Source organism: Planococcus koreensis, from assembly GCF_004761975.1.
GTDB classification, from domain to species: domain Bacteria; phylum Bacillota; class Bacilli; order Bacillales_A; family Planococcaceae; genus Planococcus; species Planococcus koreensis.
Window position 1 is genome coordinate 57,672 of the sequence record NZ_RQII01000019.1, and the last position, 56,397, is coordinate 114,068.

At 47.5% G+C, this 56,397-nt stretch carries 64 protein-coding genes, 1 tRNA gene and 1 other RNA gene (2 of these 66 running past the window's edge); 56 read left to right on the forward strand and 10 right to left on the reverse strand.

Translation table 11 applies throughout. From position 1 onward, the window contains the following. The 3 genes from uvrA to EGV91_RS04380 form a co-directional block, all read left to right on the forward strand. Positions 1-297, forward strand: partial view of an excinuclease ABC subunit UvrA gene (uvrA, locus tag EGV91_RS04370; protein WP_135501037.1) — the end only. 2,586 nt of this gene lie to the left of the window's left edge; 297 of the gene's 2,883 nt are visible here — the last part of the coding sequence; the start codon falls outside the window, past its left edge; its stop codon occupies positions 295-297. A gap of 101 nt (positions 298-398) precedes the next feature. Continuing rightward, the gene (locus EGV91_RS04375) at positions 399-1,574 is read left to right on the forward strand and encodes a DUF4097 family beta strand repeat-containing protein (RefSeq protein WP_135501039.1); all 1,176 of its coding nucleotides are present in this window, start codon (positions 399-401) and stop codon (positions 1,572-1,574) included. A gap of 115 nt (positions 1,575-1,689) precedes the next feature. After that, positions 1,690-2,931, forward strand: coding sequence for a M20/M25/M40 family metallo-hydrolase (locus EGV91_RS04380; protein WP_135501042.1), 1,242 nt, complete (start codon positions 1,690-1,692; stop codon positions 2,929-2,931). 40 nt (positions 2,932-2,971) lie between these two features. Here EGV91_RS04380 and EGV91_RS04385 read toward each other — a convergent pair whose 3' ends face one another. The 3 genes from EGV91_RS04385 to EGV91_RS04395 form a co-directional block, all read right to left on the reverse strand. After that, positions 2,972-3,397: a DUF1801 domain-containing protein gene (locus EGV91_RS04385; protein WP_135501044.1), complete on the reverse strand. Its 426-nt coding sequence runs from the start codon at positions 3,395-3,397 to the stop codon at positions 2,972-2,974. Positions 3,398-3,424: 27 nt separating this feature from the next. Then, positions 3,425-5,377: an elongation factor G gene (locus EGV91_RS04390; protein WP_135501046.1), complete on the reverse strand. Its 1,953-nt coding sequence runs from the start codon at positions 5,375-5,377 to the stop codon at positions 3,425-3,427. Positions 5,378-5,489: 112 nt separating this feature from the next. Further along, on the reverse strand, positions 5,490-6,035 hold the full coding sequence (locus EGV91_RS04395) for an N-acetylmuramoyl-L-alanine amidase family protein (RefSeq protein WP_135501048.1): 546 nt from the start codon (positions 6,033-6,035) through the stop codon (positions 5,490-5,492). A gap of 165 nt (positions 6,036-6,200) precedes the next feature. On the opposite strand from EGV91_RS04395, the gene hprK reads away from it, so the two are divergent. From hprK to EGV91_RS04490, 19 genes are all read left to right on the forward strand, one after another. Further along, the gene (gene hprK, locus EGV91_RS04400; RefSeq protein WP_135501050.1) at positions 6,201-7,127 is read left to right on the forward strand and encodes an HPr(Ser) kinase/phosphatase; all 927 of its coding nucleotides are present in this window, start codon (positions 6,201-6,203) and stop codon (positions 7,125-7,127) included. A gap of 21 nt (positions 7,128-7,148) precedes the next feature. Further along, positions 7,149-7,961 carry a prolipoprotein diacylglyceryl transferase gene (lgt, locus tag EGV91_RS04405; protein WP_135501052.1) on the forward strand — a complete coding sequence of 271 codons (813 nt, stop codon included), beginning with the start codon at positions 7,149-7,151 and terminating at the stop codon, positions 7,959-7,961. Positions 7,962-7,975: 14 nt separating this feature from the next. Further along, complete coding sequence (locus EGV91_RS04410) at positions 7,976-8,911, forward strand: nucleoside recognition domain-containing protein (protein WP_135501054.1); 936 nt, start codon at positions 7,976-7,978, stop codon at positions 8,909-8,911. Positions 8,912-8,957: 46 nt separating this feature from the next. After that, complete coding sequence (locus EGV91_RS04415) at positions 8,958-9,473, forward strand: acyltransferase (protein WP_135501056.1); 516 nt, start codon at positions 8,958-8,960, stop codon at positions 9,471-9,473. Positions 9,474-9,606: 133 nt separating this feature from the next. Beyond that, on the forward strand, positions 9,607-10,770 hold the full coding sequence (gene hisZ, locus EGV91_RS04420) for an ATP phosphoribosyltransferase regulatory subunit (protein ID WP_135501058.1): 1,164 nt from the start codon (positions 9,607-9,609) through the stop codon (positions 10,768-10,770). Then, the gene (gene hisG, locus EGV91_RS04425) at positions 10,763-11,389 is read left to right on the forward strand and encodes an ATP phosphoribosyltransferase (protein WP_135501060.1); all 627 of its coding nucleotides are present in this window, start codon (positions 10,763-10,765) and stop codon (positions 11,387-11,389) included. Before hisZ ends, hisG begins: the two co-directional genes overlap by 8 nt. Further along, entirely contained in the window at positions 11,386-12,666 is a 1,281-nt protein-coding gene (gene hisD, locus EGV91_RS04430) for a histidinol dehydrogenase (RefSeq protein ID WP_135501062.1), read from the forward strand. Before hisG ends, hisD begins: the two co-directional genes overlap by 4 nt. Further along, complete coding sequence (gene hisB / locus EGV91_RS04435; RefSeq protein ID WP_135501190.1) at positions 12,666-13,253, forward strand: imidazoleglycerol-phosphate dehydratase HisB; 588 nt, start codon at positions 12,666-12,668, stop codon at positions 13,251-13,253. The genes hisD and hisB overlap by 1 nt, the downstream gene beginning before the upstream one ends. Then, a complete protein-coding gene (gene hisH, locus EGV91_RS04440) occupies positions 13,250-13,909 on the forward strand; it encodes an imidazole glycerol phosphate synthase subunit HisH (protein ID WP_135501064.1) in 660 nt (219 codons plus the stop codon). Before hisB ends, hisH begins: the two co-directional genes overlap by 4 nt. Next, entirely contained in the window at positions 13,878-14,606 is a 729-nt protein-coding gene (gene hisA / locus EGV91_RS04445; protein ID WP_135501066.1) for a 1-(5-phosphoribosyl)-5-[(5-phosphoribosylamino)methylideneamino]imidazole-4-carboxamide isomerase, read from the forward strand. The genes hisH and hisA overlap by 32 nt, the downstream gene beginning before the upstream one ends. Further along, positions 14,600-15,352: an imidazole glycerol phosphate synthase subunit HisF gene (gene hisF / locus EGV91_RS04450; RefSeq protein WP_135501068.1), complete on the forward strand. Its 753-nt coding sequence runs from the start codon at positions 14,600-14,602 to the stop codon at positions 15,350-15,352. The genes hisA and hisF overlap by 7 nt, the downstream gene beginning before the upstream one ends. Beyond that, the gene (hisIE, locus tag EGV91_RS04455) at positions 15,349-15,975 is read left to right on the forward strand and encodes a bifunctional phosphoribosyl-AMP cyclohydrolase/phosphoribosyl-ATP diphosphatase HisIE (RefSeq protein ID WP_135501070.1); all 627 of its coding nucleotides are present in this window, start codon (positions 15,349-15,351) and stop codon (positions 15,973-15,975) included. Before hisF ends, hisIE begins: the two co-directional genes overlap by 4 nt. A gap of 80 nt (positions 15,976-16,055) precedes the next feature. Then, complete coding sequence (locus tag EGV91_RS04460; protein ID WP_135501072.1) at positions 16,056-17,582, forward strand: tetratricopeptide repeat protein; 1,527 nt, start codon at positions 16,056-16,058, stop codon at positions 17,580-17,582. 67 nt (positions 17,583-17,649) lie between these two features. Further along, complete coding sequence (gene trxB, locus EGV91_RS04465) at positions 17,650-18,603, forward strand: thioredoxin-disulfide reductase (RefSeq protein WP_135501074.1); 954 nt, start codon at positions 17,650-17,652, stop codon at positions 18,601-18,603. 590 nt (positions 18,604-19,193) lie between these two features. Further along, positions 19,194-19,685 (forward strand): NUDIX hydrolase, encoded by a 492-nt coding sequence (locus EGV91_RS04470; protein WP_135501192.1) that lies wholly within the window; start codon positions 19,194-19,196, stop codon positions 19,683-19,685. Continuing rightward, the gene (gene rapZ, locus EGV91_RS04475) at positions 19,672-20,556 is read left to right on the forward strand and encodes an RNase adapter RapZ (protein WP_135501076.1); all 885 of its coding nucleotides are present in this window, start codon (positions 19,672-19,674) and stop codon (positions 20,554-20,556) included. Before EGV91_RS04470 ends, rapZ begins: the two co-directional genes overlap by 14 nt. 4 nt (positions 20,557-20,560) lie before the next feature. Further along, a complete protein-coding gene (locus tag EGV91_RS04480) occupies positions 20,561-21,556 on the forward strand; it encodes a gluconeogenesis factor YvcK family protein (protein WP_135501078.1) in 996 nt (331 codons plus the stop codon). A 21-nt stretch (positions 21,557-21,577) separates the two neighbouring features. Next, positions 21,578-22,528, forward strand: coding sequence for a DNA-binding protein WhiA (gene whiA / locus EGV91_RS04485; protein ID WP_135501080.1), 951 nt, complete (start codon positions 21,578-21,580; stop codon positions 22,526-22,528). Between the two features lie 58 nt (positions 22,529-22,586). Further along, entirely contained in the window at positions 22,587-22,844 is a 258-nt protein-coding gene (locus EGV91_RS04490; RefSeq protein ID WP_135501082.1) for an HPr family phosphocarrier protein, read from the forward strand. Positions 22,845-23,282: 438 nt separating this feature from the next. Here EGV91_RS04490 and clpP read toward each other — a convergent pair whose 3' ends face one another. After that, on the reverse strand, positions 23,283-23,894 hold the full coding sequence (clpP, locus tag EGV91_RS04495) for an ATP-dependent Clp endopeptidase proteolytic subunit ClpP (RefSeq protein ID WP_135501084.1): 612 nt from the start codon (positions 23,892-23,894) through the stop codon (positions 23,283-23,285). A 172-nt stretch (positions 23,895-24,066) separates the two neighbouring features. Between clpP and EGV91_RS04500 the strand changes: the two genes are divergently transcribed. The 16 genes from EGV91_RS04500 to EGV91_RS04575 all read left to right on the forward strand — a co-directional run bounded on the left by EGV91_RS04500 (position 24,067) and on the right by EGV91_RS04575 (position 39,592). Then, positions 24,067-24,138: transfer RNA gene (locus EGV91_RS04500), tRNA-Arg, on the forward strand. Between the two features lie 145 nt (positions 24,139-24,283). Then, the gene (locus EGV91_RS04505; protein WP_135501086.1) at positions 24,284-24,862 is read left to right on the forward strand and encodes a LemA family protein; all 579 of its coding nucleotides are present in this window, start codon (positions 24,284-24,286) and stop codon (positions 24,860-24,862) included. Next, positions 24,859-25,632: a TPM domain-containing protein gene (locus EGV91_RS04510; protein WP_135501088.1), complete on the forward strand. Its 774-nt coding sequence runs from the start codon at positions 24,859-24,861 to the stop codon at positions 25,630-25,632. Before EGV91_RS04505 ends, EGV91_RS04510 begins: the two co-directional genes overlap by 4 nt. A 16-nt stretch (positions 25,633-25,648) precedes the next feature. Continuing rightward, entirely contained in the window at positions 25,649-25,879 is a 231-nt protein-coding gene (locus tag EGV91_RS04515; RefSeq protein WP_135501090.1) for a glutaredoxin family protein, read from the forward strand. A 107-nt stretch (positions 25,880-25,986) separates the two neighbouring features. Continuing rightward, entirely contained in the window at positions 25,987-27,030 is a 1,044-nt protein-coding gene (locus EGV91_RS04520) for a sugar-binding transcriptional regulator (protein WP_135501092.1), read from the forward strand. Then, complete coding sequence (gene gap / locus EGV91_RS04525) at positions 27,031-28,035, forward strand: type I glyceraldehyde-3-phosphate dehydrogenase (RefSeq protein ID WP_135501094.1); 1,005 nt, start codon at positions 27,031-27,033, stop codon at positions 28,033-28,035. It abuts the gene before it with no gap. Between the two features lie 110 nt (positions 28,036-28,145). After that, positions 28,146-29,327, forward strand: a complete 1,182-nt coding sequence (locus EGV91_RS04530) for a phosphoglycerate kinase (protein ID WP_175580268.1) — start codon at positions 28,146-28,148, stop codon at positions 29,325-29,327. 14 nt (positions 29,328-29,341) lie between these two features. Beyond that, entirely contained in the window at positions 29,342-30,103 is a 762-nt protein-coding gene (gene tpiA / locus EGV91_RS04535) for a triose-phosphate isomerase (RefSeq protein ID WP_135501098.1), read from the forward strand. After that, positions 30,096-31,628: a 2,3-bisphosphoglycerate-independent phosphoglycerate mutase gene (gene gpmI, locus EGV91_RS04540; RefSeq protein WP_135501100.1), complete on the forward strand. Its 1,533-nt coding sequence runs from the start codon at positions 30,096-30,098 to the stop codon at positions 31,626-31,628. The genes tpiA and gpmI overlap by 8 nt, the downstream gene beginning before the upstream one ends. A gap of 20 nt (positions 31,629-31,648) precedes the next feature. Beyond that, the gene (gene eno, locus EGV91_RS04545; RefSeq protein WP_135501102.1) at positions 31,649-32,944 is read left to right on the forward strand and encodes a phosphopyruvate hydratase; all 1,296 of its coding nucleotides are present in this window, start codon (positions 31,649-31,651) and stop codon (positions 32,942-32,944) included. 96 nt (positions 32,945-33,040) lie between these two features. Continuing rightward, a complete protein-coding gene (gene secG, locus EGV91_RS04550; protein ID WP_135501104.1) occupies positions 33,041-33,268 on the forward strand; it encodes a preprotein translocase subunit SecG in 228 nt (75 codons plus the stop codon). 407 nt (positions 33,269-33,675) lie between these two features. Next, on the forward strand, positions 33,676-34,422 hold the full coding sequence (locus EGV91_RS04555; RefSeq protein WP_135501106.1) for an alpha/beta hydrolase: 747 nt from the start codon (positions 33,676-33,678) through the stop codon (positions 34,420-34,422). Between the two features lie 25 nt (positions 34,423-34,447). Next, positions 34,448-36,802: a ribonuclease R gene (gene rnr, locus EGV91_RS04560; RefSeq protein WP_135501108.1), complete on the forward strand. Its 2,355-nt coding sequence runs from the start codon at positions 34,448-34,450 to the stop codon at positions 36,800-36,802. 53 nt (positions 36,803-36,855) lie between these two features. Continuing rightward, positions 36,856-37,320, forward strand: a complete 465-nt coding sequence (gene smpB / locus EGV91_RS04565; RefSeq protein ID WP_135501110.1) for an SsrA-binding protein SmpB — start codon at positions 36,856-36,858, stop codon at positions 37,318-37,320. A gap of 81 nt (positions 37,321-37,401) precedes the next feature. Continuing rightward, positions 37,402-37,754, forward strand: a transfer-messenger RNA (tmRNA) gene (gene ssrA / locus EGV91_RS04570). A gap of 419 nt (positions 37,755-38,173) precedes the next feature. Next, positions 38,174-39,592, forward strand: a complete 1,419-nt coding sequence (locus tag EGV91_RS04575) for a DUF4062 domain-containing protein (protein ID WP_135501112.1) — start codon at positions 38,174-38,176, stop codon at positions 39,590-39,592. Positions 39,593-39,898: 306 nt separating this feature from the next. On the opposite strand, the gene EGV91_RS04580 is transcribed toward EGV91_RS04575, so the two are convergent. Beyond that, positions 39,899-41,371 carry an aldehyde dehydrogenase family protein gene (locus tag EGV91_RS04580; RefSeq protein WP_135501114.1) on the reverse strand — a complete coding sequence of 491 codons (1,473 nt, stop codon included), beginning with the start codon at positions 41,369-41,371 and terminating at the stop codon, positions 39,899-39,901. A gap of 239 nt (positions 41,372-41,610) precedes the next feature. On the opposite strand from EGV91_RS04580, the gene EGV91_RS04585 reads away from it, so the two are divergent. The 3 genes from EGV91_RS04585 to EGV91_RS04595 are packed head-to-tail and all read left to right on the forward strand — an operon-like array spanning position 41,611 to position 43,552. Continuing rightward, positions 41,611-42,027 carry an Rrf2 family transcriptional regulator gene (locus tag EGV91_RS04585; protein WP_135501116.1) on the forward strand — a complete coding sequence of 139 codons (417 nt, stop codon included), beginning with the start codon at positions 41,611-41,613 and terminating at the stop codon, positions 42,025-42,027. Positions 42,028-42,041: 14 nt separating this feature from the next. Then, positions 42,042-42,947: an NAD(P)/FAD-dependent oxidoreductase gene (locus EGV91_RS04590; protein WP_135501118.1), complete on the forward strand. Its 906-nt coding sequence runs from the start codon at positions 42,042-42,044 to the stop codon at positions 42,945-42,947. A gap of 20 nt (positions 42,948-42,967) precedes the next feature. Continuing rightward, positions 42,968-43,552, forward strand: coding sequence for a class I SAM-dependent methyltransferase (locus EGV91_RS04595; RefSeq protein WP_135501120.1), 585 nt, complete (start codon positions 42,968-42,970; stop codon positions 43,550-43,552). A 125-nt stretch (positions 43,553-43,677) separates the two neighbouring features. Here EGV91_RS04595 and EGV91_RS04600 read toward each other — a convergent pair whose 3' ends face one another. Then, on the reverse strand, positions 43,678-44,883 hold the full coding sequence (locus EGV91_RS04600) for an MFS transporter (RefSeq protein ID WP_135501122.1): 1,206 nt from the start codon (positions 44,881-44,883) through the stop codon (positions 43,678-43,680). Between the two features lie 232 nt (positions 44,884-45,115). On the opposite strand from EGV91_RS04600, the gene EGV91_RS04605 reads away from it, so the two are divergent. Continuing rightward, complete coding sequence (locus EGV91_RS04605; protein ID WP_135501124.1) at positions 45,116-46,048, forward strand: zinc-dependent alcohol dehydrogenase; 933 nt, start codon at positions 45,116-45,118, stop codon at positions 46,046-46,048. A gap of 61 nt (positions 46,049-46,109) precedes the next feature. Here EGV91_RS04605 and EGV91_RS04610 read toward each other — a convergent pair whose 3' ends face one another. After that, positions 46,110-46,649, reverse strand: coding sequence for a short-chain dehydrogenase (locus EGV91_RS04610; protein ID WP_135501126.1), 540 nt, complete (start codon positions 46,647-46,649; stop codon positions 46,110-46,112). 249 nt (positions 46,650-46,898) lie between these two features. On the opposite strand from EGV91_RS04610, the gene EGV91_RS04615 reads away from it, so the two are divergent. The 3 genes from EGV91_RS04615 to EGV91_RS04625 all read left to right on the forward strand — a co-directional run bounded on the left by EGV91_RS04615 (position 46,899) and on the right by EGV91_RS04625 (position 48,169). Next, the gene (locus EGV91_RS04615) at positions 46,899-47,342 is read left to right on the forward strand and encodes an NUDIX hydrolase (protein WP_135501128.1); all 444 of its coding nucleotides are present in this window, start codon (positions 46,899-46,901) and stop codon (positions 47,340-47,342) included. 80 nt (positions 47,343-47,422) lie between these two features. After that, positions 47,423-47,944, forward strand: a complete 522-nt coding sequence (locus tag EGV91_RS04620) for a GNAT family N-acetyltransferase (RefSeq protein WP_135501130.1) — start codon at positions 47,423-47,425, stop codon at positions 47,942-47,944. An 18-nt stretch (positions 47,945-47,962) separates the two neighbouring features. Then, positions 47,963-48,169: a hypothetical protein gene (locus EGV91_RS04625; protein ID WP_135501132.1), complete on the forward strand. Its 207-nt coding sequence runs from the start codon at positions 47,963-47,965 to the stop codon at positions 48,167-48,169. A gap of 95 nt (positions 48,170-48,264) precedes the next feature. Here the strand turns inward: EGV91_RS04625 and EGV91_RS04630 are convergent, their stop codons facing one another. Next, positions 48,265-49,053: a class I SAM-dependent methyltransferase gene (locus tag EGV91_RS04630; protein WP_158290566.1), complete on the reverse strand. Its 789-nt coding sequence runs from the start codon at positions 49,051-49,053 to the stop codon at positions 48,265-48,267. Positions 49,054-49,219: 166 nt separating this feature from the next. Between EGV91_RS04630 and EGV91_RS04635 the strand changes: the two genes are divergently transcribed. The 9 genes from EGV91_RS04635 (at position 49,220) to EGV91_RS04675 (ending at position 54,462) form a co-directional block, all read left to right on the forward strand. Beyond that, entirely contained in the window at positions 49,220-49,696 is a 477-nt protein-coding gene (locus tag EGV91_RS04635; protein ID WP_135501136.1) for a GNAT family N-acetyltransferase, read from the forward strand. A gap of 15 nt (positions 49,697-49,711) precedes the next feature. Next, a complete protein-coding gene (locus EGV91_RS04640; protein WP_135501138.1) occupies positions 49,712-50,245 on the forward strand; it encodes an NUDIX hydrolase in 534 nt (177 codons plus the stop codon). Further along, on the forward strand, positions 50,208-50,816 hold the full coding sequence (locus EGV91_RS04645) for a GNAT family N-acetyltransferase (protein WP_241666102.1): 609 nt from the start codon (positions 50,208-50,210) through the stop codon (positions 50,814-50,816). Before EGV91_RS04640 ends, EGV91_RS04645 begins: the two co-directional genes overlap by 38 nt. Positions 50,817-50,848: 32 nt before the next feature. Then, the gene (locus EGV91_RS04650; RefSeq protein ID WP_135501140.1) at positions 50,849-51,628 is read left to right on the forward strand and encodes a class I SAM-dependent methyltransferase; all 780 of its coding nucleotides are present in this window, start codon (positions 50,849-50,851) and stop codon (positions 51,626-51,628) included. A gap of 54 nt (positions 51,629-51,682) precedes the next feature. Further along, complete coding sequence (locus tag EGV91_RS04655; protein ID WP_135501142.1) at positions 51,683-52,264, forward strand: ATP-binding protein; 582 nt, start codon at positions 51,683-51,685, stop codon at positions 52,262-52,264. Position 52,265: 1 nt separating this feature from the next. Then, positions 52,266-52,901: a zinc dependent phospholipase C family protein gene (locus EGV91_RS04660; protein WP_135501144.1), complete on the forward strand. Its 636-nt coding sequence runs from the start codon at positions 52,266-52,268 to the stop codon at positions 52,899-52,901. Between the two features lie 57 nt (positions 52,902-52,958). Further along, complete coding sequence (locus tag EGV91_RS04665; protein ID WP_135501146.1) at positions 52,959-53,519, forward strand: AAA family ATPase; 561 nt, start codon at positions 52,959-52,961, stop codon at positions 53,517-53,519. Positions 53,520-53,583: 64 nt separating this feature from the next. Next, positions 53,584-54,036, forward strand: a complete 453-nt coding sequence (locus EGV91_RS04670) for an NUDIX domain-containing protein (protein ID WP_135501148.1) — start codon at positions 53,584-53,586, stop codon at positions 54,034-54,036. 33 nt (positions 54,037-54,069) lie between these two features. Continuing rightward, entirely contained in the window at positions 54,070-54,462 is a 393-nt protein-coding gene (locus EGV91_RS04675; protein ID WP_135501150.1) for an NUDIX hydrolase, read from the forward strand. A gap of 121 nt (positions 54,463-54,583) precedes the next feature. Here the strand turns inward: EGV91_RS04675 and EGV91_RS04680 are convergent, their stop codons facing one another. Beyond that, positions 54,584-54,907 (reverse strand): hypothetical protein, encoded by a 324-nt coding sequence (locus EGV91_RS04680; RefSeq protein WP_135501152.1) that lies wholly within the window; start codon positions 54,905-54,907, stop codon positions 54,584-54,586. A gap of 154 nt (positions 54,908-55,061) precedes the next feature. Between EGV91_RS04680 and EGV91_RS04685 the strand changes: the two genes are divergently transcribed. Together EGV91_RS04685 and EGV91_RS04690 are read left to right on the forward strand one after the other, a co-directional pair. Then, on the forward strand, positions 55,062-55,868 hold the full coding sequence (locus EGV91_RS04685; protein ID WP_241666103.1) for an aminoglycoside adenylyltransferase domain-containing protein: 807 nt from the start codon (positions 55,062-55,064) through the stop codon (positions 55,866-55,868). Positions 55,869-55,976: 108 nt separating this feature from the next. Then, positions 55,977-56,330, forward strand: coding sequence for a hypothetical protein (locus EGV91_RS04690; protein ID WP_135501154.1), 354 nt, complete (start codon positions 55,977-55,979; stop codon positions 56,328-56,330). A gap of 25 nt (positions 56,331-56,355) precedes the next feature. Here EGV91_RS04690 and EGV91_RS04695 read toward each other — a convergent pair whose 3' ends face one another. After that, positions 56,356-56,397, reverse strand: the 3' end of a protein-coding gene (locus EGV91_RS04695) for an aminoglycoside 6-adenylyltransferase (protein ID WP_158290567.1). Its footprint extends 834 nt past the window's final position; the window shows 42 of its 876 coding nt (coding positions 835-876); its start codon lies off the right edge, out of view; it ends in the stop codon at positions 56,356-56,358.

Here is a 56,397-nt window from a genome sequence, read left to right on the forward strand (position 1 = left end):
GCGGACGACATTTCACGCTTGCTGAAAGTTCTTCAGCGCCTTGTTGATAACGGCGATACGGTATTGACCATCGAGCATAATTTGGATGTCATCAAGACGGCCGACCATATCATCGACTTGGGTCCTGAAGGCGGAGACAAAGGCGGAACCATTCTGGCAGCAGGAACGCCGGAACAAATCGCCGAAGTGAAAAATTCCTATACCGGCAAGTATTTGAAGCCGATCCTTGAACGCGATCGCGCACGGATGGAAACCTTGGTGTCAAAAGCCACGCGCAAGAAAAAAGCAGCGAAGTGAAACTTTTTACAGTGCTGGACGTATCAATTAAAAGAATACTAATTTCGGTTTGGGTTTAGCTCGCGCTTTTCACGAAACCGATTATGAGGAGGCCGCAACACATGCAAAGCGAAAAAGAACGCATTTTGGACATGGTGGAAAATGGCACAATTTCGGCGAGGGAAGCAGTTGAACTATTAAAAGCGATTGACGGCGGCGGAAGCCAGTCTTCACGCAATGATTCTTACGGCCGTGAAGATTACCGGGAAAAACGCGGCAGACGCGGCTTCTTCAGACCGGAAGACATGATCAAAAAAGTCTCGAAAGATTTCTCTCGTGACTTCACGAAAGATTTTTCGAAAAACGTTTCAAAAGACTTGAACCAATTGAGCGACCGCATGATGGAATTCATGCAAAGCTCAGTCGGCAAATTGAAAACGATGGAATTCGATTCGCCATTTGGCGAAGCTCTGCAATTTCACCATACATTCCGTTTGGAAAACATGGACATCACGAACATCATTGCTGACATTGCAAACGGCCAATTGGAAATTTTCCCTTCACAGGACGATTCCATCCGCGCGGAATGCAGCGTGAAAGCGTACCGTGCAGAATCGGAAACGCAGGCGAAAGAGGATTTCCTCGATAAATTCGTCTTTATCGGTGATGGCCAGAAACTGCGCATCATCAGCGATATGAAAACAACTCAAGTGAACGTGGTGTTGTATGTTCCTGAGAAATCCTACGAACACATCACTGCACGCTTGTTCAACGGCGGTTTCGCCATCAAGCGCATTGACACGGCGATTTTGAAAGTCAAAACAGCAAATGGAAAAATCGACATGAAAAATGTCGCATTTGATTCCGCTGAATTGGAAACGGCAAATGGCGCAATCCAAGTGCAAGAAGTGACAGGCAAGGATCTGGAAACAGAAACGCTGAACGGCCGCATTTACGTCGACGGTGATATTCAAAAAGCCGAAGCAAAATCGCTGAATGGCAATATTGTGGTCACTTCCCGCTGTAAAGACGCACGCAAAGTGGAAGCGAAGACGTTGGCAGGCAATGTTGAAATCTACATTCCTTCCCACTTGCCATTGAGCGGCGAAGTTTCATCAAACCTCGGCAAAATGGATCTTTTGCTGCCGGATGTTGAATACACGCACGAACAAGGGCAATTTATGCAAAAAACGATCCGTTTCAGCAAAGAAAGCGGAGAAGCTGTAGCTGCACCGCTTTTGGTATACGGCGAAACGAAAACAGGATCCGTCCTCGTTCGTTATTTCACAATCGATTAATAACAATGGGCCGGCATGTGCAAGCATGCCGGTTTTTCCTATGGAGAAATAATAGGTAAACCTGGCTGCAGCTATAAAGCGGCTGTTTGGGCAAACATGATGGAGGGGAAGCTGAATGGATAAAATGGTTATCGCACCAGAAGTGACAGAGGCATTCGAAAAGCTCAAGAAGTTTGAGGCAGTGGAAAAAGGCTTGGCGTTCATCGAGCACGATCACGAGCGTACAGTGAAAGAACAAATTGAACTGACCGAAATCCCGGCTCCGCCGTTCAAAGAGCAGCAGCGGGCAGAGGAATTTATGCGCCGCCTGCAGGAGTTGCAGCTTGAAGATGTGCAGATGGACGAAGAAGGGAATGTATTCGGCGTGCGCCGCGGATCGGAAAATGGACCGAAGATTTTCGTCTCAGCGCATTTGGATACCGTATTTCCGGAAGGCACTGACACAACTGTGCACCAAAAGGACGGTGTGCTCCATGCACCGGGAATCGGCGACGATACACGTGGGCTCGCAGAATTATTGGCAGTGGTCCGGGCAATGAACGAAGTGGGCATCGTTACAAGCGGCGATATCCTATTCGGCGGCACTGTGGGGGAAGAAGGGGCTGGCGACTTGCGGGGCGTCAAAGCATTTTTTGCCGAGCACGACGATATCGACGGTTTTGTTTCTCTCGATGGTGAAGGCGACAATCATATCATCTACAAGGCAACAGGCAGTTTCCGGTATACGATTACATATAAAGGTCCAGGCGGCCATAGCTTTGCGGCGTTTGGTACACCAAGCGCAACCCATGCTTTAGGCCGTGCCATTGCGGCCATTGCAGACCTTGAAACGCCGTCGGAACCCAAAACGACATTTTCAGTCGGCGAGGTAACTGGCGGAACGTCCGTCAACGCGATTGCCCAGGAAGCGAGCATGTCCGTCGATCTACGCTCGAATGACAAAGGCGAACTGGAAAAATTGGAACAGCGTTTTTTGGCAATTGTGAAAAAAGCGGCAGCCGATGAAAATGAACGGTGGAAAGACGCCCGGCTGTCGGTGGACATTCACCGTTTCGGGCACCGGGCACCGGCAAGCCAGGACGCAGATTCACCGATTGTGCAGATTGCAGCAGCGGCAGTCAAAGCAATCGGCAAAGAACCGGACCTTGGCGTGCCGAGCAGCACCGATTCGAATCACCCGATGAGCTTGAACATCCCATCTGTCACGATGGGGCTCGGTGGCAAATTCGGCGGCGCGCATACACTTGAAGAATGGCATAACCCTGAAAACGGACATTTGGCGATTCAAAAGAGCTTTTTGGCCATCCTTGGCATGTCTGGTATTCCTGGCGTAATCGAACCGTTATTGAAAAAATAAAACAACCCAGCAAAAGCATAACCGCTTTTGCTGGGTTGTTTTATTTTTTGGCCGGATACAATTGCTGCAAAAAATCAATCGACTGGACGATCAATTCTTTTAAGACGTCCAAATCGACATCTTCTGTTTTATTGATGTAGACGCATGCTTTGCCGGTGGTGTGCTTGCCGAAACGTTCAAGTAACAGGGTGCGGTCCGGATCGCCCGTCGCAAAGTACAAGCTGATTTTCGCCTTGCGGGGCGAAAAGCCGACGAGCGGGGCATCCCCGGAATGGCCGGTCGGGTAGACATAATGGTAGGAACCGAAGCCGATAATGCTTGGCCCCCACATTTTCGCTTGAAAGCCGCTCGTCTCTTCGAAAATCTGCAGCAGTTTATAGGCGTCTTCACGTTTCTTCGAACTTTCGACGCTTTCGATGAATTCAATGACATCGCCGTCCGTTTCCTTCGTTTTCTGCTCGTACATCGCGCATCCCTCATTCCATTCGATTTTTTACAAGCAATGCATGGCAGCTTCCGCATGATCCCAAGGCACTTTATAGCCCTGCCCTTTGGCGCAGAAAATGGAAGTGGAAGTGTACTCGGGATCGGCATCTTTATTATAACCGATTTCTTTGATGATTTCTTCTTCATTATGGCAGAAATCATAGCCACCGGACAATAGGCTGAGCATTCCTTTGCCATGGGTAAACGAAGCGAATTCGGTCGCATAATTCATGAATGTCGCAACAGGCACCAAACCTTCAATGACCGTTTTGCCGTCAGCCATTGATGGCGCATCGAATGTGCCATGCGCTTGTTGGATATCCGACAGGACTTTGCCCATATAATCGGTGTCGACTTTGATTTTAAAGCGGTAAATGGGCTCCAACAGACGGTTTTCAGCTTTTTCGAGCCCTTGGCGCAATGCCCGGTAAGCAGCTTCGCGGAAATCTCCGCCGGATGTGTGCTCGTTATGGCCGCGACCAGTCGTTAAGGTGATATGGACATCGGTCAACGTCGAACCTGTTAAAAGGCCATGATGGCCGCGCTCCCGCAAATGATGGAGAATCAGGTTCTGGTGTCCGGTGGACAAATTGTCCGCGTGGCACTCGTTGGCCAAGGTGATACCAGAACCGCGCGGTGCCGGTTCGATTTTCAGATGCACTTCCGCGTAATGGCGCAGCGGCTCGAAATGGCCGTAGCCCATGACCGGCTGTGCAATGGTCTCTTTATAAAGGATTTTCGGCTGCGCAAATGAAACCGTATAGCCGAAGCGCTCTTGGACAATCTGCTCCAGCACCTCGAGTTGGATGACGCCCATGACGAGAATGTGGATTTCCTGGAAATGTTCATCCCATTCGACGTGCAGCGAAGGGTCTTCAGCGTCGAGAAGCTGGAAAGCTTTGAGCATCTCTTTAGGGTGCACCGAGGCAGGAAATCGGACTGTCGACTGCAAGGCAGGCGCAGCGAGATAAGAAGGGCGTGAACTGAGCGTGCCGAGTCCATCGCCGATTGCTGCTTCTGACAAGCCGGTCACAGCGATCAGTTCACCGGCGCAAGCCGACTCAACCGCAGTGAATTTCTCGCCGGTATAGCGGCGAAGTTGGGTCACTTTTTCACTTTTTCCCTGATCTTCCGCGCCATAAGCGATTTCGTCGCGGACTTGCAAGCAGCCGCTCATTATCTTCAAAAACGTTACGCGCTGGCCGGATGTCTCGTGGCGGATTTTGTAGACAAGCGCAGAAAAAGGCAGGTGTGCTTCGTAAGCCGTTGCGGTCAGCTGGTCAAGTAACTCGAAAAACTCCATGACTCCTTGATCTTTTAAGGCGGATCCGTGGCATCCCGGCATCACTTGCCGTGCGCTGATCAATTTTTTCAAAGCTTCCATCCATACTGCCGGTTCGTATCCGCTGTCCATGTAGCGTTCAAGCAATTCCTCGTCGCGCTCAGCGATGAATTCAATCAATTCTTCGGACATCACACCGCCTTGAAAAGCTTCGGTCAGGTCGATGGCGTCTGGGCTCAGCGAATTTCGTATTTCCTCCAGCACCCGCTGCTGATCCGCATTTTCACGGTCTGTTTTATTGATGAAAAAGAACGTTGGCACTTTATGCTTCTGCAGCAGCTGCCACACCGTTTCGGTATGGCCTTCGATGCCGTCGATTGCGCTGACGATGAGAATGGCATAATCCATCACTTGGATGGCGCGCTCCATTTCAGGAGAGAAATCGACGTGCCCGGGGGTGTCGATCAAATAATAGGTGGAGCCGTTGAATGAAATCTCCGCCTGGTCAGCAAAAATCGTGATGCCCCGGCGTTTTTCGATTTCGTGGCTGTCGAGAAAAGCATCCTGGTGATCGACGCGCCCGCGCTGGCGGATGCTTTTTGTATTGAACAGCAATTGTTCAGAGAAAGTGGTTTTTCCGGCGTCGACGTGCGCCAGGATTCCGATGGTTTTGTTCATATTGCACCTCTTTAAAGTTGGTTCGTTAACATAAGTGTAGCAGACTCGGTGGAGGGCATAAAAAATAACCGCAAAAAAACCTTCCAGGAAAGATTCCGGAAGGTTAAAAAGTTTATAGGGTTTCGCAGCAGTTGATGGCGAAAGCGATGGCGGCAGCGCAGCGCCTGCGGTAACCAGCGGATTGCAATAAAGCCAGTTCTTCGCGGTTTGTCATAAAACCGCATTCTATCAGGATAGCTGGCATATGGGTGTCGCGCAGCACAGCAAAATCCGCTTTTTTCACGCCGCGGTCCCGCCGTTTAACAGACAGGCACAATGCCAGCTGGACCGTTTCCGCAAGCCGTTTGGAGTCGGCATGCGGCCGGCTGTAGATGAATGTTTCAATGCCGCTCGCGCCAGTGAAACCGGAGCCGGCAGCGTTGGCATGGATCGAAATGAACAAATCGGCGTTTAGCCGGTTCGCCAGCTGCGTCCGTTCATGGAGCGGCACATCTGCTTCAGGATGGTGGCTGAAAATGACCGTATGGCCATCCAGCAAGAGCCTCTTTTTTACTTCATCCGCGACCGCGGAATTAAAGTGGAATTCGCGCAGGCGTCCGTCGGGGGAGCGCTTGCCAGCGGTATTTGGCCCATGGCCGGCATCGATGATAATTTTCAAGATAAAACCTCCTTTTTCCCTTATATAGGGTCGAGGAGACAGAAAGGGGACAGGAAAACAGTCAATTTGGAAACTTACGTGTTAAAATAGGAGCAAACCGCCAGAATGATGAAAGAATTTTCAAAAGGCTTTTGGATTTATTGGCGCAAAGGAATGAGGGAGAACATGGGACAAGTAACAGCAAAACAAGTGATGGATACGTTCGAGTTAAAGTTGATCAGCGGCCAGGAAGGCCTCGGCCGCCACATTCCGATCAGCGACATCTCACGGCCAGGGCTGGAGATGGCGGGCTATTTTACGCATTACCCGGCAAACAGGGTCCAGCTTTTAGGGAAAACGGAGCTGTCGTTCTTCGCGCTGCTCGAACCGCATGAACGCATCGACCGCATGATGAAATTATGCACGGACGACACGCCGGCGATTATCGTCGCGCATGAAATGGAAGTGCCGCCGGAGCTGGTTGATGCTTCAAGCAAACGGCATGTGCCGGTTTTCTCGGCAAAAATGTCAACGACGCGTTTTTCAAGTATCTTGACGAATTACCTGGAAAGCCAGCTCGCTCCAACGACAGCGGTGCACGGTGTGCTGGTCGATATCTACGGCGTCGGTGTGTTGATCACCGGGAAAAGCGGCGTCGGGAAAAGTGAAACAGCGCTGGAGCTTGTGAAAAAAGGCCATCGCCTCGTCGCGGACGATTGCGTGGAGATTCACCAAGAAGGTGAGAACACGTTGATCGGGCATCCGCCGAAGCTGATAGAACACCTGCTTGAAATCCGCGGAGTCGGCATCATCGACATCATGACGCTTTTCGGAGCAAGCGCAGTGCGCACTTTCAAACGGATTTCACTGGTTATCGACCTGGAGATATGGGATGCGGAAAAAACTTACGACCGGCTTGGGCTGGAAGAAGAAAAAATGCGCATCATCGATACGGATCTGACGAAACTGACGATTCCTGTCCGCCCAGGGCGAAATTTGTCGGTCATCATCGAAGTAGCGACGATGAACCATCGATTGAAACGTATGGGCGTCAACGCGGCGGAAGAGTTTTCGAAGCGGCTGGATGACGTGCTTGCAGCAGATAAAAATTAACGGAATGGGTAGGTGCAAGGGATGTTTTCAATTTTAGCTTCAATAGATCCGATCGCGTTCGCGCTTGGTCCGATCGAAGTCCGCTGGTATGGCGTCATCATCGCAGCAGGCATTGTCATCGCATTTTTGGTCGGCCAGCGTGAAATGGTCAAGCGGGGGCTTCACCCGGATTTTCTGACGGATCTGTTGATTTGGGCGGTGCCGCTGGCAATTGTAGGCGCCCGCATTTATTACGTCATGTTCGAATGGGAAAATTACAAAGACAATCCCGCTGAAGTCTTCGCAATCTGGAATGGCGGAATCGCCATCCACGGAGCGCTCATCGCTTCGGTGATTGTCGCTTATATTTTCACGAAACGCCGCAATACACCTTTTTTGAAGGTGGCGGATATTTTGGCCCCGAGCATTTTGATCGGCCAGGCAGTGGGCCGCTGGGGGAATTTCATCAACCAGGAAGCGCATGGCGGTGAAGTGTCCCGCAGTTTCTTGGAGAATTTGGCCATTCCTGATTGGATCATCAATCAAATGTACATAGATGGCGTTTACTACCATCCGACTTTCTTGTATGAATCGTTATGGAGCTTAGTGGGGATCATCATTCTGCTGTTGCTGCGCCGGGTCAATCTGGTGCGCGGCGAAATGTTTTTCTTCTATATGATCTGGTATTCCGTTGGGCGCTTCTTTATCGAAGGCATGCGGACAGACAGCTTATATGTCATTGGCGAACTGCGGGCGGCCCAATTGGTGTCAGTTGCGGCCATCGTCATCGGTGTTGCCTTTATCGTTTATCGCCGAGTGAAACTAAAAAATCCTCCACATTATTTGGATAAATAGAAAGAAGAGATCGAATGCAGACATTGAAAAAAGGCTTTATCGCCGGCCTGAAAACCACTTGGTCCTTGGGGAAGATCATCTTCCCGATTACGCTTTTGGTGACGATGCTGCAATTCACGCCGGTGCTGCCGTTCATCATTGATTTGGTCGCGCCGCTCATGGGCCTTTTCGGCCTCAGTGGCGACGCTGCCATTCCGCTTGTGCTGGGCAATGCGTTGAACCTGTATGCGGGGATTGCCGGTATTTTGTCATTAGAACTGACGGTCAAGGAAGTTTTCATCCTGGCGGTCATGCTGTCATTTTCACATAATATTTTTATCGAAACCGGTGTGGCGCTGAAAGTCGGTGTTAAATTATGGGTGGTGCTGACAGTGCGCTTCGGTTTGGCGGCTTTGTCGGGAATCGTCATCAACCTTTTCTGGAAAGGCGGCGGGGAAACCGCGCAATACGGTTTTGCGCCTCCAGCTGCGGCAACGCCGGAAGGATGGGGAGGCATTTTCCTCTTGGGGCTTGAAAAAGCGTCGTTTGGTGTATTGCAGCTGGCGCTGATCGTCATTCCATTGATGATCATGATCCAGGTCTTGAAAGATAAGCATTATTTGCAGCGTATTTCGGAAGCCATGGGACCGCTGACACGGCTTTTGGGTGTTCAGAAGAACGCTTCAGTCACATTGGCGTCAGGCCTCGTTTTCGGCTTGGCGATGGGTGCTGGAGTGATGATCCAAGCGGTTCAGGAAGACGGCGTCAGCCGCAAAGATGCAACACTTGTGTTCATATTCCTGGTCGCTTGCCACGCCATTGTAGAAGATACACTGATTTTCATCCCGCTTGGCATTCCGATTTGGCCGTTATTGGCGATTCGGGTAGCGACCGCGCTGATCCTGACCATCTTCATCTCTTATTTATGGAGACGGGCAGAACAAAACCAAAAAGGGGCGGTATCCACATGACCAATTTAGTTGACAATTCCCGGGCACGCGCAAAGAAAGCAAGCCGATGAGAAAAACGGAGCGCCATTTTGTCGACGGGCCCAATTCGCTTTGGCATATCTACAAGACCGTGCCGTTCTGGAAAGTCGCGAAGAATTTTCTTATTATCCAAACAGCGCGCTACACGCCGTTTTTGCCGCTGAAGAATTGGCTGTACAAAAAATTTCTGCACATGGAGATCGGCGAACATACATCTTTTGCGCTGATGGTGATGCCCGATGTCATGTTTCCCGAAAAAATCAAAATCGGAAGAAATTCAGTGATCGGCTATAATACCACCATTCTGGCACATGAATACTTGATTAAAGAATACCGTTTGGGGGAAGTAATAATAGGAGACGAAGTGCTCATCGGAGCCAATAGCACGATTTTGCCTGGTGTGGAAATCGGCGACGGCGCGATCGTTTCAGCCGCGACACTGGTCCATAAAGATGTGCCTTCCGGCGCTTTTGTCGGCGGCAATCCCATGAAAATCATTTATACAGCTGAACAAATGGCCCTGCGCCAACAACCAGAATCCTGATAGCCAGTGTGCTTTCAGGATTTTTTGCTAAATCCTTGACGGCTGAAAGCGAAATAAGATAAAATAGCACTACTTCATCTCTCTACCTCATTAGCGAACTAAAGCGTTATATCCAAAAATAGGAAGTGATTAAATGGCAATCCAAATGTTCGAAAAACCGTTAGGCATGCGCGACGACTTTCCGTTTATCGCAAAAAAGAAATCGGCATTGCGTTCAAAAGGGACGGCTATTATGGAACAAGCAGGCTACGATATGCTCCAGACGCCGACTTTGGAATACTACGAAACCATCGGCAAGATCTCAGCGATCCCTGATAATGCACTTTTCAAGCTGCTTGACAGCCAAGGCGAAACCTTGGTGCTGCGTCCGGACATGACGTCACCGATAGCACGGGTGGCGGCGTCGAAACTATTGAAAGAAAAAATGCCGGTCCGGCTCGGCTATTATTCAAATGTATTCCGCGCCCAGAAACGCGAAGGCGGCCGTCCGGCGGAATTTGAACAAATGGGCGTCGAGCTGATTGGAGACGATTCCCTTTACGCAGATGCAGAAGTTATCATTCTGGCCTCTACGATACTAAAGGAGTTGAATGTTGAATCTGGCCGGGTCGTCATCGGCAACACCCAATTATTGCATTTGATCTTGCAAGATTTCGGTCTCGACAGCGGACAGATCGAAGCGATCCGTGAAGCGCTCGTATCCAAAAACAACGTCGGTTTTGACGAACTGGCGGATTACATGGATATGGACCCAGCAAAAACCGGCGCATTCAAAAAATTGATGGCAACGTCTTCTTTGGAAGATTGGAGGCCGTACATCGATTCCGCAAATGCCCAGCAAACGGCTTTATACGAAGACATGCTAAAGCTGGAACAGATTATCGCACGCAACGGCTTATCAGAAGCCATCACATACGATTTGTCATTTATCAGCCACATGACATACTACACCGGGCTGGTGTTTGAATTCTACGGAGCCGGAAGCGGATTTCCGCTTGGCAATGGCGGCCGTTACGACGGGTTGATGCAGCAATTCGGCATGCAGGTCGGCGCAACAGGATTCGGCCTTCGGATTGACCGGCTATTGGAGGCGGCAACAGGAAGCGCTGAAGACGACCGGCATACGCTGATTTTATTCGATGAACAATCAGAAGAACAGGCACATCAGGAAGCGCAAGAGCTTCGTGCGCAAGGAGCTCGGGCAACGCTGCAATATGGGCCGGCTGTGCGGGATACGAAAAGTTTCTGTGCGCTGTTCAGTGAAGTTAGAAATTTAGGAGGCGCTTTGAATGGATGAATTGACGATTGCCATGCCAAAAGGCCGTATATTCGAAGAAGCTTACGAATTGCTGCTGAAGGCGGGTTACGATTTGCCGAAAGAAATTGACGATTCGCGCAAGCTCATCGTAGAGGCGCCGAACGAACGGATCCGTTTTATCCTGGCGAAGCCGATGGACGTGCCTGTCTATGTTGAACACGGTGTCGCTGATGTCGGCATTGCCGGCAAAGACGTTTTGCTAGAACTCGACCGCTCGGTGCATGAATTGCTCGACCTCGGCATCAGCCGCTGTTATATTGCGACAGCCGGGCTGCCGAATACGGAAATGAATGCAGTGACGCCGCGAATTGCGACGAAATACCCGAAAATTGCCTCCCGTTTTTACCGCGGCAAAGGCGAGCAAGTGGAAATCATTGAGTTGAATGGCTCGATTGAACTGGCTCCGATGATCGGCCTTGCAGACCGCATCGTCGACATCGTTTCAACAGGCAAAACCTTAAAGGAAAATGGCCTGGTCGAATATGAAGAAATTGTAGATATCACATCACGATTGATCGCTAACCCTGTCAGCTACCGGTTGAAGCAAGAACGCATCCGCGAACTTGTCGGCAAGCTGAGGGAGCAGGTGCGCACATGAAGAAAGAACAGCTGAAATCCGGCATTTCCATCCGGCGTTCGCTTGCTGAAGCCAGTGCAGAGCAGCTGGCTGCGGTAAAAAGCATCATCGCGGCCGTTCAGCAGGAAGGCGACGCAGCATTAACCCGCTTCACTGAAAAATGGGACGGCGTGAAAGTCGAAAATCTGCGCGTCGGCGAAGAGGAAATCGCAGAAGCGGTAAGCCGCTTTGAACCGCAGCTGCTGGAAGATTTAACGGAAGCGGCGGACAATATCCGCACCTACCACGAATACCAGCGCCAGCAAGGCTATACGCATACCAACGACGACGGCTCTTACGTAGCACAGCGTGTAACGGCCATTCCATCCGCGGGGCTTTATGTTCCTGGCGGCACAGCCGCTTATCCGTCTTCAGTGCTGATGAACGTCATCCCGGCACAAGTCGCAGGCGTCAAGCGCATCGTTCTGGTGTCGCCGCCTGGCAAAGACGGCAAGCTGTCGGACGGCGTACTCGCCGCAGCACATATTCTTGGAATTGAAGAAATCTATAAAGTCGGAGGCGCCCAAGCGGTTGCTGCACTGGCATACGGTACCGAGTCGATCCGGCCGGTCGACAAAATCACTGGGCCGGGGAACGTCTTCGTCGCATTGGCGAAACGGGAAGTGTTCGGCGAAGTCGCAATCGACATGATTGCGGGACCAAGCGAAATCACCGTTATCGCAGACGACACGGCATTTGCCGATGAAATCGCGGCGGATTTATTGTCCCAGGCAGAGCACGATCCCATGGCGACAGCGGTGCTGTTGACGACCAGCGAAGACTTGGCGGATGCCGTTTCGGCGGAAGTCGAGAAGCAGCTGCAAAGTTTGCCGCGGCAAGCGATTGCGGCGAAGGCGATTGCAGACCATGGCGTCATTTACATCGGTGAAACGATGGAACGCCTGATCGAAGCCGCCAATGAACTGGCGCCGGAGCATCTTGAAATCATGGCGGATGACGCGGAAAAAATCGCGGACCGCATCGAAAATGCCGGCGCGATTTTCATCGGGCGTTTTTCATCCGAACCGATCGGTGATTATTTTGCCGGAGCGAACCACGTCCTGCCGACCAATAGCACAGCCCGCTTTTCGAGTGCGCTGTCGGTCTATGATTTTATGAAACGCACAAGCATCATCTATTACAGCGAGCAAGCGTGGCAAAACAACGAAGCGAAAATTGCGCGGCTGGCCCGCCTTGAAGGACTCGAAGGGCACGCACGCGCAGTAGAATCGCGTTCATGGAAAAAGGAGAATCGATGATGAGAAAAGCAGAAATCAACCGCAATACAAATGAAACGAAAATTGCTGTCGCGTTTTCATTGGACGGAGAAGGCCAGGCGGACATCGCTACTGGCGTCCCGTTCATGGACCATATGCTGGACCTTTTCATCAAGCATGGCCAGTTTGACGGCAGCATAAAAGCTGACGGCGACACGCACATCGACGACCACCACACGACGGAAGACATCGGCATCGTACTCGGGCAGGCGGTCAAAGAAGCGCTTGGCGATAAAAAAGGCATCCGCCGCTACGGCAATGCGTTTATCCCGATGGATGATGCGCTCGCGCAAGTCGTCATCGATTGCTCGAACCGCCCGCATCTTGAAATGCGGGGGGACATCCCGAACGCCAAAGTGGGCACGTTCGACACCGAGCTAGTGCGTGAATTCTTATGGAAATTCGCACTCGAGTCACGCATGAACGTCCATGTCATCATCCATTACGGCCAAAATACGCATCACATCATCGAAGCTGTATTCAAGGCATTGGCCCGTGCACTCGACGAAGCGACGAGCATCGACCCGCGTGTGAAAGGCGTGCCATCCACAAAGGGGCTGTTGACATGATCATCGGCATCATCGATTACGGCATGGGCAATCTGTTCAGTGTTGAACAGGCATTGAAAAAACTCGATTGCACCGTCATCTTGTCGGATGACCCGGCCATTCTGCTGGAAGCGGAAGCGATTATCCTGCCCGGCGTCGGGGCATTCCCGGACGCTATGGACTTGCTGGAGCAAAAAGAGCTTGCGGGCTTTATCCGCTCTTTGCCAGACCGCGGCATCCCGCTTCTGGGCATCTGCCTAGGGATGCAGCTTTTGTATGAAGACAGTTCAGAAGTGCGCCAAACGACAGGTTTGGGACTTTTAAAAGGCGATATCCGCCGTTTCAATTTTGAAAAAGGCACGCAGCGGATTCCGCATATGGGCTGGAACCGCCTGGAATTCTCGCGTTTGCCGTATTGGCTGGATGAGCTGCAAGTGGATACGCATGTTTATTTTGTGCATTCATTTCTCGCGCTCAACACGGATCCGAACGAGGTATTCGCCACGGCAAGCTATGGCAATGTCGACGTACCGGGCGTAGTCGGTACAGGATTGATCACGGGCATGCAATTCCATCCCGAAAAATCCGGCGATTTCGGCCATCATTTATTAGAGCAATGGATTGCGAATGTCAGGAGGAACCCAGATGAGCAAGTTTCAAATCTATCCCGCGATTGATTTGCGCGGCGGCAAATGCGTGCGCCTGTTTCAAGGCGATTACGCACAAGAAACAGTTTACGGTGATTCGCCGGTAGATATGGCGAAAAAATTCGTCGACGCTGGAGCCGAGTGGATCCATATGGTCGATCTGGACGGCGCCAAAGACGGTGTGCGCATCAATGACCAAGTGGTTATTGAAGCGGCGAAGCTTCCGGTCAACGTACAAATCGGCGGCGGGATCCGTTCCCGCGAAGACATTCAGTATTATTTATCGAACGGCATCAGCCGCGTTATCATCGGAAGCCTGGCCATCCGCAACCCGGAACTGGTCGTGTCGTTTATCGAAGAATTCGGGGCGGACCGCATCGTCATCGGCATTGACGCCAAAGACGGCATGGCCGCAACCGAAGGCTGGATCGAAACTTCCGGCCAGTCTGCACAAGACGTCGCTGCGTTTTTTACAACGCATGGCGCGAAGCATTTCATCTATACCGACATCGCGACGGACGGCACCTTGCAAGGGCCGAACATCGATGCCAATAAAGCACTGGTTGCTTCAGGCGATGCCGGCGTCATCGTTTCTGGCGGCATCGGAACATTGGATGATATCAAAAACGTTAAAGTAGCCGCTGAAGGCAGCCCGATTTCGGGTGTCATCATCGGCAAAGCGCTTTACGAGAACCGCTTTACGCTTGAGGAGGCGCTGTCATGCTGACGAAACGCATCATTCCGTGCCTGGACGTCAAAGAAGGGCGCGTTGTCAAAGGTGTCAGCTTCGTATCGCTGCGTGACGCTGGAGATCCGGTTGAACTTGCGCGTTTCTATGACAAGCAAGGCGCCGATGAATTGGTGTTCCTCGATATTTCCGCTTCCCACGAAGGCAAGGAGACGATGGTTGAAGTCGTGAAAACTGTCGCGACGGAATTATCGATCCCGTTTACAGTCGGCGGGGGCATCCGCACGCTTGAAGACATGAAGCGGATGTTGCGTGCGGGCGCGGATAAGGTGTCGCTCAACACGGCGGCGCTCGACCGTCCGGAACTGATCAAAGAAGGCGCCGATTATTTCGGCTCGCAGTGCATCGTCATCGCAATCGATGCGAAACGCAATGGCGACCATTGGGACGTCTATACGCATGGCGGCCGCAACAAGACAGAGTGGAACGCCGTGGAATGGGCGAAGAAGAGCGTCGAACTGGGCGCCGGTGAAATCCTGCTGACAAGCATGGACAAAGACGGTTCAAAAGACGGCTTTGACATCGAGCTGACCAAAGCGGTTCGCGATGCGGTGGAAGTGCCGGTCATTGCGAGCGGCGGTGCAGGAAACCGGGAACATTTTGCAGAAGTATTTAAACAAGCGGATGCCGATGCAGCATTAGCGGCATCGATTTTCCATTATAAAGAAACAAGCGTCGCAGAAGTGAAAGATTATCTGCGGAAAGAGGGAGTGAATGTCCGATGAACAATGTGAAATTTGACAGCCAGGGGCTCGTTCCCGTCATCATACAGAATGCCGAAACGAAAGAAGTGCTGACGCTCGCATACGCGAACGAAGAAGCGTTGGCAAAAACGATCGAAACGAACGAAACATGGCTTTATTCAAGAAGCCGCAGCGAGCTATGGAATAAAGGCGCGACAAGCGGAAACACGCAGAAAGTGACAGCTGTGCGCATTGACTGCGACGGCGATTCACTGATTTATGAAGTGGTTCCGAACGGCCCGGCTTGCCATACCGGCGCAGAAAGCTGTTTCTACGAAACCTTGTCCGGCACGCCGAACGAATCGAAATCGGATATGTTCGGGGCACTGGCTTCGATGATCGAACAGCGTGAAACCGAAATGCCGGAAGGCGCGTACACGACGTATTTATTCCAAGAAGGCGTCGATAAGATCTGCAAGAAAGTCGGCGAAGAAGCGGCGGAAGTCATCATCGCGGCGAAAAACCGCGATGCGAAAGAATTGTCAATGGAGACAGCGGATCTCTTTTACCATGTCTTGGTCTTGCTGCAGGAACAGAAAGTCAGCTTGGATGCCGTCATCGATGTGCTGAAAGAGCGCCATGAGTCAAAAACAACAAGTAAATAATAGGGAAATATGCTATAATAACAGCACATTTGAGTAAAGGAGCGATTTCATCGTTCCTTTTACTTTTTCGGAGGCATATTTTGGAGAATAAAAAGAAAAAACACAACGACAACCTCCTGTCATTCATACCGTCAGGAGAATACTATTACAAAAAGGCGATGCGAGAGCTGCAGCGGGAACATTATCCGAAAGCCCATAAATACTTGCAACGTGCAACGGAATTGAGCCCGCAGGATGCGGATATCTGGATTCAATATGGCATCGTGCTGATGGAGACAGGTGAATTCGAGCAGGCGATGGACGCGCTCCGCACGGCCCATGGGCTTGATGTGAACAAATCCGAAACCTTATTTTTCCTGGCAGAGGTCCACGCGCATCTCGGCATGTTTTTGGATGCCCGAAATTACGCGAAAAAATATACCGAAAAAGAGCCGCAGGGCGAATATCACGAAGAAGCCTTGGAAATCATCGATTTTGCGGAACAGGAAGACTGGCAGCTTTTTGATGATGAGGGCGAAGCACAGGACAGCGAATATTTTTATCAGCAGGAAAAGGCGCGCCGCATGATGGAAAAAGGGAATTTCCCGGAAGCGATTGAATTGCTTGAGAAGCTGGTGGAAGAAAAGCCTGATTTCTGGGGAGCGCATAATAATCTCGCGCTCGCCTATTTCTATGTCGGCGAAGCTGAAATGGCGAAAGCGCTGCTGCATGATGTGCTGAGACGGAATACCGGAAATCTTCATGCCTTATGCAATTTAGCGGTCTTTCATTATTACGAGAAAAATGAAGAGCTTGAAGATATTCTGGAGCTCTTGAAAAAGATCCAGCCGTATGTCTTCGAGCATCGCTATAAACTGGGAGCAACATTTGCATTGGTCGGCAAATACAAAGAAGCGTACCGCTGGCTGAGAAGCTTACAGAAACGCGGATTCGACGGCGATCCAGCCTTTTATTTCTGGCTGTCGCATGCCGCTTACCATTCGGGGCATGAAGATATCGCGAAGCAGGCATGGAAGCAGCTGACACAAATGGATCCGACCAAAGGCGGCTACGAACCGTGGGCCGATAATGGCGTGATGCCGCATGAAGACGCTTTGGAGCATAACCGCGATTACCTCGTGAAAAAGCTTGACCACAGCCACAAAAGTGAGCGGCTATTCGGCATGTTCCTATTGGGCAAGTCCGCCCATAAACAGGAAATCATCTCGCATCCGAATTGGTTGAAATCCGAGCAGCCGTCCGTTATCGAAACGTATATGCTTGGCTACGCGCTCGGCCATCCGTTTAAAATGGAAGTGGCGGAAGAGCGCGCTTTCAAGCGGGCGATGGAAGCGACGGAACTGCTTTATGCCGAAAACGGCATGGTGACAGAGCAAGGATCTTATACGTTCCAGATGTGGTTCATGCTGGTTGAAAAAGCATTCGAACAGAATTATACTTTTAAAAATCCGAAAGCATTGGCAGCAGCGGTCACCTACATGGTAAAGTCATCAAGAGACACGGCAGCAACGAAAAAATCCGTTGCCGCCCATTACGGCATTACCACTGCGACATTGACGAAATACGTCACAGAACTGATCCGTTTTTTGCCGCTGTTTGAATCATAGGCAAATAAGTTGCTGATGTGCGCGGATTCTTATACGATTTACTTACTGAGATTTAGGAGGCCATAAAATGACCGAAACTACGAATGTTTATGATGTTATCATTATTGGAGCAGGACCTGCAGGCATGACTGCCGCAGTTTACACATCACGCGCAAATTTGACGACGTTGATGCTGGAGCGCGGAATTCCGGGCGGCCAAATGGCGAATACGGAAGAAATTGAAAACTATCCAGGTTTCGACCACATCCTGGGACCTGACCTTTCAACAAAAATGTTCGAGCACGCGAAAAAATTCGGTGCGGAATATGCTTACGGCGACGTCAAAGAAATTATCGACGGCGAAGAATACAAAACGATCATTGCCGGTTCGAAAGAATACAAAGCCCGCGCAATCATCATTACAACAGGCGCTGAGTATAAGAAAATGGGCGTGCCTGGCGAAAACGAACTTGGAGGACGCGGAGTCAGCTATTGTGCAGTCTGCGATGGCGCATTCTTCAAAAACAAAAACCTTGTCGTTGTCGGCGGCGGAGATTCAGCAGTTGAAGAAGGCGTGTACTTGACCCGTTTTGCGGATAAAGTGACGATCGTCCATCGCCGCGACGAATTGCGCGCACAAAAAATTCTTCAAGACCGCGCGTTCGCCAACGAAAAAATCGACTTTATCTGGAGCCACACCGTCAAAGAAATCAATGACGAAAACGGCAAAGTCGGAAGCGTTACACTCGTTTCGACCAAAGATGACAGTGAACAGGAATTCGATGCAGATGGCGTATTCATCTACATCGGCATGCTGCCACTGACAAAACCATTCGCTTCACTTGGTATTTTGAATGACCAAGGCTATATTGAAACGAATGAAAAAATGGAAACCAGCATCCCTGGGATCTATGCAGCTGGAGACGTACGCGACAAAATGCTGCGCCAAGTTGTAACGGCTACTGGCGACGGCAGCATCGCGGCACAGGCGTGTCAGCATTATATTGAAGAATTGGTTGAAAAAATCGGCCAAAAAGCATGATTTTAATCACTTCTTAACCTAGTTGTTACAGCGTTGTCATGAAGAGGTGCTAATATAGGAAGAGTAAATTGACCCCCTTTTTATAGAACACTTTGACAGACCGCTTTCCGGAGATTCCGGGAGGCGGCTTTTTTTGTGTAAAATTATGTGTTTGAACATCAGGGCAGAAGAGTAGTAGTGGGCTAGTGCCGGTTAAATTCCAACCAGTTCATGTTGACAGCTTGTTAGTGCTTGTTAATTTCCGAGGAACACATGTTAAAAATATTTTAACGCCTGTTAACAAGCATGCTTCTTGAAGAATTCAAAGATAGGCTCTACTCGGGCGATGTGGCTGAAAATATGCCGCTGCGGCGATTCGTTTTATTCCCATCTACCTTCGATGGACATTTACATTTTTTCTTTTTGTCTAGCTGCAAGAGCCAGCTTCTCGGGTCATAAGCCATTCTGGCTGTGCGGCAAAAAGCGCCGCTTCGCCAGCCTATCTTATGCCTGTCGAAGCTAACCGGCTCTTTCCGCTTTTCTTTTTTTGCATGACACGCCAGGATAGATGTATAATGGAGAGAGTTTACAAAAGATACGGAGTGTCGACAGTGCAGCGAATAGCGAATTTACTAGTGGTCCGCAATGGGCAAGTACTATTATTAAAAAAACCTCGGCGCGACTGGTACGTTGCTCCGGGTGGAAAAATGGAATCCGGTGAATCGATTTACGAAGCGGCCATCCGTGAGTTTATTGAAGAAACGGGTGCTACGCCTTTGAATACTCATTTAAAAGGAATTTACACGATGATGATCCATGATGAAGGCCGGATTGTGGATGAATGGATGTTGTTCACGTTCGTGGCGCACGGCTTGGAAGGCAAAACTTTCGAAGAAACGCGCGAAGGGCTGCTCGAATGGCATCCAGTTGAAAGCTTAGCGTTTTTGCCAATGGCCGAAGGGGACCGCACGAATCTTCAGTTTGCGGTGCAACAGGCGGGCATGCAATACGGCACATTCCACTACACCCCAGAATTTCAGCTGCTGGCTGAGCACATACAAACTTCAACAGAAGAGGTGACACGCCTAAATGGAAAATCATAATACCGACGAAACTGAATTGATCATCATTACCGGCATGTCTGGAGCGGGGAAAACCGTGGCAATCCAAAGCTTTGAGGATCTCGGTTTTTTCACGATTGATAACCTGCCGCCAGCCTTATTGCTGACGTTCATCAAATTGATGCGAGATTCAGGAAAGTCGATGAAGCGTGTGGCTGCGGTCATGGACCTGCGAGGCGGAGATTTCTTCGACAGCCTTGTAGACGCCATCGATAACCTCTTGAAAGAACCAAAAGTTTCCGTAACCATCCTGTTCCTTGACGCTGACAATCAGACACTTGTGAGCCGCTATAAAGAATCCCGACGTTCGCATCCCCTGTCGCCAGGCGGGCTAGTGCTCGGCGGCATCAAAAAAGAGCGCGATATGCTGATGGATCTGCAGGGCCGCGCGAAATACATGTACAATACGTCAACGATGAAACCGCGTGAGCTGAAAGAGCGGATCATGACGGATTTTGCGACCGAGACCAGTAACGTGTTTACGGTCAACGTCATGTCATTCGGCTTTAAGCATGGCATGCCAATCGATGCAGATTTGGTGTTTGATGTGCGCTTTTTGCCGAACCCGTACTATATTGAAGAACTGAATCCGTTGTCCGGGCTCGATAAGCCTGTATCGGATTACGTGCTGCAATGGAATGAAACCCAAACCTTGATTGCTAAATTGACTGACCTCTTCGAATTCATGATTCCGCAATACAAAAGCGAAGGCAAGGCTCAGTTGGTTATTGCTTTCGGCTGCACAGGCGGCCAGCACCGCTCGGTGACTTTGGCCGAATACTACGGAAAATTACTAGCGGAAAATTATAAGACGATTGTTACGCACCGCGACGTTAAAACTAGAAAGGGCTGAGTGCATGGAAGATACTCTGCGCCGGAAGCGTGTTGTCATTATTGGAGGAGGCACAGGCCTTTCCACATTATTAAGAGGTTTAAAAATGTTTCCGCTCGATTTGACAGCAGTCGTGACCGTTGCTGACGATGGCGGCAGTTCTGGCAGGCTGCGGAATGATTTGGATATTCCGCCTCCAGGCGATATCCGAAATGTGATGGCGGCATTATCGGATGCTGAACCACTCGTCGCGGAAATGTTCCAATACCGTTTTAAACAGTCCCTGGATTTGGATGGGCATTCACTTGGCAACTTGATGCTTGCCGCGCTCACTGAAATTACCGGGGACTTCTCTCATGCTGTCCGTGAGATGAGCCGAGTGTTGAATGTCAATGGCACTGTGCTGCCAGCGGCCAATCAATTGGTGACGCTGCACGCCGAGTTTGAAGATGGCACAATTGTCAGTGGTGAGTCCAAGATTCCCATGTATCTGCAGCCGATCAAGCGCGTGTTCTTAGAGCCGCATGACGTCAAAACGCTGCCAGACACAATCACGGCCATCAGCAAAGCGGATGTCGTCATCATCGGGCCGGGCTCTTTATACACAAGCATATTGCCGAATCTTCTGGTCAAGGACATTGAACAGGCTTTGATGGCATCGACAGCGAAAAAGATTTATATCTGCAATTTAATGACGCAGGCTGGGGAAACATACGACTATACTGCCTCAGACCATGTCAAAGCTCTTTATGCACATGTAGAAAAACCATTTTTGGACGCAATTTTGCTCGATAAGATCCAAGTGCCGTTGACGGTTGCGGAGCGCTATAAGAGAGAACTGGCATCGCCAGTCGAGTGCGACGAGGAAGAGCTGGAGAAAATGGGCCTTGAGGTTTACAAACAAGACATCACCAGTATATTCGGAAAAGCCGTTCGGCACGAACCGATGAAAGTGGCGCAGTGGCTGTTTGAATACGCCGGAGGCCTCGAAAAAGAAACACCGAAGCATCTGTATTTTTGATGTGAGGAGAGGGGGGACGGCATGTCATTTGCTTCCGAAACAAAAAAAGAAATGACGCAGATAGAAGTGGACGATTGCTGCGGCAAAGCCGAGCTATCCGCTTTAATCCGCATGAATGGCACATTGTCGTTTTCGAATCGGCAGTTGAGCCTTGATATACAAACAGAAAACGCAGCGATTGCGCGGCGCATCTATACCTTCTTAAAACGTTTTTATCCAGCGTATCCGGTCGAATTGCTGGTCCGGAAAAAAATGCGCTTGAAAAAGAACAATATTTACATCTGCAGAGTCCGGGAAGGATCGAAGCACGTCCTTGAGGATTTGGCGATCATTTCGGAAGGGTTCCAATTTCAGCATGAAATTGACAAAAGCCTGATTGAAAAAACTTGCTGCAAGCGAGCTTATTTGCGAGGTGCTTTCCTGGCAGGGGGATCCGTCAATAATCCGGAAACTTCTTCCTACCACCTTGAAATCTACTCGCTTTACAAAGACCATGCAGATTCACTGGTCGAGCTGATGAATCATTTCCATTTGAACAGTAAAACCATTGAACGGAAAAAAGGCTTTGTGACTTATTTAAAGGAAGCAGAAAAGATTTCAGATTTCCTTAGCATCGCCGGAGCGCACATGGCTTTATTGAAATTCGAAGACGTCCGCATTATCCGTGATATGCGCAATAGCGTCAATCGACTGGTGAATTGCGAAACTGCAAACCTTAACAAGACGATTGATGCAGCACTGCGGCAAGTCGAGAATATCCGCTTTATCGATTCCATTATCGGCATCGACCAGTTGCCTGAACGGCTTCGGGAAATTGCCAGACTGCGCGTTGAGTATCAAGATGTTACACTGAAGGAACTCGGTGAGATGGTTTCGAGCGGCAACGTCAGCAAATCGGGTGTCAATCACCGGTTGCGCAAGATTGATGAAATCGCGGAGCAATTGAGAAAAGGAGAAACGATTGGCCGGTAGCACCGCGCCATTCTTTCATATATTAGTAAGTCCAGTTACGTTTTAGAGGAGGGACAGCATGGTAGAGAAACAAGTGGAAGTCCAATTGAAATCCGGATTGCAGGCAAGGCAAGCAGCTTTGTTCGTCCAAGAAGCCAACCGCTACAATGCGGATGTCTATTTGGAAAAAGACGAAAAGAAAGTCAATGCGAAAAGCATCATGGGCATTATGAGCCTGGCCATCAGCAAAGGCACGAATGTAACCATTTCAGCAGACGGATCGGATGAAGAGAAAGCAGTAAGCGCTTTGTCATCCCTGATCGAAAAAGAAGCATAAGAAATCCCGCAGCCTTTGAGGCCTGCGGGATTTTTTGTATTAAAAATAATATAGTGACAGACTGTTTCATTTCGCTGCAGGCGGACGCGTTTCGCGGGCGAGCGCCGAGCCGCTTCGTCGCTGCGCTCCTGCAGGGTCTCGCCTGTCTCGCTTTCCCGCTGAAGTCGCCGCCTTCCGCTTCATTCAAAGATATTTCTTAATAGCAAATCATTTCATATTAGTTAGAACATCAAAGATTTATGTAAGTTTCCAGATATGGAGCAAAACAGCTCTGACTCCCAAGAAAACTGTGAAACAACGAAGCTGGGCAGCAATGCAGGGTCAGGGACAGGAGTATCTATTTTAGCAGAGTGGTTTTGTTCAATAGCTTCAATTGAAAAATCCTGCCTTAAAACACAAAAAAATCCCGCAGCTCCGAAAAGCTGCGGGATTTTTGTTTTAGATATCTTCTTTTGTGTGCTGAGGCAATTTGCTGCGAGTGATGATTTGGTCGATCAAACCATACTCAAGCGCACGCTCTGCAGTCATGAAGTTATCGCGGTCTGTATCTTTGGAAATGACATCCAAAGACTGGCCAGTGCGTTCTGACAAGATCGTGTTCAATTTCTCACGAAGGAACAAGATGCGTTTTGCGGCAATCTCGATTTCCGTCGCTTGGCCTTGTGCGCCGCCAAGTGGTTGGTGAATCATGACTTCAGCATTCGGCAACGCATAGCGTTTGCCTTTCGTGCCGGCTGCCAATAGGAAAGCTCCCATTGAAGCGGCCATGCCGATGCAGATCGTTTGAACATCCGGGCGGATGAACTGCATAGTGTCGTAAATCGCCATACCGGCTGTAATGCTGCCGCCAGGGCTGTTGATGTAGATCGAAATATCTTTATCTGGATCTTCAGCTTCGAGGAACAGCAACTGTGCGACGATAGAGTTGGCAACATTATCGTCAATTCCGCTGCCCAGCATGATAACGCGGTCTTTCAGCAAACGTGAGTAAATATCATAGGCACGTTCGCCGCGGCTCGTTTGTTCAATTACTGTTGGAATTAAATTCATGGATAATTTCCTCCTCATAATAAGGTATTGGCTAACTATACTGAAATCTTCTTCAGCTGTAATAATATCATACACATCTTGGTCAATGAAGGTCAAATCTAACGAATTGAAAAAACAAGCTTGAAATGTTTTGTATCTCTGTATATAATAGAAAAGTCGCCAATAGTGACCTGCCCTCGTAGTGTAATGGATCACACGTAAGATTCCGGTTCTTAAGATGGGAGTTCGATTCTCTCCGAGGGCATACATAAGCAGCGCATCTTTTCCAGCAAACTGGAGAAGGTGCGCTGTTTTTTCTTTTCCTGCCAGATCTCCTAAAGAGGAGTTTGAAAAAACGCCATTTCAGGGAATTGAATAGTATTCCAGAAGAAATGAAGAGGGGTAATTTTATGAAGAAATTATTGATTCCCATCGTGGTGATTATTGCGATCATTGCGTTAATCGCCGCGATGATTGTGCCGAGCTATAACGGCTTCGTGTCGCTCGAGGAAGACGTTAACCAATCGTACGCGCAAATTGAGAACCAGCTGCAGCGCCGTCTCGACTTGATCCCGAACCTTGTGGAAACGGTGAAAGGGTTCGCGAACCAGGAACAGGAAGTCATCAACAGCATCACAGAAGCCCGTTCTAACCTTGCAGGGGCTAATACGGTGCAAGAACAGGCAAACGCTGATGCAAAATTGAGCGGCGCGCTGAGCCGGTTGCTGGTCGTAGTTGAGAATTACCCGGAATTGAAATCAAGCGAAAATTTCCAGCAGCTGTCTGATGAATTGGCTGGGACGGAAAACCGCATCGCGGTTGCCCGCCAGAATTATAACGCTTCTGTAACGGAATTCAACCGCAAAGCCAGAAGTTTCCCAGGCAATATGGTCGCTGGCGTTTTCGGCTTTGAACAAAAAGAGTACTTTGAAGCAGATCCAGATGCACAAGAAGCTCCCGAAGTCGACTTTGGGACTGATGAGGAATGATTCGGAAAACAGCTAGTTTATTTCTATTGCTGATGCTTCCGGCCGCAATGGTTTTTGCAATCGAGTTTCCGGAGCTGAAGGATGATATTTACATCCAGGACATCGCCGGCGTTCTTTCGGCTGAACAGGAAGAGGAAATCCGGCAGTTAGGCACTGGGCTTGAAGATGCCACGACGGCACAGATTGCTGTGATGGCCATTCCTTCATTGGAAGGCGAACCGATTGAAAGCTACGCCTATGAAGCATTCCGCCATTATGGCGTTGGCTCGGAAGAAGCGAATAACGGCGTGCTGGTCGTGCTGGCGATGGAAGACCGGGAAATCTATATTGAAATCGGCTACGGCCTGGAAGGCGCGTTGCCGGATGGCAAGGTGGGCCGCATCTTGGATGACTATGCCGTACCGTATTTGCGCGAAGACGCCCCTGACCAAGCAATTCTCAATACCTATCAAGCGCTTTACCAGGAAGTCGCTGCCGAATATAATTGGAATGGCGAGCCGGTCGAACCACAGGCCGCTGCTTCTTCTGGGGAAGACGAAGGCGGCGGAATCCCATCGTTCTATATCGTCATTACTGTCATTGTCGTGATGTATTTGCTGTCGCGCGGCGGCAGAGGCGGTCCAGGCGGACGGGTGCGGCGGGGCGGCTATATGGGGCCAGGCTCATTCGGCGGCGGTTTTGGCGGTGGCTTCGGTGGTGGTGGAGGCGGCGGTTTCCGAGGAGGCGGCGGCGGTTCTTCCGGCGGCGGCGGAGCTGGCCGAGGATGGTAACGAAAGAAGGGTGAACATGATTACATTATTCACACGGGCAAATTGTCCGTTATGCGATGAAGCGAAGCTCATGCTGAAATTGGTCCAGGAGGATTTCGATATCGACTGGACGGAAGTGGACATCGAAAGCGATGACGCTTTGCATGAAAAATACATGCTGATGATTCCGGTGATCGAGCGCAATGGCGAAATGATCATCTACGGCAATATCGGCTATATTGAATTATTGGAAGCGTTAGAACTTTAACGCTTCTTTTTATTTGCATTTATTCGAAAGCTCAGCTAGAATGAAATGAGTGGGACAGAATAAAAGTGTTGGGACGGAAATTGTCCCGTACGAAAAGGAGTGAATAAATGGATCCATTAACGGAAGCGCAGAACAAGCTCGTGCCGGAAATGACCGACCTCCTGAAAAAACGCTATCAGATTTTACAGGCTATCCAGAGAGAACAGCCCATTGGCAGGCGCGCACTCAGCGAACTTGCCGGCATGAAAGAACGCGATATCCGCAACGAAACTGATTTGTTGCGCAGCCAACAGCTGATAAAAGCAAAAACCGCTGGAATGGTTGTCACCGATCAAGGTGCAGCTGTTCTGGAGGCCCTGAAAGAATTCATGCGCGAAGTTTCCGGACTTTCGCACATGGAACAGCAATTGAAATCCATTTTGGGAATCGCGCGGGTGCACATTGTCCCGCAAGACAGCGACGACATGCCGGCCGTCAAAGGCGATATCGGCAAAGAAGCTGCCCGGCTGCTTGAATCACGGTTCGCCCAGCATAAAATTGTTGCGGTGACCGGCGGCAGCACGATGGCAGCCATCTCGAAAGAGTTATCCACTGACAGGAAAGACAACGCGCTTCAATTTGTCGCTGCACGCGGCGGCTTGGGCGAAGATGTCCTCCACCAAGCGAACACCATTGCATCAGCATTTGCCGCCAAAACCGGCGGCTCGGTCAAAACGCTGTACCTGCCGGATCACCTTAGCGCGGAAGCGTTCGAGATGATGCTGCGCGAACCGGTCATCAAAGACATGATGGACCACTACGACCGGACGGATATTGTCGTGCATGGAATCGGCAATGCCGAGGAAATTGCATTGCAGCGAAAATCTTCCAGCGAAGAAGTGGAGCATATCCGATCCGGCGGCGCAGTAAGCGAAGCATTCGGCTACTACTTCAACGCTCAAGGAGAAGTGGTTTATCGCATCCGTACAGCGGGAATCCAATTGGAGCAAGTCAAAAATGCCGCATTCATCCTGGCAGTAGCCGGGGGGCATTCGAAAGCACAGGCAATTCTATCGTATTGCAAAATTGCAGCCAAAGGGACGGTGCTCGTCACTGATGAAGGGGCGGCCCGGCAAATAATTGAACTTACACAAAAACTGGAGGAATTATAAATGACTTTAAAATTAGCAATTAACGGATTCGGACGCATCGGACGCATTGTTTTCCGCCAAGCATTGATTCATGAAGAAGTGGAAGTAGTAGCAGTAAACGATTTGACTGACGCGAAAATGCTTGCACACTTGTTGAAATACGATTCAGTCCACGGAACGATGGACGCTGAAATTTCTTCTGAAGGCGAATACTTGATCGTCAACGGCAAGAAAATCAAAGTCTTCTCTGAAAAAGATCCTTCGAACCTTCCATGGGGCGAATTGAACATCGACATCGTTGTTGAATCGACTGGATTCTTCACTGACGCTGAAGCGGCTGAAAAACACATCGAAGCTGGCGCGAAAAAAGTAATCGTTTCTGCACCGGGCAAAAACATGAAAACTCTTGTTATGGGCGTTAACCATGAAAGCTACGATCCAGCAGAAGACAAAGTCGTTTCAAATGCATCTTGTACAACAAACGGCTTAGCTGGAATGTCCAAAGTATTGAACGACAAATTCGGCATCAAACGCGCGATGATGACTACGATCCACTCATACACGAATGACCAGATCTTGCTTGACTCACCGCATAAAGATTACCGCCGTGCACGTGCAGCTGCAGAATCCATGATTCCGACAACTACAGGCGCAGCAGTAGCGGTAACAAAAGTATTGCCGGAATTGGTCGGCAAATTGGACGGAATGGCAATCCGCGTTCCTACACCAAACGTTTCATTGATCGACTTGGTCGCTGAACTTGAAACTTCAACAACGATTGAGGAAGTAAACGCAGCGCTTAAAGAAGCATCTGAAAATGAATTGAAAGGCTTCTTGGAATACAGCGAACTTCCGCTTGTCTCAAGAGACTATAACGGCGTAAAAGCTTCAGCGACTGTTGATGCATTGTCAACGATGGAACTTGGCGGCAACATGGTGAAAGTCCTTGCTTGGTACGATAACGAGTCTGGCTACTCAGCACGCTGCATCGACTTGGCTCTTCACATGTACAAAACAGGCTTGTAATCTCAAAATCATAGCTTAATTACCGATGAACCTCTATAATGAAAGAGGGTAAAAGGGGTGGGGATTTACCCCGCCCCTTATTTTTTTATATGAACGGGAGGATTTTCATGTTGAAGAAAATGACCATGAAAGACGTGGACTTAAAAGGGAAACGCGTATTTTGCCGAGTGGATTTCAATGTTCCGATGTCAGAAGGAAAAGTGACAGACGACACACGGATCCGCGCAGCTGTTCCAACGATTGAATACTTGATCGAAAACGGAGCAAAAGTTATTTTGGCAAGTCATTTAGGCCGCCCGAAAGGTGCAGTCAACGAAGACATGAGACTGGCAGCAGCAGGAGCCAGGTTAACCGAATTATTACATAAACAAGTTAAGAGCCTCGATGAGTCGATCGGGGAAAAAGTGGAACAGGAAATTTCGGCAATGGCTGAAGGCGATGTCATCCTGCTTGAAAACGTCCGTTTCCACGCAGGCGAAGAAAAGAATGATCCTGAACTCGCCAAAGCATTCGCAGCGCTGGCAGATGTTTTCGTCAATGATGCATTCGGCGCCGCGCACCGTGCGCACGCATCGACAGCTGGCATTGCGGAACATCTGACAGCTGTATCCGGCTTGCTGCTGGAAAAAGAGCTGGATGTCCTTGGCAAAGCCTTGTCTGAACCGGACCGTCCGTTTACGGCGATCATCGGTGGAGCCAAAGTCAAAGACAAAATCGGTGTCATCGACCATCTTTTGGATAAAGTCGATAACCTGATCATCGGCGGCGGCTTATCGTATACATTCAGCAAAGCGCAAGGCAATGAAGTCGGGAACTCGCTGCTTGAAGAAGACAAAATCGACCTTGCTAAATCATTCATTGAAAAAGCGAAGGACAAAGGCGTCAACTTATACATGCCGATTGATGTCGTCGTAGCAAAAGAATTTTCAAATGATGGCGAAACGAAAGTCGTGGGGATTTCTGAAATTCCTTCTGACTGGATGGGCCTCGATATCGGACCTGAAACCGCTAAAACTTATGCGAATGTCATCAAAGATTCGAAGCTGGTCATCTGGAACGGGCCTATGGGCGTGTTTGAAATGAGCTCGTTCGAAAACGGTACGAAATCCGTCGCGCAAGCAATGGCGGAAACAGAAGCTTATACGATTATCGGCGGAGGAGACTCTGCGGCGGCTGTCGAGAAATTCAACGTAGCCGACAAAATGGACCATATCTCTACGGGCGGCGGTGCTTCCCTTGAGTTTATGGAAGGCAAGGATCTGCCTGGCGTTACTGCATTAACCGATAAATAGAAGGAGTGGTTTTGTTGAGAAAGCCGATTATAGCAGGAAACTGGAAAATGTATAAAACTTTTTCTGAAGCAAAAGAATTTGTCGAAGAAGTGAAAGGCCTCGCGCCGGACGCGGACAAAGTCGATTCAGTTATTTGTGCGCCAGCGCTGTTTTTGCAGCAGCTGGCAACATCAACGGAAGGCAGCCCGCTACACATCGGGGCGCAGACGATGCACGAAGAAAAAGAAGGAGCGTTCACCGGCGAAATCAGCCCTGCGCAATTAGCGGATCTTGGCATCCAATACGCCATTATCGGCCATTCGGAGCGCCGCCAATACTTCAACGAAACGGACGCTTCCGTCAACAAAAAAGTGCATGCCGCGTTTGAATACGGCATCACGCCGATCATGTGCGTCGGTGAAAGCTTGGAACAGCGCGAAAGCGGTTCTACAGGCGACATCGTCGAACAGCAAGTGGCTGAAGGGCTGAAAGGCCTGTCAGCAGAACAGGCAGCTCAAACGGTCATTGCATATGAACCGATCTGGGCGATTGGCACAGGCAAAACGGCAACTGCGGAAGATGCCAATGAAGTCTGCGGCATTATCCGCAAAAAAGTGGCATCGCTTTACGATGAAAATACAGCACAGCAAGTACGCATCCAATACGGCGGCAGTGTGAAACCAGCGAACATCGAAGAATTGATGGGCATGGAGCACATTGACGGTGCATTAGTCGGCGGAGCGAGCCTGGAAGCGGAGTCTTATGTGAAATTGCTAGAGGCGGGATTGCATGCGTAATACAGAGTATCCAGTAGCATTGATTATCTTGGACGGTTTCGGCTTCCGGGCAGAAAACTTCGGGAACGCAGTGGCTCAGGCGAAAAAACCGAATTTCGATCAATTATGGAATGAATATCCGCACAGCTTGCTGACGGCATCCGGTGAAGCGGTCGGCTTGCCGGAAGGGCAAATGGGCAATTCCGAAGTCGGGCACTTGAATATCGGCGCCGGACGGATTGTCTACCAGAACTTGACGCGCATCCATAAATCGATCAAAGACGGCGATTTCTTCGGCAATCCAGCATTTTTGGAAGCTGTTGCGAATGCCAAACAAAACGGCACTGCACTTCATTTGATGGGGCTGCTGTCTGACGGCGGCGTCCACAGCCATTACGAGCACCTTTTCGCGTTATTGAAACTTGCGAAACAGCACGGACTGACTGAAGTCTATGTACATGGATTTTTGGACGGCCGCGATGTCGGCCCTCAGACTGCATTGAAATATGTAGAAGAAACCGAACGCCAAATGGCTGAAATCGGCGTCGGCAAGTTCGCTTCCATCAGCGGCCGCTATTACGCAATGGACCGCGACAATCGCTGGGAGCGGGTTGAACTCGCCTACCGTGTGCTTGTCGACGGTGTCGGCGGAGCAGCGGAAAGCGCGAGCGAAGGAATTGCCAAGTCCTATGAAACAGGCGCCAATGACGAATTCGTCTTGCCGTTCGCGGTGACTGAGAACGGCGCACCAGTGGGGACGATTAAAACAGGCGATTCTGTCCTGTTCTTCAATTTCCGTCCGGACCGCGCCATTCAACTGACATCGGCATTTGTGAAGGAAGATTTCAAAGGCTTCCCGCAAGGACCGAATAAACCACAGAATTTAACGTTTGTTACCTTTACCAGCTATAGCGATGAATTGCCGACCCGGGTCGCATTCGATACGCTGGATCTGGAAAATACAATCGGGGAAGTATTATCGGAAAGCGGTTTGCGCCAATTGCGCATTGCCGAAACCGAGAAATATCCACACGTCACGTTCTTTATGAGCGGCGGCCGTGAAGATGTATTTCCGGGGGAAAAGCGCATTTTGGTGGATTCACCGAAAGTGGCGACTTATGACCTGAAGCCGGAAATGAGCGCGTACGAAGTGACGGACCAATTATTGAAGGAGATCAATGATGATGCATTTGACGCCATCATCTTGAACTTTGCAAATCCGGATATGGTGGGCCACAGCGGAATGCTGGTGCCGACAATCCGGGCAATCGAAGTCGTCGACGAATGCCTCGGCAGAATCGTCGAAGCATTGCACGCTAAAGGCGGCGCGGCCGTTATCACAGCGGACCACGGCAATGCTGACGAAGTGCTGACGCTCGAAGGCAATCCGATGACGGCGCATACGACGAATAAAGTACCATTAATCGTTACGAAACCAGGCGTCGTGCTGAGAGAAGACGGTATTCTTGCCGATTTGGCACCGACTGTCTTGAAATTATTGAACGTTGACCAACCGGCAGAAATGACCGGAAAACCATTATTCTAAACTAAGGGAGCTGTTTTTAAATGCCGATTATCACTGACATTCTTGCACGCGAAGTACTAGATTCACGAGGAAACCCTACTATTGAAGTTGAAGTATTCACAGAAAGCGGCGCATTCGGACGAGCAATCGTTCCTTCAGGCGCATCAACTGGCGAGCACGAAGCAGTTGAACTTCGCGATGGCGATAAAGGCCGTTACCTTGGTAAAGGCGTACTAAAAGCGGTTGACCACGTAAACAATGAAATCGCTGCTGAAATCGAAGAAAACTTTTCGGTCCTTGACCAAGTGGCAATCGATAACGCGTTGATCGAGCTTGACGGCACAGAAAACAAAGGGCGTTTAGGCGCGAATGCAATCCTTGGTGTTTCCATGGCAGTTGCGCACGCAGCTTCAGATTACTTGGATATCCCGTTGTACCAATACTTGGGCGGCATGAACGCGAAGCAATTACCGGTGCCGATGATGAATATCTTGAACGGCGGCGAGCACGCTGACAATAATGTTGATATCCAGGAATTCATGGTTATGCCAGTCGGGGCAAAAACTTTCCGCGACGCAGTGCGCATGGGCGCAGAAATTTTCCATAACCTGAAAAGCGTATTGAAAGAAAAAGGCTATAACACTTCAGTAGGCGATGAAGGCGGTTTTGCACCGAACCTTGGTTCAAACGAAGAAGCTTTATCAACGATCATTGAAGCAATTGAAAAAGCGGGCTACAAGCCAGGCGAAGAAGTATTGCTGGCAATGGATGTGGCTTCATCTGAATTGTACGATAAAGAAAAAGGCGTTTATAACCTGCCAGGCGATAACACGGTGAAAACGTCTGCTGAAATGGTTGACTGGTACGCAGAGCTTTGCGAAAAATACCCGATCATCTCAATCGAAGACGGCTTGGATGAAAACGACTGGGCTGGCCACAAACTATTGACTGAGCGCATCGGCGGCAAAGTTCAATTGGTCGGCGATGATTTGTTCGTAACGAATACGAAAAAATTGGCTCAAGGAATCGAAGAAGGCATCTCAAACTCGATCTTGATCAAAGTTAACCAAATCGGTACATTGACAGAAACATTTGATGCAATCGAAATGGCGAAGCGCGCAGGCTACACAGCTGTCATCAGCCACCGTTCAGGCGAATCGGAAGATGTGACGATTGCGGATATCGCAGTTGCGACAAATGCCGGCCAAATTAAAACAGGTGCGCCTTCACGTACGGACCGTGTTGCGAAATACAACCAATTGCTGCGCATCGAAGACCAGCTCAACGATTCTGCACAATACCTTGGCTTGAAAACTTTCTACAACTTGAAAAAATAAGGCTTTAGCGTTAGTTCTTCTATTGCTATTGTCATATTTATAAGTTTTTGGTAAACTAGTTCTTGTTGTGGAAGTTCTTTTCAGGAGGTGGAATTTATGCATACGTTGTTAGTAACCTTATTGGTTATCGTATCGCTCGCTTTAATTGTTGTCGTATTATTGCAATCAGGAAAAAGTGCAGGTCTTTCAGGAGCCATCTCCGGTGGAGCAGAGCAACTTTTCGGCAAGCAAAAAGCTCGTGGAGTAGACTTGGTCCTTCATCGGGTAACGATTGTACTTGCTGCCTTATTCTTTATTTTGGCTATTGCCGTAACTAAAGCTTAATGTAGACGATTAATCGCCTGACCATTTCACTGGTTAGGCGTTTTCTTTTTATAACGATATAATAATAAGTAGCTGCAGATATTCCAGAAAACAAAGCGGTAACTCAAGGTTATATTAATGTTTATAAATATCGATATTCCGCAAAACAGCTGCGCTTGCCGCGGGCGAGCGCCAAGCCTCCTCAGTCGCTTCGCTCCTTGCGGGGTCTCGGCTGTCTCGCTTTCCCGCAGGCGTCTCCGCTGTTTTGCTCCATATCGGGAGATATCTTAGCTAAGGCGTGTCAAGGGCTCGTCTCATGGCGAGAGTCATGCCCAAAGCGTCCGTAGCGGGGGATGAAGCTAGGAATTCTATCTAAACTAACACTTGGAGTGTTCAATGAATACTGAACAAATGAATGGAGGATTTTTATGCGAGTTTCGCAGCCAAAACCATTTTTCTTTAAAGCAGGCCCGAGAGCGGTCTTGTTGTTGCATGGATTTACAGGGAATTCAGCGGATGTCCGGATGCTGGGCCGCTTTCTTGAGAAAAACGGCTATACGTCGATTGCGCCGCATTATGCGGGGCATGGCGTGGAGCCGGAGAAACTGATTCCGACGGGGCCGGAAGATTGGTGGCAGGATGTCGAGTCGGCTTATGAACAATTGAAAGAAGAAGGCTATGAAGAAATCGCGGTTGCCGGATTGTCGCTTGGGGGCGTATTCGCGCTGAAGTTAGGGTATACATTCCCCATAAAGGGACTTGTGACGATGTGCGCTCCGATGTACATGAAAACGACTGAATTGATGTACGAGGGCGTGTTGAAATATGCGCGTGAATACAAGAAATATGAAGGAAAAGACGACGCGCTTATCGAAGAGGAAATGAAGAAGTTCCAGGAGCGCCCGATGGAATCTTTGCAGTATCTCCGGGAACTGATCCAGGAAGTGCGTGGACAGGTGGATCATATTTATGCGCCGCTATTCGTGGTCCAAGGCACGTTGGATGATGTCATCGATACCGATTCGGCCAATGTCATTTACGATCAGGCAGAGTCGATCGATAAACAAATCAAGTGGTACGAAGAATCGGGGCACGTCATTACACTTGATAAAGAGAAAGAACAATTGCACGAAGATATTTTAGAATTTCTTGAATCGCTCGATTGGAGCGTGTGAGAATTTCGAATAGGAGGAATTGGGAATGGCTAATAATGAAATGTCGCTTGAACAACGTTTATTGACCTTTATGCGCGAAGATGCGTATAATCCGTTAACTGTAAAAGAAATTGAAGAACAATTCGGTTTCGAAGATGCGGATGAGTTCAAGGAACTTGTGAAAACATTGGTGAAACTTGAAGAAAAAGGGCTGCTGGTGCGTTCGCGCGCTGACCGCTATGGCGTCCCTGAACGCATGAATTTGATGCGCGGTAAATTTATCGGGCATGCCAAAGGCTTCGGCTTTGTGGCTCCGGAAGAGACGGGCTTGGACGATGTGTTTATTCCGCCGACAGAAGTGAACGGGGCAGTGAATGGCGATAAAGTCATGATCCGTGTTTCTGAAGGATCATCTGGCGATCGCCGCGAAGGCGCAATCATCCGCATTTTGGAGCGCGGTACGACGAAAGTGGTCGGCACGTTCCAGGACAACCGCGGTTTCGGCTTTGTTGTGCCGGATGACAAAAAGATGAATATGGATGTATTTATTGCCAAAGATGATACGCTTGGCGCAGTGGATGGCCATAAAGTGGTTGTTGAAATCACGGGCTGGCCGGAAGGGCGCAAGTCCGCTACGGGCATGGTGTCACAGATTCTTGGCCATAAGAACGATCCGGGCGTTGACATTTTGTCGATTATCCATAAACACGGCATCGAAACGGAATTTCCGCAGGACGTGCTTGACCAGGCGAATGATGTGCCGGAAGAAATCGATCCAGCTGATTTGAACAATCGCCGCGACTTGCGCGGGGAGCAGATCGTGACAATCGATGGCGCCGACGCGAAAGATTTGGATGACGCGGTTCAAGTAGTGAAATTGGAAGACGGCACGTATAAATTAGGTGTCCATATTGCCGATGTCAGCCATTACGTGACGGAAGGTTCGCCGATTGACCGCGAAGCTTATGACCGCGCAACGAGTATTTACCTGACAGACCGGGTTATTCCGATGATTCCACACCGTTTGTCGAACGGCATTTGCTCGTTGAATCCGCAAGTCGACCGTTTGACACTGTCGTGTGAAATGATCTTCAACGATATGGGCGAAGTGTTGTCGCATGACATTTTCCAAAGTGTCATCAATACGTCAGCGCGTATGACGTATACGGACGTTTATGAAATTCTGGAACTCGACAATAAAGAATTGAAAGAAAAATACACGAATTTGGTGCCGATGTTCGAATTGATGAAGGACTTGGCCGAAATTCTTCGCGGACGCCGCATGCGCCGCGGGGCAATCGATTTCGATTTCAAGGAAGCGAAAGTCATTGTTGACGAAGAAGGCTATCCGATTGATGTCGTTGTCCGCGAACGGACGGTTTCTGAACGATTGATCGAAGAGTTCATGCTGGCTGCCAATGAAACAGTCGCTGAACATTTCCATCACATGGAAGTGCCATCGTTGTACCGGATCCACGAAGATCCAAAGCCGGAAAAACTTCAGCGTTTCTTTGAATTCATTACGAATTTCGGGATCGTTGTCAAAGGCAGCGGGACGCAAGTCGAACCGAGTGCGCTGCAGGAAATCATCAATTCGATAAAAGATTCACCTGAAGAAGCGGTTGTTTCGACGATGATGCTGCGCTCGATGCAGCAAGCGAAATATTCATCGGACAGCGTCGGGCATTTCGGTCTTGCAAGTGAATACTATACGCATTTCACTTCACCGATCCGCCGTTACCCGGATTTAATCATCCACCGCTTGATCCGTACGTATTTGATCAATAAAGACTTGTCGAAAGCGACGATCATGCATTGGGAAGCGAACATGGACGACATCGCGGAGCATACATCAGCGCGCGAACGCCGTGCAGTCGATGCTGAACGCGATACGGATGCTTTGAAGAAATCTCAATACATGGCTGATAAAATCGGCGAAGAATTCGAAGGTATCATTTCGTCGGTGACGAATTTCGGCTTGTTCATCGAGTTGCCGAATACGATTGAAGGCTTGGTCCACGTCTCGAATATGACAGATGACTTCTACCGTTTCGACGACCGCCAGATGATGATGATCGGCGAACGCACAAATCGCCAATTCCGCATCGGCGATGAAATCCAGATCAAAGTAATCGGGGTAAAACCAGAAGAATCTTCGATTGATTTCGAAATTGTCGGCATGCCGCAAAGCAAGCGCCGCACAAGCAGAGATGCACCGAAAGTGATCCGTGCCGGCAAACGGGACGGAGACGCGAAAGGCAAAGGCCGAGGCGGCAGCGGGAAGCCAGGCGGAGGCGGAAAACCGGGAAGCAAACCGGGAGAAGCTCCAGGGCGCAAACCGAAAAGCCAGAAGAAGAAGTTTTACGAAGGCGCCGCGAAACGCGGAGGCAAAAAGAAATAATGAGGGGGCGGCTCTCCAGCCGCTCTTTTCTATCAATTATGAGGTGAAGCAATATGGCAAAGGGTGAAGGGAAAGTCATAGCCCAGAACAAAAAAGCCGGCTTCGATTACGCGATTGAAGAAACAATCGAAGCTGGCATTGTCCTGCAAGGGACAGAAATCAAATCTGCCCGCAACGGCAAGGTCCAGCTGGTGGATGCATTTGTGCGGATCCGGAACGGAGAAGCATGGATTTCCAATATGCACATCGCGCCGTACGAGCAGGGGAATATCTTCAACCATGATCCAACGAGAGTCCGGAAATTGCTTTTGCATAAAAAACAGATCAATGAATTGATTGGCGTGTCGAAAGTGCAGGGAGCAGCAATCATCCCGCTGAAAATGTACTTGAAAGACGGCTATGCGAAAGTGCTGCTTGGCGTCGGTAAAGGGAAGAAGAACTACGATAAGCGCCAGGACTTGAAAAAGAAAGACGCGAAACGGGAAATTGACCGTGCGATGAAAGAACGCAGCCGTTAAGCTTGAAGTCTGACCAATCTTGTCTTATACTAATGGTATAGCACATAAGGCTGATCGCCTTTCCGTGTTCCTTTAATATGAGGGGACGTTACGGATTCGACAGGGATGATCTGGGCTTGGGTTGCGCGTCAGAGGGTCGGCTCTGTAAAAACGCATTTATAACAACTGGCAAAACAAACCAAAACCTAGCATTCGCAGCGTAAGCTCGGATCTGCTTTATCTATCCATCGCCCATGTGGCTGGGTAAAGCTCAACTTTAGTGGGATACGGCAGGCAGTGCCACTTGAGCTGCATGCAAGAGATTCGCAAGTTAGTGCCCAGGACGCCCGCTTATTGGCAGATTGACGCATGAAACCCTAATAAGTAAGCTACACGCGTAGACGCTCAAGTAGCGGAGTTTCTGGACGCGGGTTCGACTCCCGCCGTCTCCATTTTGGAGAAAAAGGATTTTACGAAGAACGCCAAAACCTAGATAGTAGGTTTTGGCGTTTTTTGTTGTATATATATGTTGATTTCCGCTACGGCCGGACGCTTTCCGCGGGCGAAGCGCTGAGCCTCCTCGTCGCAAGCTCCTGCGGGGTCTCATCACTCCGCTTTCCCGCATGAGACGCCGGCCTCCGCTGCAATCCACAAAAAAAGAAGGCCAAGATATTTTGATATTAAAATTAAATAAGAAATTATAACATAACTTTAATAAAAAAAATAAACATTTGTCAGACTATTTTAATTTTTTCATTGTAGAAAGTTAATGGTTTTGGTAAAATTAGGATTTAGTATAACAATTGTGCTGAGGAGTTAAAGTTTTTGTAATGTAGAAATACTATTAAAATCTGATTTAATAGAAGGAGAAAATATGAATAAGAAGCTTCAAATATTTGTGTCTTCAACTTATTTGGATTTAACACAAGAAAGGCAGAAAGCAGTTGAAGGTATACTAAGAGCTAAACATATTCCTGCTGGAATGGAATTATTTGCTCCAAGTAACAAAACGCAATGGGCAATAATTCAAGAATGGATAAAAAATTCGGATGTTTTATTACTTATAATAGGTGGAAGGTATGGATCTATTGAACCCGAGAGCAGTAAAAGCTACACACATTTAGAATATGATTTCGCACTCCATAACCAAATTCCAGTTGTCTCTATAGTTTTAAATAAACAATATTTAGCTAATAAAAAAAGTGGGAATATCAATTTGCAAGTCTATGAACATGAAAGTGAAAACCCGTCTATTCAAAAGTATAACTCTTTTAAGCAAACTATAATGTCTCATTATGTAAAGGAAGTTGAAGAGATTAATCAAATTTCTACAGAAGTTTTATCAGCTCTTCAGGAATTTATGGAAAAAGATAATAGTGAGTATCATTTTAGAGGTTGGGTAAGAGGAAACGAAAAGTTAGATCCGAATCATTTGAATATTGAATTTAATGTACAAAAATTCTTAGAAGAAAAGAAAAGACAAGGTAGGGTTCAAGATACTTTAGATATGTATAGATTAGAATTAAAAATTTTCCAAAATTATTTTGAGGGTTATAGTATAGACAATATTGAAACTTCTCACTTAAAAGAATTTCTTATATATAGAGAAGATAATTATTCATTGAAATCTAAAAGCTCTTTGGAAAAAACAAGAGGAAATCTAAATGTATTTTTTGATTGGTTAATTGAAGAAAAGAAAATTGAAAGGAATCCGGTAAAAAAAATACCGACTTATAAATTTAACAAAGCTGGAAACAAAGCGCTCAATGATAAAGAGTTACTTGAACTACGCAAATCTTGTATTACTTTAAGAGAAAGAGCATTGTTAGAAGTACTGCTATCTACGGGGTGCCATCTTTCAGAAATAAAGAAAATGTTTATAAGTAATATTGATTGGAACAATAAGACTATTCGAATAAAAGATTCTAGAGAACAAGAAAGAGTCGTTTTCTTTACAACAAAAGCAGAGAAGCACTTAAAAGAATATTTACAGAGTAGACAAGATGAATTAGACAATCTTTTTATTTCTCAAAGAAGGCCATATAGGCAAATAAGTCATAGAGGCATACAAGATGAAATAGATAATATACAAAGTAGATCTACTCTTTCAAGAAATATCAGTCCAAGGACATTGAGAGATACATTTGCCCGACTGATGTCTAGTCTTGGTTACCCACAAAATATTATAGATGCTCTGCTTGGTTACAATTCTAAATCGATTAGGGCTGAATCATTTTATAAAATAAACAATGAAAATATATGGGATATTGTTTGGCCAAAACCAGATTTCTAAATAGCAAGCATAAAAGTTTTATACTTAGGAATGAAAGTAGGCAAATCATTTGAGAAATATGTGGAAATTAAACAAGCTAAAACTATTTTAGTATATTTTTTGGTGAATTTTAATTAGAATCATAATTTTGATTGTTTTCTTCTCCAAGTATATTGCCTATTGTTAAATATCCTATACTAGCAAAAAAATTTCATGCAATAGTTTGTCAGCGATTTAAAAAGAGGGAATTTATGACTGTCAGTTCTTGCAAAGAAATTTTAGATAAAAACCGGCAAGCCCGTGTCAGGGCTTGCCGGTTTTTGCTTTTTATTCTTTCGTATTATCAACAAACGCTCCGTACTGGCGGCGCTGGTGTTGCACTGACAGCCATTTCAAGGTGGTGAACTCTTCAAGGACCCATTCGCCGTTGAAGCGGCCGAGGCCGGATTCTTTTTCGCCGCCGAATGGCATATGCGCTTCGTCGTTGACCGATTGGTCGTTGACGTGGATCATGCCTGTTTCGATTTGGTGGGCGATGTTCGTGCCGCGGTCGATATTGGAAGAATGGACGGCTCCGCTCAATCCGAATGGATAGGCATTGGCCATGTCGATTACTTCTTCATCGGTTTTGAACGGAATCAGGATGGCTACAGGGCCGAAGATTTCGTTTTCCGCAAGCGGCATTTCGTTGGTGACGCCTGTTAATACAGTCGGCTCCAGGACGTTGCCATCAGCATTGCCGCCAAGACGCAATTTAGCGCCTTGTTCAACAGTTGCATCGATGTCTTTTAGGATGCGGTCGACTTGATCGCGGTTGATGAGCGGTCCGACTTGGGTATCCTGCTCAGCCGGATTGCCGAATTTTATTTTACCGGCACGGGCAATAAACTGTTCTGCGAATTCGTCGTAAATGTCCTCGTGGACGAAGATGCGGTTGATCGCCATGCAGATCTGGCCTTGGTGGTAGAATTTACCGAACAACGCGGAATCGACGGCTTGGTCAATGTTCGCATCATTCAAGACGATGAAGTTATTATTGCCGCCAAGTTCTAATGCCGTTTTCTTCAAGGCGCCGCCGGCCAATTCGCCGATGCGTTTACCGACAGGCGTAGATCCGGTGAATGAAATCAAACGCGGTGTCGGGTGCTTAACGATGTCATCCCCAATTTCAGAGCCGCGTCCTACAACAACGTTCAGCAAGCCTTTAGGCAAGCCGGCTGCTTCGAAAATGCTGGCGAACAGCAAGCCGCCGGTTATCGGTGTGTCGGTAGCGGGTTTAATGACAACGGCATTGCCCGTAGCAATCGCCGGTGCGATCGAACGAATCGCCAAGTGCAATGGGAAGTTCCATGGGCTGATGATGCCGATAACGCCAAGTGGATTGCGGTAGACGCGGTTTTCTTTACCTGCTTGTTGGGAAGGAAGAATCTTGCCTTCCATACGGTAAGGGAAGGTAGCCGCTTCTTTCAGGATGTTGATCGATGCACCGAATTCGACCGTCGCTTTGATAAACGTGCTCCCGGCTTCTTTGATGAGCCAGTCGACGATGAGCTCTTTGTTTTCGAGCATGACTTCTTGTGCTTTTTCAATGACTGCACGCTTCGTCTGCGGCAATTCTTTAGCCCAGGACACTTGCGCCTCCGCTGCAGCTTTGTAGGCAGCGTCCAAGTCGTTCTTATCAGCTGCTTGTGTAATGGCGAGTTCTTCGCCTGTGAACGGGTTCGTGTTTCTCATTTGGCTGTCGCTCGAGCCTGTAATCCATTCACCATTTATATAAATCTTCGAAAAATCGGTTTTCATTTAAAATCGTCTCCATTCTTTTTTTGTTCCCGTTGTAAGATCGAACGGGTCCTTGTTAAATGCACCTTCTCTATTTACCCCTCTGCTTAGTTACTTTAAACAAGTTACATACCTTTCTTTACAAACACCTTCAATCAACTTCATAAGTTTGACTTATTTATCCTTCAATGTTAAATTGGATTTAATTAGAGACAACAAGAGTCTTTGATATCTTTAAAATAAAACTTCAGGAGGTTCCCATGAAATATTCCAATGCAACGAATTATGCTTTGCACACGATGGTGCATTTGATGCGGCTGCCGCAAACCAGCACAATCGGCGTGCAGGAATTAGCGGAGATGCAAAAGCTGTCGCCTACGTACCTGTCTAAAATTCTGACCAAACTGACGAAAGCCGGGTTGATTGAATCGATGACAGGCGTGAAAGGTGGCTACAAAATTGCCCGCTTGAAAAGCCGGATCTCTTTTTTGGACGTGATCAATGCGATTGAAGGGGACACGCATTTATTCGATTGTTCGATTCACCACGGCGAAGGCTGCCTGATTGAAAACGCCATGCGGCAGGCGGAAGAAAACATGAAAGTGGAACTGGACAATACGCTTATCAGCGATATTGTGGCCATGGCGGAAACCGCACAGCATAGAAAAAGGATTTGAATGGAGGAGAAGCGATGATACTGGATTGTGCAGTAATTGGCGGAGGTCCAGCCGGCCTCAATGTGGCGTTGGTTTTGGGGCGGTCGCGCAGAAAAACCGTGTTGTTTGATGACAATCAACCACGCAATGCGGTGACTTCCGAATCCCACGGTTTTATGACAAGAGACGGCATCGACCCGCAAGAGTTGAAAAGGATTGCACAAGAAGAACTGGGCAAGTACCCGGATGTACAAGTGGAAAAACAGCGGGTGCTGGATGTCGGTAAAAAGGAAGGGCTGTTTGAGCTTAAAGCAGTTGACGGAAAGGTTTTCCTGGCTAAAAAGCTTATTCTGGCAACCGGCTTTAAAGAAGTTCTTCCCGATTTGGAAAGAGTTGAAGAGTTTTACGGCAAAAGCCTGTTCAGCTGCCCGTTCTGCGATGGCTGGGAAATGCGGGATCGGCCGCTTGCGGTCATTTCGGAGAATGAAAACGCGTTTCACCTAGTGAAAGTTGCGTCGAATTGGACCGATGACTTGATCGTCTGTACGAATGGCAAAGCTTTGTTGTCGGCCGAAGAGAGGAGCATTTTGGAAAGTAAGGGGATCCAAGTGTACACAGAAAAAATTGCCCGATTGGTCGGCAATCATGGAGCTTTGGAGAAAATCGAATTTGAAAGCGGAGCGGCTATATTGCGTGAAGGAGGATTTATCGCACCCCACTGGGTACAGGCGTCAGACATAAGTGCCTCGCTGGGCTGTAAACTGAATGCGCTCGGCGGCATCGAAACGGATGGCATGAAACGCACCAATGTAGAAGGCATCTTTGCTTGTGGAGACACCTTGATGGCAGGGCCTTCGCAGCTGATCATGGCCGCAGCCGATGGCAGCATGGCCGCAATCTGCATAAATGCCGCGTTGATCGAAGAGAAATTCAAGCAATAAACACAGGGAGGAATGGAAGAATGCATGAAAGTTCAAGCAAGCCGCACGAAACACATTCGCACAAAGGGAAAATAGCGTATTTGGAAAGCCGGGAGCGGAGAGGTGAATTTTCGCCGGAGCAATTGTTCAGCAAGATTCCTCTGCAGCAAAGCGGCAATGTATTGGATTTCGGCGCAGGCACCGGCTATTTTTCATTGCCGTTGGCAAAAAAAATGATGGGCAAGGTATACGCCATGGACATCGATCCAAGCATGCTCGACATCATCGCGTTAAAAGCGGAGGAGGAACACATTACGAACATTGTGCGGCTCCATGCCGGAAGCGACGGAATCCCATTGCCGGACGCATCCATCGACCTTGTCATCGCTTCGCTTGTGCTGCACGAGATTAATCCGCTGGCGCCAAGTTTGGACGCGATCTGCAAGGTTCTCAAAGAAGAAGGATTTCTGGTGTGCATCGAGCTTGAACCAAAAAGCGATCCACTTCACAAAGCACCGCGAATCACGTCAGCCGGGATGGAAGAGGCGCTAACAGCAGCAGGTTTCCGCATCACAGAAAAATTCTTTCCAGCAGCCTCGTTATACGTGCTGATTGCACAGAAATAAGAGGCAGTGAAAAGCCTATTTTTTTATTATAATTAAGGATAACAAGTGTCTTTAAAGTATCTAATTGAGAAAAAAACAGGAGGCAGCCGGATATACGCGGCTGTCTCCTGTTTTCAGTTCTCGTCTTATTCTTGCGCCGTCTTCCAGAAGAAAATCCGCCCTTTAAAAGCGATCAGGCTGGCTGCTGCGAGCAACAGGCCAGCGATCATAAAGACGGTGCGGATGCCGAATGCATCCGCCAGCACACCCATCAATAAGGAAGCGACTCCGAAGGTTCCGGTGCCGATAGCACCAAGCGTCGTGAAAACGGTCGGCAATGCCTCCCTCGGGACGCTCGTCTGGATGACGGTCTGCTGCGGAATGTTTTTGAGCTGGCCGAATATGCCGACGAGAAAAGATAGGGCCAGCGCCAATAATGGCACATTATTCATTCCAAACAGGAGCGTTACGGCACTGCTGAGAAAAGCACCGGCAAAAATGAATGTGCCGAGGTTCTTCTCAATCGAAGCGGCAAAGCGCAGGCAAAGAAGGCTGCCGCCGATCAAGCCCAAGAAGAAAGAGCCATTGATGAAGCCCCACCATTTCTCGTTCACCAATAAGGCGTCGCTGACAAAAACATAGAGGGTGGCGGCAATCCACACCGTGCCGGCGATCGTCTCCAACACGTCCATCCACGCAAGGCGTTTCAAAACCGGCGTCGAAGACACCGTCTGCCAGCCTTTGGTGATTTGCTGCCATCTGCCTTGCTCTTTGGCTGGCTGGAGATGGACAGGCTCCAAAAGGCTTAATAACAAGCTGGACAATAAAAACAATCCCGCTGTTAACCACAGCAGGTCGTCTGCTGCGAGCCAGATCAACAATGAGCTGCCGATAAACCACATGGCGGTCTGAATGCCTTGCGTCACGGATTCGGTGATGCTGTTCGCTTTCAAGAGAAGGCTATTGTCCACATAAGCCGGTATGAGCGAGCGTGTGACGGGATTGGCGCAGCCATCAAGAAGCGCAATCAAAGCCAGCACAGCGAACAGCAGGGTGTAATTGGACATAGAAAGCAGGGGCAGCAGCAAAGCAAGTATTATCAGCAAGCCTGTTTTCCCGAACTGGGAAACGGCCAGCAGCCATTTCAAGTTAAAGCGCTGCATCAGCAGAGGCGTTAATGTGTTCGAAACAAACATCGCACCGGTAATGGTAAACGGCACAAAAGCTGCCGCTGTGGCTGAACCAGTCAGTTCAAAGATGGCATAGATGACGCTGACGATATACAGGATGTCGCCGGTGTTGGCAAGCGACTGCCCGGCCAGCAGCAAGTTAAAATTTCTATTCAGTTTCATGATTCTTATCCCCCAAGAGTTTAATTCGGATACTGTCTATTCAAGGGGGGATCAAATTGGACAAACGTTCATGGGTGATGCTCCTTTCGGTTGAAAGATAAATCTTGGGGGTGATTTATCGAGCGATTTTATTAACTTTATTATACGTGAAAAAGTTGGAAAATAAATGGCGATTTAATCAGATAATGGATATAGTGAAAAGATAAAGTGATATTGAAGCGGAGGTATATAAATGATTCAGCGGTCGTTGCAATTAATGGGGAAAAGGAACGTGGCATGGCAGGAAAGCGAAATGCCGGCACTCGGCACAGATGAAGTGCTGATCAAAACGATCGCTACCGCGATCAGCATCGGTGCGGAACTGCCGCAATACGAACAAAGCGACGCTGCCGATCCGTCCCCGGTGTATCCACGCAAAGTCGGCTATGAAAGCTATGGCGAGGTTGTGGCAATCGGATCTTCAGTGCGCGCGTTTAAAATAGGCGACAAAGCCATCGATTTTTATGGTCAGAAAAACTTCGGCATCGTGAAGGCAGAAAATGCTTACCTTGTTCCTGAACACATCGATTCAAGAACTGCGCTATTGGCCATCTTGTCGTGTGACGCGGCGAAGGGTGTCCGCAAATTGAATCCCAAGAAGCAGGCACGTGTAATGGTCACTGGCATGGGGACGATGGGCTTGCTCGCTGTCCATTATTTGAAAAACTTTTTCAAAGTCCAGCACGTGGATGTCATCGAACCCGATCGCAGCCGATGGAACATGGCAAAAACGTTTGGCGTCAATGCGATTTATTTGCCAGCTGATTATCCCGAAGACCTGTATGATTTCGGGATTGAATGTTCCGCCACGAACGAAGGGTTCGCTTGTTTGCAGCAAGCGGTAAAGAGCCACGGAGAAATCTGTGTGCTGTCGGACGGCAACAAAGAAACGCTGGCGCTGCAGCCGGAATTCTTTGAAAAGGAATTGCGCATTGTGGGGTCAAGCGATGGCTGGGATTACCGCGAACACGCGCAGTGGTTTTATGGAGCGGCTGAGAGCACCCCTTATGTAAAAGACATTTTTCAACATGAGATCGATCATGCGGAAATTAAGCGATGCTTTGAAGCATTGGCAAAAAGGGAAATCAATCCGATTAAAGTTTTTGTAAGTGGCTGGGAAGGCTAAGAGAACATAGGAGTTATAGACAGTGGTTCGAGAATAGTTGAGAACTTTATGGGGCAAACGTTTAAGGGCGCTTGTCCCAAGGTTCAAGTGTTCCGATCACTGATTCGGATTTTCCTGATAGTACAGCTTCGATGGCGCCTTGCGAAATTTCCTCATGCGTCAGCCACCGGGAAATCCCATTTTCTATTTTGAAGCCCAATTGGATCTGGTGGTAAAAAACATGCTTGGTTAATGCAGTTCTAGCTTTTATATCCTTCAAGTTGGAACTGCTGCCATTCACATGGAAAAATTCCACGGGCTGAATGGCAGGGAGCATTTCCAATACGCAAGGAATAACTTGCGGACCGGTTGAATGCACCCAAGCAACGACCAATTCGATTGGCCCATTCTTTTGTTGGTTGCAGCGGATTTTCTCAGCCAATTCCTCGGTATTGGTGTAGTTGACTAATACCGGTGTCAGCTGCGTAGGATTCTGTTCCAACAACTGCTGTATCTTTCCCGGATTTCTGCCGATTACAGAAACGTGATAGCCGTTTTCCGATAACCAAACCGAAGCCTGTGCAAGCATGCCAGTCCCGCCGATGACTAATGCGTGTTTCATTCGTTTCACTCCTTTGCGCTTTAATATCAAAGTTAGCTTCATTTCTTAATAGACAAGTATTTTCATTATACTATAATATTCTGGTAATTAATTGGATTAAAATGGAGGGAATGGATATAGTTAAAGGTAGAAAGCAACTATTTTCTCGAATCAATGGAGCTGAAAATTCCCATTAAAGCGATGAGGACAATTGTTTTGTTGGTAAAATGCGCGCTTTACATATAAGAAGATAAAACTGGAGTTGAGAAGATGTTTATTGTAAATGTGGAAGGTGCTATTTATAAGGATGAAAAGTGGCTGATTGTGCGGAGAAGCGACAAAGAAGATCATGCGCCTGGTGCGCTGGCTTTAGTGGGAGGCCAAGTGGATCAGGAAGGGAACTCGACGGATATTCTGGAACGGACATTGATCAGAGAAGTCGAAGAAGAGGTGGGGATAACGGTTTCGAATCTTGCCTACGTCAATAGTTCTTCATTCGTCACAGATTCCGGCGTTCCAGTCATCGATATCGTATTCCTGTGCTCGTATGAATTCGGAGAGCCATTCGTGAAAGATCCCGACGAAGTGGCAAGCGTTGCCTGGATGAGCACACAAGAAATTATGAACAGCGAAGAAATTCCAAGCTTTTTGAAAGTGAATATCGGGCTTGCTGACGACTTGGTAAAAAGAAATTCAGCATCTTTTTCGTATTAATAGAGTGCTGACTAATTTCAATTAAATGAGCTTATTAGCTAGAGAAAGGTGCGTGTAGGTTATTGGAGATTTCAATACATATGCTGCAAGAAGTTGATGCTCAAGACTTATTTGATTTCGAAATTAAAAATCGCGGATTTTTTGAAAGAATGGTGCCGAGCAGAGGAGACGACTATTATATTTGGGAAAGTTTTATAAAAAGACATCAAGCATTACTCAAAGAACAAGTAAGCGGCCTCTCTCATTTTTACCTGATCAAAGACACTGAAGGCAAAATTGTCGGCAGAATCAATTTGGTGGATATCAATCAAACAACTGGAACAGCAGAGCTTGGCTTTAGAGTCGGTGAAGCCTTTGTCGGAAAAGGCATTGGAAACAAAGCATTAAGGATGTTGCTGAATACAGATTTGGATATCACGCAAATTACCGCAAAAACGACAACGGTGAACAAGGCTTCTCAAAAAGTGCTGCAAAATAACGGCTTTGTCCAAACGGCCATAGGCGAAGAGGAGTTTGAAATGAATGGCCAAAAGATGAAGTTCGTTCATTACCTTTGGGAGAAAGAGAATTCCACACCTAAGAAAAACAAAACAAGTACCTAAACTAGAGGGAGGTGCCATATGAATAATCGGAATTGGTTGATAGGTTTCGGGTTATTAATAATCCTTATCTTTGGCGGTGGTTTTCTCATTCGTTTGATTCGGGACGGAGATTTTTATGTTGCTGAGATGATCGGAAGCATCCTAGGGATTATGATTTTATCCATAGGAGCTTTTTCGAAGAAGAAAAATTCAGCGGTCAAACCCTTGGGTTGGCGGAGTAAATAGCGGTCTTAGCAAAAGGGTAATTTGGATAGGCTAGTGTTGGATACCAATAAAAGAGGAGGGGACAATGCGTAATATAGCATCGTTCCCTCCTTTTGCTACTGAGCTTCAAAAAGACCAGAAGCTTTGGTGATCCTGATAAATCCGCCATCTTTCTTTTTCTTCTCTTCCAGGAAGAGCCTGAATTCCGTTAATTTACGAACCGTTAATTGATCTTTTAAATTGGTATGAGTAGATAGTAGATATGCGATAACCGGCTCGACATCTGGAATTTTTAAACCGTCTGCAAACAGTTTCAGTTCCACTTTCGAGAAGTAAAGCTTTAATTGGGCTGTGCCGCTTTCCAGCCCGAATGCTTTGGCGTTATTGGCAGCAGATGAGAAATCGAGCGAAGGATCAAATTCACTGAGCAAAGTTCCAAACTCCATTAAATGCTGTTCTCCGATTGTAGCGGCATACAACTTTCCGCCAGGTTTTAAGACCCGTCGGATTTCCTGTAATCCTTTTTTTCTATTTTCTACATGATAAAGCATAAAATTGGCGGCAACGATGTCGAAACTATTATCGGGGTAAGGAATGCTTTCGATATTAATTTGCTCAAATTGAATAGCTGGCAAGTTCGTTAGTTTTCGTTGAGCATCAGCAAGCATGCCGGAAGAAAAATCGGAAAGCACCACATTCCAATCATTAGGGATGAGTTGCTCATTTTTTGCCCAAAACGTACCATCTCCGCAACCGAGTTCCAGGAGTTTGCTTCCGGAATCGATTTGATATTGTTCAAAAAGCCACGTAAACCAATCTTTTTTGTTCAAACTATATAACTCGTGCAGTTTAATGCGGGCTTCTAAGTTCGAAGCATTGTGATATTGCTCGATCAACTCTTCCAAAACAGTTCCTCCTTTAAAAAGTGCCTTTTCCTGCACTCTTCCCATAATACTATAATATTCTGTGAATTAATTGGATTTAAATAAGGCAAATGGATATAGTAGAGAAAGACGGCTAATTTCCTTATTAAGTAAATTTATAAAGAGGAAAGATGAAGGGAGAAACAGCATGAATTTTACCTTTCAACCGATGACCCAGAAACAAAGCGAAGAAATAGCCGATTGGCAGTACGAGGGCGATTATGCTTTCTACGATATGGTTGCGGATGAAGACGACCTTCAGGAGTTTTTAAATCCTTTAGAGCGAAAAGATTTCTATTTCGCTGTCACAGAACGCCATGATTTGATCGGGTTTTATTGTTTCAAAGAAACCGCGGCTGGAATTATAGATATCGGACTCGGCATGAAACCCGGATTCACTGGGAAAGGCCGTGGCCATGCGTTTTTTAGAGCAGGACTGGATTTCGCGATTGCTCGGTACCAGCCTAAAAAGTTTACGCTGGCAGTGGCTGCGTTCAATGAACGAGCGATTGCAGTTTATAAAAAGGCAGGCTTTCAGCCGGATGAAGTTTTTCTGCAAAAAACCAACGGAGGCCATTACAAATTCATAAAAATGAAGTTGGCGCTGGAGCAACAGCAGGCATAAAAGGAGGACAAGTAAATGGAAATTTGGGATTTGGTGGACGGTTCCCGGAAACCGATCGGGAAACTGCATACGAGAGGCGAGGAAACCTTGCCCGGGGAATACCACATTGTCGTGGAAGTTCTGACCATTAACCTGGACGGCAAAATTCTCGTGACGCAAAGAGACGCGGCAAAAACCTATCCGTTATTGTGGGAGAGCACAGGCGGCTCCGTTAATGCCAGTGAGACCAGTTTACAAGGGGCAATCCGTGAGCTTCATGAAGAAACGGGATTATCCGTAAGAGCGGAAAATCTGTATTTTATCGGTGAAATGAAGCGCGGCAATTATTTTCTGGACAGCTATGTCTGGAAAAGCGAAGAAAATATCGATCTCAGCGACTTGAATTTACAGGTTGGCGAAGTATGCGATGCCAAATTGGTGACGTTCAAAGAGTTTGAAGAAATGAATACGAGGGGCGAAATTGTGCCGCCCGTGTGGGATCGATGGCAATTATATGCTGAGAAGTTGGGTGATGTCATTAAGACAACCCCTGTTACCAGCAAGTTTTAACAAGATGAATATATGGACAAACGTAAAAAGGAGTGAAGTTGCCATAGCAAGCAATTTGGATATATCCATTAGAAGAATGACGCAGAATGATTTTGCTGTTATGTCAGAGTGGCTAAGCACAAAAGAAGTTCTGGAATTCTATGGTGATGTCGATTCTCCGTTCACGGTAGAGCAAATAAAGCGAAAGTATGAACCGAGAGTTAAAGGGGAAATTCCGGTTTCACCTTACATCGTAGAATTTAAACAAATACCAATAGGCTTTATGCAGCATTATAAGTTAAGTGGAGAAGAACAAAAAGAATTCGGTTATCCAGTAAACTTGAACGTCTATGGCATTGATCAATTTATAGGAGATCCAAGTTATTTTAATCAAGGGATAGGCACAATCATGGTACAGAAATTCTTGGAATATCTGGGGCAAAATATGGATGCAGATATTGTAGTTTTAGATCCAGAGCTCTCCAATCCAAGAGCGATTAGATGCTACGAAAAATGCGGATTTGTTAAAGTGAAACAGATAAAAGGTGGAGTTAGCTGGTTGATGGAATATAAAACAGCTGTAAATCAATAGTGTAAGTTACTCGCAACAAGGGGGCAGGATGAATGGGGTTAATGGATCCGACAAAACATCCTGATTGGCTGGTGCCGCATAGTTTGGAGTGGTACGGGCAACTCAGCGATCAAAAAAATGCCTATCATTACTCGTGGAATTCAACTTGCAGCGAGCCGAATGGCGAAATGGTTTTTGATGAAGAAGTATTGAGGATGATCAAAGGCAAGAAAGTGCTTGATGTTGGTTGTGGACATGGGGAGTTTACGTTGACTTGCAGTGCAGCTGCCAAGGAGATTATTGGATTTGATGTGATCGACACGTTTGTTAAAGCGGGCAATCAGCACAAGAGAAGAGATGCATCTTTTGTTTTAGGCAATGCACATGATGGCCTTCCCTTTGATACTGGTGCATTCGATGCTGCTTATAATCGCAAAGGGCCAACATCTGCCTATTTGGATTTGAAAAGAGTGGTGAAAGCAGGAGGGGCGGTGCTGGGTCTTCATCCGGGAGACCAATCCGGCGAAGAACTGCCGGAATATTTTCCAGGACTTTTCAGACGATCAAAGGGTACGCCAATTTTGGATAAGATCCATCAACGGCTGGAAAAAAGTGCTTTCGCTGATGTGAGCATTGAAATTCTAACCAGCACAGAGTATTTATGCGCACCTATTGATGTCTTGAAGCTTCGATGCTTTGGGCAGCATCCAAAAATATACGCGCTTTTAGAAAAAGAGCACATGGCCGAGATCAATCGGAGTTTCGAAAGAAATGCCCAAAAAGAAGGGCTGCCGATTACCTTTTCGCGTTATGTCGTTCGAGCGCGTGTTTGATGAAAACGGACAAATAGTTATTCATAATTTCAGTAGGGGGAGGCGGGAGCATCTATGAACCGTCTGGTGGTCATGACTGTGGGTAAAACCCATAGTGGAAAAACGTCTTTTGCGAAAGCTTTGGAAAAGAGGCTCCCTGGATCATTGGTTATTGACCAAGATGTACAAGCTGAATTTCTGCATACATATTATCAACAAATAGTTCCAAGAGAAGGACCGAATTTAATCAAAAACGCGTTAACAAAAATGATTGTCGAATACGCAGTTGATGAAACTGCCAGCCACGTCATTCTTTCCAACTCAAACCGTCATTATGATGGCCGTAGGCGACTACTGAATTATTTCGCTTCCAAAGGGTTAAAAACCATCATCGTACATTTTGATATTCCCGAAGCAATCCTTATGGAAAGAATTGCACTAAGCGGGCGGGATACAGCTATCCTTCGAACGGTTTCAACCTTTGAGCAAGTGCTGGTTCAACAGCAAGCGGATGATAGCGGAAAAGCGATTGCCACACCGGGCAAGGGCGAAGCTGACCATTTATTTACGATTAAAAAAGAAGCCGATACTGAATCAGCTATCCAAAACATACTCGATATCATTAACGAACAAAAAATTAAATGCACGGAGGGATGATTTGGGTTCTAGAATCATGCATCTAATTATTGCAGATCAGGTTATGAAAAGAATGGCTATCGAAAACAGGCAAGCTTTTCTTTTAGGAGGAATTTCTCCCGATGCCGCTTTTTCAAGAGAAAGAAAAACAGCATTACATTTTTTAGAGGGCAGCTTAGACGATGGGACAAGGTTTGTGAATTACAAACGATTTATCGATGCTTATCACCCAGTCGCTCAAAGCAATAATGTACTCGGCTATTTAACCCATTTGATTTCAGACGATGTTTGGCTGGAACACATTTATTTCAAAAACGACTTTAAAAGCCGATTAGCTGAAGATCCTGGCTTCCTGGAAAGATGGCATGATGACTTCCGGCTGTTGAATGGGAAGCTGATTGAAAGGTTCAATTGCATTGAATTGAAAAACGAATTGATTGCAGCTAGTTTATCCGCGAATATAATAGCTGAAATAAACAGCGATGATTTGCGGCGGTTCAAAGAAGAAACCATCCATGATTTTATGTATAGCCAGGCATCATTAAAACAAAATCTTCAAGTGTATTCATTTCCACAAATTTTAGCGTACATTGAGTTGGCTGTATCAAAGTCTGTAGAAGTTATTTCCGAAAATATAGGTGGCTATCCATTAAAATGATCGCTATCAGAAAACGAAACTGCTAGAAAAAATCCATCAAAATTGGAGGCCAACACGTTGGAAAAGTTCGTATTCATATTCGGTCCGCAAGCAGTGGGCAAAATGACGGTTGGCCAGGAGCTGGCGGCCATGACTGGCTTGAAACTCTTTCATAACCACATGACCATCGATTTGCTGGAGCCGCTGTTCGGCTTCACACCTGAGATGTGGCGGCTGACGACTTCTTTTCGCCGTGACATCTTCCAATCTTTTGCGCAAAGCGATCAATACGGAATGATTTTTACGAAAGTTTGGTATTTTGATCAACAAGAGGATTGGGATGAGATTGAAAGCATATGCGATATTTTCCGTTCGCAAGGTGTGCAAATCTACTTCGTGGAATTGGAAGCGGATGTGGAGGAGCGGCTGGAGCGGAATAATACACCTCATCGCTTGGAATACAAGCCGACGAAGCGGAATGTCCGCCAGTCGGAAGCGCATTTGCTGAGCAGCCTGGAAAACAGGCGATTGAATTCTGCCGAAGGCGAAATCGAAGCGGAAAACTACCTGCGCATCAACAATACGAACATGACGCCGAAAGAAGCGGCGCTTTTCATAAAAAATGAATTCAAGTTATAAGAAAGAGATGCGAATGAAAAACTCGTGAGGATTGAAGAAAAGACGCTCATATAGGGGGGATTGCATGAATCACACCAAAAATCATGGCTTTCAATTTCTCGATTTTATCTTTACAAAAGAAGAGGATCTTCAGTTTTACTCACCGCTGGCAGGGTTTTTTGCCGTGATCAAATGTGATGGGCGGATTCTTATTGTTTATAACAAATGGCGGCAGCAATGGGAATTGCCGGCTGGTAAAAGAGAAGGAACAGAAACGGCAAAACAATGTGCAGTCCGTGAATTGTTTGAAGAAAGCGGGCAGTTTGTGGAAAATCTGGAGTTCACCGGTTTATTGAAATTGAAACGGGTTTCGAATGGCAAGATTAAATTCAATCCCGTCTATACCGCAGCAATTGAACAATTGCAGCCATTTATCGCCAATGACGAAACCACCGAGATCAAATTATGGGATGGGGTTGAGGAAATCGGCTGCTTCGATGAAATGGATTTAAAAATTCTGGATTACATAACGACCTGACTGACCATATGCTTTGGGAGAGGGGAAACGCAGATGCACGGAGAGAGGAAGAGTTGGAACGGCGCTGCCGCTATTGTAATGGCTGAGAATCAGGTGTTAATGGTCAAAGAAAAAGAGTCCGGGGGATGGAGCATACCTTCAGGCGGCATTGAAGCCGGTGAAACTCCAGAACAGGCGTGCCTAAGAGAAGTGTGGGAAGAAACGGGATTTCGCGTCAACATCCTGAAGCCGCTTCATGTTAAACGGACAATCATCAAAAACCATGATGTGGCGCTCCATTATTTTTTATGCGAAGTCACCGAAGGGCAAATTTCTTATCACGATCCGGACGATGCGATCGAAGAGATAGCTTGGAAAACCAGCAGGGAGTTGTACGGTTTGATCCACGATTATCCGGAAGACCGTGAGTTGCTGCTTTCTTTTTAAATAAGAATCACTTTGCTGCGGAGTTCTGAATAGAAATGCGGCGAAAAAAAAGAACAGATAGAAGCTCATATTTGAGCGGTTCTACAGGTCCTTTTCAAAAAGCTTCCATGAAGCCGCTTCCTTAATTCAAAAAATACTCCCTATAAATAAAGAAAGTAAAGCCTACCGCAAAAAGCAGATACACGATCGAGCCGATGAAAATATAGGATCTTTCGGACACGTGGGCTTGCTGCTCCATTCGAATGCCCGTTTGTCCTTGGATCGACATGTCCAAGTGGCGGCTCGCCATGCCGCCTTTCGATTTGAAAAAATAGATAAGCACCAAAGCCAAGCCGGCAATCGGGATGGCAAGATCCAGGAAAGCCAATTGCAGCACGCTGGCAGCCGCCCAATTGATGAGGGCAATAACGGTAATTGTACTTAAAACAATCAATAGTTTTTTCATACATACCTCCATTTTGTATTTTTTGAAATAAATGTTAATATCCTTCTATATGTTTATACGTTGAAACGGATATGAGGTTTCAAATAATTCTGCCAATACAAAACAAGTCTGAAAATGGCGCAGCAAAAAAGCAAGTCGGGAGAGGAGTTTCGGGTTGAATTTCACAGAGATGGACAATTCATCAAAGTTGGACGGGTTCCTATCGGAAGTTATTGGCAAGACCACAAACATTGTGGAAGAAGGAATCGTCGGAGTATATGTGCATGGGTCTCTGGCAATGGGGGGATTCAATCCGGGCAGGAGCGATATCGACTTGCTCATCATCACGGAGCAGCGGCTTGCGCTTAAAACACAACGTCAGTTGGCCAAGCTCTTTTTAGCCCATTCAAAAAAGCCATTTCCGATTGAAATCAGTTTTTTGAACCGTTCCCAATTGCGGAATTGGGAGCATCCGACGCCGTATGATTTTCATTTCAGTGAATATTGGCGGGAGCGCTATGAGGAAGAACTGGAAAAAGGGACATCGATTTACTTTAATGATGAACTGAAATTGGACAGCGATTTGGCTGCGCATCTGACCATTGTGAACACGCGTGGCATCTGTTTAAGCGGCAGCCCAATCCACGAAACCTTTCCGGAAATTCCAACAAACGATTATGTTTCTTCCATCCTTGTCGATTATGAAGAATGCCTAGCGAACATTCAGGACCAGCCTGTTTATAGTGTTTTAAATTTGATCCGGGTGTATGGCTATTTAAAAGAAGGCGTGATCATGTCGAAGAAAGAAGCAGGCGTGTGGGGAACAACAAGCCTGCCCATGGAGTTTCATCCGGTCGTTCAACAAGCAGCCGAAGCTTATGGCAATAATAGCTTGGATAGGGTGTTTGCTGAATACGATTTGAAAAGATTAAGAAATCATTTGAAAAAGAAGGTAGAAGAATTGTTAGTACAGGTAGAGTAGAAAATGTTCTCATGCATTTTTAGACAAAGGCCCTAGTTTATTTTATTAATGCAATTATGCTTTTGAGAGCTTTCCGATTTTAAACTTGGCAATCAAGGAGGAAATCCAGTGAAAAGAAAACGGTTAGCAGCACTTATTTCCTTTTTCTGTATCGTATTCGTTTTGTCTGCTTGTTCGTTCGGAAATTCACAAGCTTCCTGGGCCTATTCGTTTGTCGTTTGGGATGGATTTATTTATCAAATAAGCGATGAATATGTTCAAGAAGTAGATCAAGAGATTGGAGAAGTGACGGTTTATTCCGATAGGGAAGGAACTTATTCCGGAAACTTTTCCAATGAATATGAAAAAGGCACAGCGTATTATTCAATAACGGGAATTAGCACGGACGAGGCGATTGCTGTTAAAGAAGAAGACGGCAAATATCGAAAAGCGATCAGAGAAGGAAAATACAATAGCAACTAATTCCAGCACACCAGCTTCTTCTTGTTTAAGGATAAATCGTTTCACTGTCCTGAGGCAGTTTTTCGAT

Coding starts and splice junctions, on each gene's coding strand:
- EGV91_RS04375 (WP_135501039.1), top strand. CDS start 399: ATGCAAAGCGAAAAAGAACGCATTTTGGACATGGTGGAAAATGGCACA.
- EGV91_RS04380 (WP_135501042.1), top strand. CDS start 1,690: ATGGATAAAATGGTTATCGCACCAGAAGTGACAGAGGCATTCGAAAAG.
- EGV91_RS04385 (WP_135501044.1), bottom strand. CDS start 3,397: ATGTACGAGCAGAAAACGAAGGAAACGGACGGCGATGTCATTGAATTC.
- EGV91_RS04390 (WP_135501046.1), bottom strand. CDS start 5,377: ATGAACAAAACCATCGGAATCCTGGCGCACGTCGACGCCGGAAAAACC.
- hprK (WP_135501050.1), top strand. CDS start 6,201: ATGGGACAAGTAACAGCAAAACAAGTGATGGATACGTTCGAGTTAAAG.
- lgt (WP_135501052.1), top strand. CDS start 7,149: ATGTTTTCAATTTTAGCTTCAATAGATCCGATCGCGTTCGCGCTTGGT.
- EGV91_RS04410 (WP_135501054.1), top strand. CDS start 7,976: ATGCAGACATTGAAAAAAGGCTTTATCGCCGGCCTGAAAACCACTTGG.
- EGV91_RS04415 (WP_135501056.1), top strand. CDS start 8,958: ATGAGAAAAACGGAGCGCCATTTTGTCGACGGGCCCAATTCGCTTTGG.
- hisZ (WP_135501058.1), top strand. CDS start 9,607: ATGGCAATCCAAATGTTCGAAAAACCGTTAGGCATGCGCGACGACTTT.
- hisG (WP_135501060.1), top strand. CDS start 10,763: ATGGATGAATTGACGATTGCCATGCCAAAAGGCCGTATATTCGAAGAA.
- hisD (WP_135501062.1), top strand. CDS start 11,386: ATGAAGAAAGAACAGCTGAAATCCGGCATTTCCATCCGGCGTTCGCTT.
- hisB (WP_135501190.1), top strand. CDS start 12,666: ATGAGAAAAGCAGAAATCAACCGCAATACAAATGAAACGAAAATTGCT.
- hisH (WP_135501064.1), top strand. CDS start 13,250: ATGATCATCGGCATCATCGATTACGGCATGGGCAATCTGTTCAGTGTT.
- hisA (WP_135501066.1), top strand. CDS start 13,878: ATGAGCAAGTTTCAAATCTATCCCGCGATTGATTTGCGCGGCGGCAAA.
- hisF (WP_135501068.1), top strand. CDS start 14,600: ATGCTGACGAAACGCATCATTCCGTGCCTGGACGTCAAAGAAGGGCGC.
- hisIE (WP_135501070.1), top strand. CDS start 15,349: ATGAACAATGTGAAATTTGACAGCCAGGGGCTCGTTCCCGTCATCATA.
- trxB (WP_135501074.1), top strand. CDS start 17,650: ATGACCGAAACTACGAATGTTTATGATGTTATCATTATTGGAGCAGGA.
- rapZ (WP_135501076.1), top strand. CDS start 19,672: ATGGAAAATCATAATACCGACGAAACTGAATTGATCATCATTACCGGC.
- EGV91_RS04480 (WP_135501078.1), top strand. CDS start 20,561: ATGGAAGATACTCTGCGCCGGAAGCGTGTTGTCATTATTGGAGGAGGC.
- whiA (WP_135501080.1), top strand. CDS start 21,578: ATGTCATTTGCTTCCGAAACAAAAAAAGAAATGACGCAGATAGAAGTG.
- EGV91_RS04490 (WP_135501082.1), top strand. CDS start 22,587: ATGGTAGAGAAACAAGTGGAAGTCCAATTGAAATCCGGATTGCAGGCA.
- clpP (WP_135501084.1), bottom strand. CDS start 23,894: ATGAATTTAATTCCAACAGTAATTGAACAAACGAGCCGCGGCGAACGT.
- EGV91_RS04505 (WP_135501086.1), top strand. CDS start 24,284: ATGAAGAAATTATTGATTCCCATCGTGGTGATTATTGCGATCATTGCG.
- EGV91_RS04510 (WP_135501088.1), top strand. CDS start 24,859: ATGATTCGGAAAACAGCTAGTTTATTTCTATTGCTGATGCTTCCGGCC.
- EGV91_RS04515 (WP_135501090.1), top strand. CDS start 25,649: ATGATTACATTATTCACACGGGCAAATTGTCCGTTATGCGATGAAGCG.
- EGV91_RS04520 (WP_135501092.1), top strand. CDS start 25,987: ATGGATCCATTAACGGAAGCGCAGAACAAGCTCGTGCCGGAAATGACC.
- gap (WP_135501094.1), top strand. CDS start 27,031: ATGACTTTAAAATTAGCAATTAACGGATTCGGACGCATCGGACGCATT.
- gpmI (WP_135501100.1), top strand. CDS start 30,096: ATGCGTAATACAGAGTATCCAGTAGCATTGATTATCTTGGACGGTTTC.
- eno (WP_135501102.1), top strand. CDS start 31,649: ATGCCGATTATCACTGACATTCTTGCACGCGAAGTACTAGATTCACGA.
- secG (WP_135501104.1), top strand. CDS start 33,041: ATGCATACGTTGTTAGTAACCTTATTGGTTATCGTATCGCTCGCTTTA.
- EGV91_RS04555 (WP_135501106.1), top strand. CDS start 33,676: ATGCGAGTTTCGCAGCCAAAACCATTTTTCTTTAAAGCAGGCCCGAGA.
- rnr (WP_135501108.1), top strand. CDS start 34,448: ATGGCTAATAATGAAATGTCGCTTGAACAACGTTTATTGACCTTTATG.
- smpB (WP_135501110.1), top strand. CDS start 36,856: ATGGCAAAGGGTGAAGGGAAAGTCATAGCCCAGAACAAAAAAGCCGGC.
- EGV91_RS04575 (WP_135501112.1), top strand. CDS start 38,174: ATGAATAAGAAGCTTCAAATATTTGTGTCTTCAACTTATTTGGATTTA.
- EGV91_RS04580 (WP_135501114.1), bottom strand. CDS start 41,371: ATGAAAACCGATTTTTCGAAGATTTATATAAATGGTGAATGGATTACA.
- EGV91_RS04585 (WP_135501116.1), top strand. CDS start 41,611: ATGAAATATTCCAATGCAACGAATTATGCTTTGCACACGATGGTGCAT.
- EGV91_RS04590 (WP_135501118.1), top strand. CDS start 42,042: ATGATACTGGATTGTGCAGTAATTGGCGGAGGTCCAGCCGGCCTCAAT.
- EGV91_RS04595 (WP_135501120.1), top strand. CDS start 42,968: ATGCATGAAAGTTCAAGCAAGCCGCACGAAACACATTCGCACAAAGGG.
- EGV91_RS04600 (WP_135501122.1), bottom strand. CDS start 44,883: ATGAAACTGAATAGAAATTTTAACTTGCTGCTGGCCGGGCAGTCGCTT.
- EGV91_RS04605 (WP_135501124.1), top strand. CDS start 45,116: ATGATTCAGCGGTCGTTGCAATTAATGGGGAAAAGGAACGTGGCATGG.
- EGV91_RS04610 (WP_135501126.1), bottom strand. CDS start 46,649: ATGAAACACGCATTAGTCATCGGCGGGACTGGCATGCTTGCACAGGCT.
- EGV91_RS04615 (WP_135501128.1), top strand. CDS start 46,899: ATGTTTATTGTAAATGTGGAAGGTGCTATTTATAAGGATGAAAAGTGG.
- EGV91_RS04620 (WP_135501130.1), top strand. CDS start 47,423: ATGCTGCAAGAAGTTGATGCTCAAGACTTATTTGATTTCGAAATTAAA.
- EGV91_RS04625 (WP_135501132.1), top strand. CDS start 47,963: ATGAATAATCGGAATTGGTTGATAGGTTTCGGGTTATTAATAATCCTT.
- EGV91_RS04635 (WP_135501136.1), top strand. CDS start 49,220: ATGAATTTTACCTTTCAACCGATGACCCAGAAACAAAGCGAAGAAATA.
- EGV91_RS04640 (WP_135501138.1), top strand. CDS start 49,712: ATGGAAATTTGGGATTTGGTGGACGGTTCCCGGAAACCGATCGGGAAA.
- EGV91_RS04645 (WP_241666102.1), top strand. CDS start 50,208: ATGTCATTAAGACAACCCCTGTTACCAGCAAGTTTTAACAAGATGAAT.
- EGV91_RS04650 (WP_135501140.1), top strand. CDS start 50,849: ATGGGGTTAATGGATCCGACAAAACATCCTGATTGGCTGGTGCCGCAT.
- EGV91_RS04655 (WP_135501142.1), top strand. CDS start 51,683: ATGAACCGTCTGGTGGTCATGACTGTGGGTAAAACCCATAGTGGAAAA.
- EGV91_RS04670 (WP_135501148.1), top strand. CDS start 53,584: ATGAATCACACCAAAAATCATGGCTTTCAATTTCTCGATTTTATCTTT.
- EGV91_RS04675 (WP_135501150.1), top strand. CDS start 54,070: ATGCACGGAGAGAGGAAGAGTTGGAACGGCGCTGCCGCTATTGTAATG.
- EGV91_RS04680 (WP_135501152.1), bottom strand. CDS start 54,907: ATGAAAAAACTATTGATTGTTTTAAGTACAATTACCGTTATTGCCCTC.